This is a genomic window from Rhizobium sp. CFBP 13726 (genome assembly GCF_014841925.1).
Taxonomy (GTDB): domain Bacteria; phylum Pseudomonadota; class Alphaproteobacteria; order Rhizobiales; family Rhizobiaceae; genus Neorhizobium; species Neorhizobium soli.
In genome coordinates, this window is record NZ_JACYUU010000008.1 from 1 (window position 1) to 54,372 (window position 54,372).

At 61.2% G+C, this 54,372-nt stretch carries 47 protein-coding genes and 1 pseudogene; 32 read left to right on the forward strand and 16 right to left on the reverse strand.

The features are described 5' to 3' along the window. Positions 1–238: 238 nt before the first annotated feature. Positions 239–1,428 (forward strand): IS3 family transposase gene (locus tag IFT66_RS22580; RefSeq protein ID WP_192079043.1). Its coding sequence is split into 2 segments (ribosomal slippage): positions 239–488 and positions 488–1,428, totalling 1,191 coding nucleotides; the frame shifts between segments, so codons are not numbered across the junction. A 15-nt stretch (positions 1,429–1,443) separates the two neighbouring features. On the opposite strand, the gene IFT66_RS22585 is transcribed toward IFT66_RS22580, so the two are convergent. Beyond that, a complete protein-coding gene (locus tag IFT66_RS22585) occupies positions 1,444–1,659 on the reverse strand; it encodes a hypothetical protein (protein ID WP_192079044.1) in 216 nt (71 codons plus the stop codon). 522 nt (positions 1,660–2,181) lie between these two features. Here IFT66_RS22585 and IFT66_RS22590 point away from each other — a divergent pair. Further along, complete coding sequence (locus IFT66_RS22590; protein WP_192079045.1) at positions 2,182–2,616, forward strand: RbsD/FucU family protein; 435 nt, start codon at positions 2,182–2,184, stop codon at positions 2,614–2,616. Between the two features lie 338 nt (positions 2,617–2,954). Here IFT66_RS22590 and IFT66_RS23990 read toward each other — a convergent pair whose 3' ends face one another. The 5 genes from IFT66_RS23990 to IFT66_RS22615 form a co-directional block, all read right to left on the reverse strand. Then, a complete protein-coding gene (locus IFT66_RS23990) occupies positions 2,955–3,317 on the reverse strand; it encodes a triose-phosphate isomerase (protein WP_446737954.1) in 363 nt (120 codons plus the stop codon). A 165-nt stretch (positions 3,318–3,482) separates the two neighbouring features. Continuing rightward, entirely contained in the window at positions 3,483–4,433 is a 951-nt protein-coding gene (locus tag IFT66_RS22600; RefSeq protein ID WP_192079046.1) for a sugar-binding transcriptional regulator, read from the reverse strand. A 108-nt stretch (positions 4,434–4,541) separates the two neighbouring features. Beyond that, positions 4,542–5,474 carry a sugar phosphate isomerase/epimerase family protein gene (locus IFT66_RS22605; protein WP_062578348.1) on the reverse strand — a complete coding sequence of 311 codons (933 nt, stop codon included), beginning with the start codon at positions 5,472–5,474 and terminating at the stop codon, positions 4,542–4,544. A gap of 15 nt (positions 5,475–5,489) precedes the next feature. Then, entirely contained in the window at positions 5,490–7,007 is a 1,518-nt protein-coding gene (locus IFT66_RS22610) for a glycerol-3-phosphate dehydrogenase (protein WP_062578346.1), read from the reverse strand. After that, positions 7,004–8,575 carry an FGGY-family carbohydrate kinase gene (locus tag IFT66_RS22615; RefSeq protein WP_348270990.1) on the reverse strand — a complete coding sequence of 524 codons (1,572 nt, stop codon included), beginning with the start codon at positions 8,573–8,575 and terminating at the stop codon, positions 7,004–7,006. The genes IFT66_RS22610 and IFT66_RS22615 overlap by 4 nt, the downstream gene beginning before the upstream one ends. Positions 8,576–9,348: 773 nt before the next feature. Between IFT66_RS22615 and IFT66_RS22620 the strand changes: the two genes are divergently transcribed. The 19 genes and pseudogenes from IFT66_RS22620 (at position 9,349) to cysG (ending at position 32,386) form a co-directional block, all read left to right on the forward strand. Beyond that, positions 9,349–10,020 carry a DUF2291 family protein gene (locus IFT66_RS22620; RefSeq protein WP_062578343.1) on the forward strand — a complete coding sequence of 224 codons (672 nt, stop codon included), beginning with the start codon at positions 9,349–9,351 and terminating at the stop codon, positions 10,018–10,020. Next, positions 10,017–11,555 (forward strand): sugar ABC transporter ATP-binding protein, encoded by a 1,539-nt coding sequence (locus IFT66_RS22625; protein ID WP_192079047.1) that lies wholly within the window; start codon positions 10,017–10,019, stop codon positions 11,553–11,555. Before IFT66_RS22620 ends, IFT66_RS22625 begins: the two co-directional genes overlap by 4 nt. 26 nt (positions 11,556–11,581) lie before the next feature. Continuing rightward, positions 11,582–12,634: an ABC transporter permease gene (locus tag IFT66_RS22630; RefSeq protein WP_062578340.1), complete on the forward strand. Its 1,053-nt coding sequence runs from the start codon at positions 11,582–11,584 to the stop codon at positions 12,632–12,634. Positions 12,635–12,753: 119 nt separating this feature from the next. Then, positions 12,754–13,674: a substrate-binding domain-containing protein gene (locus IFT66_RS22635; RefSeq protein ID WP_446737955.1), complete on the forward strand. Its 921-nt coding sequence runs from the start codon at positions 12,754–12,756 to the stop codon at positions 13,672–13,674. 247 nt (positions 13,675–13,921) lie between these two features. After that, positions 13,922–14,788, forward strand: coding sequence for a DeoR/GlpR family DNA-binding transcription regulator (locus tag IFT66_RS22640; RefSeq protein WP_062578335.1), 867 nt, complete (start codon positions 13,922–13,924; stop codon positions 14,786–14,788). Positions 14,789–14,936: 148 nt separating this feature from the next. Further along, entirely contained in the window at positions 14,937–16,463 is a 1,527-nt protein-coding gene (locus IFT66_RS22645) for an FGGY-family carbohydrate kinase (protein WP_192079049.1), read from the forward strand. After that, positions 16,460–17,230 (forward strand): DeoR/GlpR family DNA-binding transcription regulator, encoded by a 771-nt coding sequence (locus IFT66_RS22650; protein ID WP_192079050.1) that lies wholly within the window; start codon positions 16,460–16,462, stop codon positions 17,228–17,230. The genes IFT66_RS22645 and IFT66_RS22650 overlap by 4 nt, the downstream gene beginning before the upstream one ends. Beyond that, the gene (locus tag IFT66_RS22655) at positions 17,223–18,878 is read left to right on the forward strand and encodes a glycerol-3-phosphate dehydrogenase/oxidase (RefSeq protein WP_192079051.1); all 1,656 of its coding nucleotides are present in this window, start codon (positions 17,223–17,225) and stop codon (positions 18,876–18,878) included. The genes IFT66_RS22650 and IFT66_RS22655 overlap by 8 nt, the downstream gene beginning before the upstream one ends. Next, positions 18,875–19,150 (forward strand): hypothetical protein, encoded by a 276-nt coding sequence (locus IFT66_RS22660; RefSeq protein WP_192079052.1) that lies wholly within the window; start codon positions 18,875–18,877, stop codon positions 19,148–19,150. Before IFT66_RS22655 ends, IFT66_RS22660 begins: the two co-directional genes overlap by 4 nt. Positions 19,151–19,710: 560 nt before the next feature. Further along, entirely contained in the window at positions 19,711–20,310 is a 600-nt protein-coding gene (locus IFT66_RS22665; protein ID WP_092663353.1) for an ANTAR domain-containing response regulator, read from the forward strand. A gap of 25 nt (positions 20,311–20,335) precedes the next feature. Beyond that, positions 20,336–21,613 carry a CmpA/NrtA family ABC transporter substrate-binding protein gene (locus tag IFT66_RS22670; RefSeq protein WP_342344816.1) on the forward strand — a complete coding sequence of 426 codons (1,278 nt, stop codon included), beginning with the start codon at positions 20,336–20,338 and terminating at the stop codon, positions 21,611–21,613. A gap of 347 nt (positions 21,614–21,960) precedes the next feature. After that, a complete protein-coding gene (locus IFT66_RS22675; protein ID WP_192079054.1) occupies positions 21,961–23,259 on the forward strand; it encodes a CmpA/NrtA family ABC transporter substrate-binding protein in 1,299 nt (432 codons plus the stop codon). 74 nt (positions 23,260–23,333) lie between these two features. Beyond that, positions 23,334–24,239: a nitrate ABC transporter permease gene (gene ntrB, locus IFT66_RS22680; RefSeq protein ID WP_192079055.1), complete on the forward strand. Its 906-nt coding sequence runs from the start codon at positions 23,334–23,336 to the stop codon at positions 24,237–24,239. Positions 24,240–24,249: 10 nt separating this feature from the next. Beyond that, positions 24,250–25,047 carry an ABC transporter ATP-binding protein gene (locus IFT66_RS22685; protein ID WP_192079056.1) on the forward strand — a complete coding sequence of 266 codons (798 nt, stop codon included), beginning with the start codon at positions 24,250–24,252 and terminating at the stop codon, positions 25,045–25,047. Positions 25,048–25,052: 5 nt separating this feature from the next. Next, the gene (gene nirB, locus IFT66_RS22690) at positions 25,053–27,500 is read left to right on the forward strand and encodes a nitrite reductase large subunit NirB (RefSeq protein WP_192079057.1); all 2,448 of its coding nucleotides are present in this window, start codon (positions 25,053–25,055) and stop codon (positions 27,498–27,500) included. A gap of 4 nt (positions 27,501–27,504) precedes the next feature. Continuing rightward, positions 27,505–27,840 carry a nitrite reductase small subunit NirD gene (gene nirD, locus IFT66_RS22695; RefSeq protein WP_062463257.1) on the forward strand — a complete coding sequence of 112 codons (336 nt, stop codon included), beginning with the start codon at positions 27,505–27,507 and terminating at the stop codon, positions 27,838–27,840. Further along, positions 27,837–28,319, forward strand: a complete 483-nt coding sequence (cynS, locus tag IFT66_RS22700; RefSeq protein ID WP_244473977.1) for a cyanase — start codon at positions 27,837–27,839, stop codon at positions 28,317–28,319. The genes nirD and cynS overlap by 4 nt, the downstream gene beginning before the upstream one ends. A 57-nt stretch (positions 28,320–28,376) precedes the next feature. After that, positions 28,377–30,939 (forward strand): annotated as a pseudogene (locus IFT66_RS22705) (nitrate reductase); the annotation flags it as partial. Continuing rightward, positions 30,911–32,386, forward strand: a complete 1,476-nt coding sequence (cysG, locus tag IFT66_RS22710) for a siroheme synthase CysG (RefSeq protein WP_192079059.1) — start codon at positions 30,911–30,913, stop codon at positions 32,384–32,386. The pseudogene IFT66_RS22705 and the gene cysG, both read left to right, overlap by 29 nt. 240 nt (positions 32,387–32,626) lie before the next feature. On the opposite strand, the gene IFT66_RS22715 is transcribed toward cysG, so the two are convergent. Continuing rightward, positions 32,627–33,382: a phosphatase PAP2 family protein gene (locus IFT66_RS22715; protein WP_192079060.1), complete on the reverse strand. Its 756-nt coding sequence runs from the start codon at positions 33,380–33,382 to the stop codon at positions 32,627–32,629. A 95-nt stretch (positions 33,383–33,477) separates the two neighbouring features. Here IFT66_RS22715 and IFT66_RS22720 point away from each other — a divergent pair, with 95 nt between their 5' ends. The 7 genes from IFT66_RS22720 (at position 33,478) to IFT66_RS22750 (ending at position 40,107) form a co-directional block, all read left to right on the forward strand. Continuing rightward, positions 33,478–34,176, forward strand: a complete 699-nt coding sequence (locus tag IFT66_RS22720; RefSeq protein ID WP_062578313.1) for a response regulator transcription factor — start codon at positions 33,478–33,480, stop codon at positions 34,174–34,176. A gap of 49 nt (positions 34,177–34,225) precedes the next feature. Further along, on the forward strand, positions 34,226–35,311 hold the full coding sequence (locus IFT66_RS22725) for an ATP-binding protein (protein ID WP_192079061.1): 1,086 nt from the start codon (positions 34,226–34,228) through the stop codon (positions 35,309–35,311). A gap of 358 nt (positions 35,312–35,669) precedes the next feature. Further along, positions 35,670–37,235, forward strand: coding sequence for a GMC family oxidoreductase (locus IFT66_RS22730; protein ID WP_199864925.1), 1,566 nt, complete (start codon positions 35,670–35,672; stop codon positions 37,233–37,235). A gap of 68 nt (positions 37,236–37,303) precedes the next feature. Next, positions 37,304–38,047 carry an SDR family oxidoreductase gene (locus tag IFT66_RS22735; RefSeq protein ID WP_192079063.1) on the forward strand — a complete coding sequence of 248 codons (744 nt, stop codon included), beginning with the start codon at positions 37,304–37,306 and terminating at the stop codon, positions 38,045–38,047. After that, a complete protein-coding gene (locus IFT66_RS22740) occupies positions 38,044–38,490 on the forward strand; it encodes an SRPBCC family protein (protein WP_192079064.1) in 447 nt (148 codons plus the stop codon). Before IFT66_RS22735 ends, IFT66_RS22740 begins: the two co-directional genes overlap by 4 nt. 84 nt (positions 38,491–38,574) lie before the next feature. Continuing rightward, the gene (locus IFT66_RS22745) at positions 38,575–39,495 is read left to right on the forward strand and encodes a LysR substrate-binding domain-containing protein (protein WP_113111347.1); all 921 of its coding nucleotides are present in this window, start codon (positions 38,575–38,577) and stop codon (positions 39,493–39,495) included. Positions 39,496–39,531: 36 nt separating this feature from the next. After that, positions 39,532–40,107 (forward strand): NADPH-dependent FMN reductase, encoded by a 576-nt coding sequence (locus IFT66_RS22750; RefSeq protein WP_192079065.1) that lies wholly within the window; start codon positions 39,532–39,534, stop codon positions 40,105–40,107. Between the two features lie 144 nt (positions 40,108–40,251). Here the strand turns inward: IFT66_RS22750 and IFT66_RS22755 are convergent, their stop codons facing one another. The 3 genes from IFT66_RS22755 to IFT66_RS22765 form a co-directional block, all read right to left on the reverse strand. Further along, positions 40,252–41,259 carry an Atu2307/SP_0267 family LLM class monooxygenase gene (locus IFT66_RS22755; RefSeq protein ID WP_192079066.1) on the reverse strand — a complete coding sequence of 336 codons (1,008 nt, stop codon included), beginning with the start codon at positions 41,257–41,259 and terminating at the stop codon, positions 40,252–40,254. A gap of 135 nt (positions 41,260–41,394) precedes the next feature. Then, on the reverse strand, positions 41,395–42,978 hold the full coding sequence (locus IFT66_RS22760; protein WP_192079067.1) for a Na+/H+ antiporter: 1,584 nt from the start codon (positions 42,976–42,978) through the stop codon (positions 41,395–41,397). A gap of 365 nt (positions 42,979–43,343) precedes the next feature. After that, on the reverse strand, positions 43,344–44,117 hold the full coding sequence (locus tag IFT66_RS22765; RefSeq protein WP_199864927.1) for an SDR family oxidoreductase: 774 nt from the start codon (positions 44,115–44,117) through the stop codon (positions 43,344–43,346). A gap of 108 nt (positions 44,118–44,225) precedes the next feature. On the opposite strand from IFT66_RS22765, the gene IFT66_RS22770 reads away from it, so the two are divergent. Both IFT66_RS22770 and IFT66_RS22775 read left to right on the forward strand, forming a co-directional pair. Beyond that, positions 44,226–45,101, forward strand: a complete 876-nt coding sequence (locus IFT66_RS22770; protein ID WP_192079068.1) for a helix-turn-helix domain-containing protein — start codon at positions 44,226–44,228, stop codon at positions 45,099–45,101. A 117-nt stretch (positions 45,102–45,218) separates the two neighbouring features. Further along, positions 45,219–45,527 (forward strand): SDR family oxidoreductase, encoded by a 309-nt coding sequence (locus IFT66_RS22775; RefSeq protein ID WP_245341412.1) that lies wholly within the window; start codon positions 45,219–45,221, stop codon positions 45,525–45,527. On the opposite strand, the gene IFT66_RS22780 is transcribed toward IFT66_RS22775, so the two are convergent. The 6 genes from IFT66_RS22780 to IFT66_RS22805 are packed head-to-tail and all read right to left on the reverse strand — an operon-like array spanning position 45,475 to position 52,885. Beyond that, positions 45,475–46,326, reverse strand: a complete 852-nt coding sequence (locus IFT66_RS22780) for an ABC transporter permease (RefSeq protein ID WP_325265080.1) — start codon at positions 46,324–46,326, stop codon at positions 45,475–45,477. The two genes, IFT66_RS22775 and IFT66_RS22780, sit on opposite strands and share 53 nt — an antisense overlap. 44 nt (positions 46,327–46,370) lie before the next feature. After that, positions 46,371–47,312, reverse strand: coding sequence for an ABC transporter permease (locus tag IFT66_RS22785; protein ID WP_062459249.1), 942 nt, complete (start codon positions 47,310–47,312; stop codon positions 46,371–46,373). Between the two features lie 4 nt (positions 47,313–47,316). Then, positions 47,317–48,447, reverse strand: coding sequence for an ABC transporter ATP-binding protein (locus IFT66_RS22790; RefSeq protein ID WP_192079069.1), 1,131 nt, complete (start codon positions 48,445–48,447; stop codon positions 47,317–47,319). Then, positions 48,444–49,484, reverse strand: a complete 1,041-nt coding sequence (locus tag IFT66_RS22795; protein ID WP_192079070.1) for an ABC transporter ATP-binding protein — start codon at positions 49,482–49,484, stop codon at positions 48,444–48,446. Before IFT66_RS22795 ends, IFT66_RS22790 begins: the two co-directional genes overlap by 4 nt. A 15-nt stretch (positions 49,485–49,499) precedes the next feature. Further along, a complete protein-coding gene (locus IFT66_RS22800) occupies positions 49,500–51,020 on the reverse strand; it encodes an ABC transporter substrate-binding protein (RefSeq protein ID WP_192079071.1) in 1,521 nt (506 codons plus the stop codon). A gap of 32 nt (positions 51,021–51,052) precedes the next feature. Continuing rightward, on the reverse strand, positions 51,053–52,885 hold the full coding sequence (locus IFT66_RS22805) for a gamma-glutamyltransferase family protein (protein ID WP_192079072.1): 1,833 nt from the start codon (positions 52,883–52,885) through the stop codon (positions 51,053–51,055). A gap of 204 nt (positions 52,886–53,089) precedes the next feature. On the opposite strand from IFT66_RS22805, the gene IFT66_RS22810 reads away from it, so the two are divergent. Together IFT66_RS22810 and IFT66_RS22815 are read left to right on the forward strand one after the other, a co-directional pair. Continuing rightward, positions 53,090–53,815: a GntR family transcriptional regulator gene (locus IFT66_RS22810; protein WP_113166354.1), complete on the forward strand. Its 726-nt coding sequence runs from the start codon at positions 53,090–53,092 to the stop codon at positions 53,813–53,815. Then, a complete protein-coding gene (locus IFT66_RS22815; RefSeq protein ID WP_249406572.1) occupies positions 53,802–54,188 on the forward strand; it encodes an SgcJ/EcaC family oxidoreductase in 387 nt (128 codons plus the stop codon). Before IFT66_RS22810 ends, IFT66_RS22815 begins: the two co-directional genes overlap by 14 nt. The last annotated feature ends 184 nt before the right edge of the window (positions 54,189–54,372 follow it).

Here is a 54,372-nt window from a genome sequence, read left to right on the forward strand (position 1 = left end):
CCGGTAGCTCGTCAGGCTCATAACCTGAAGGCCGCAGGTTCAAATCCTGCCCCCGCAACCACTGTAACTTGTAACAGCAGCTATTGCTGCTCACGCTCGGCCAGCAAGGCTTCGCAGCGGTGCAGGAATTTTGTCTTGTCGGCAAGTGACTTGAACTCTCCAGCAGAACGTATGTGACCTTGCCCCGTTGAGATAATCCATTTTGAAGTAAGCTCTGGCCCATTGAGAGGACCAGAGAATGAAGCGCAACCGTTTCACAGATGAGCAGATTATCGGGATATTGAAGGAGCACGAGGCCGGCACGCCGGTCTCGGAGCTTTGCCGCAAGCACGGCGTCAGCGATGCCAGCATCTATAAATGGAAGGCCAAATTCGGCGGCATGGACGTATCCGAAGCCAAGCGGCTGAAGACGCTTGAAGACGAGAACGCGAAGCTGAAGCGGCTCCTGGCGGGCGCGATTCTCGACAATGCAGCTTTGAAAGACCTTTTGGGAAAGAAGTGGTGACGCCCGCAGCCAGGCGGAAAGCTGTCGCGCATTTGATGGGTCACCACGAGATGAGCGAACGGCGGGCGTGTAAAGCCATGGGCTTTTGCCGAATGACAATCCGTTACAAAACCAGGCGCAGCGGCGATGATAGTCTTCGCGAGCGGATGAAGGCACTGGCGCATGAACGCCGCCGCTTCGGTTACCGACGCATCCATGTGCTGCTCAAACGCGAGGGACACCGTGTGAACCACAAGAAACTCTTCCGGCTGTATCGGGAGGAGAAGCTGACCGTGCGCAAGCGCGGCGGCCGCAAGCGCGCGATCGGCACGCGAGCACCGATGCTGGTCCCGATGACGGCCAATGATCGCTGGTCGCTGGACTTCGTGTCGGATCAACTCACCGATGGGCGCAGGTTCCGGGTGCTGACGATCGTCGATGATTGCACCAGAGAATGCCTGGGCCTCGTCGCCGATACATCCCTCTCGGGCCTTCGGGTTGCTCGAGAGTTGGATCAGATCATCGAGAAGCGTGGCAAGCCGAAGATGATCGTCAGCGACAATGGCAGTGAGTTCACCAGCAACGCGATCCTGCAATGGACGGATCAGGTCAAGGTGGGATGGCACTACATCGCGCCGGGTAAGCCAATCCAGAACGCCTTCATCGAAAGCTTCAATGGCCGACTGCGGGATGAGCTCCTGAACGAGACGCTCTTCTCGTCACTGAGCCATGCCCGATCAGTGCTCTCAACCTGGTGCAATGACTACAACGATCATCGACCACATTCCGGCCTCGGCTGGCTGACACCGGCCGAGTTCGCTCAGACCATCAACCCGCGACGTGATGCGGTGCTGCGCAGCCGGAATGGCTCCGCACCGCAACACGCCGCTACCGCACAAAATACAGCAACCACAAACCGCCGGAGCGAACTCAAAACTGGATAAAATTTGGGGGCAAGGTCATATGCGGGCGAACTCCGAAGATTGTTGATGCCGCAGGTCACAGGAGACCTCACGCCAGGCTTCCTGGGCGGCCATAATCGCGGCGAGGCGACCGTGAATGGTCAGTTCCGCCGTCTTGCCACCCGACGATGGCGCGATGACCACCTTTTGCACGAGCTGGCGGGTTATCGATATCCAGGTCTCTTCGGCACCGCTCTCTCGGGTTGACAGCATGGTCTTGACCGCGGCTATTGAACTATGCACCTACGGGGATGATGGCTTATCGCCGGGTGTTCGCAAATTACCACCGTCTGGATCAGGACGCGAATGGCAACCTCGACATTCGGGATTGGACTGCTACTTCAGTCCGGCAATTTGTTACAGATAATCGTCCGCCAGCACGTCGATGCAGGCGAGCCGAGACCACCTTCTCACGCGTGCTTCGAGTTCATCGTGCTGAGCGTCTAGGATGGCAAGGCGCGGCCGGCGCTCTGTGTGTTTGGCGTGAAAGGCGGCCAACCGATTGGACTGAACCCTCGTAGTTTTGGTAATGTCGGAGATACGGAAAGTGCTCCGGCCAACGCTCCCAGCATCCTGTTTCGGTCCCTGGCTGACGTTCGCAAAAGATGCCATATCTGTAGACGAGAGGTAGATTTCATTGCCACTGACTCGATTTTTTGCCAGTCTCTTCCCTGGACAATCTCGACCACGACGTGATCGAAGCAACTCTACAGGGATGACTGGAATAGTATGACAATGTTGAAAAATATCCCGAAGCATCTGAGTCCAGACGTTCTTTGGGCACTCGCAGCAATGGGGCATGGTGATTGTCTCGTAGTGGTGGATGCCAATTATCCAGCATATTCCCGTCATCAACGCGTCTTGCCGATTGTAGGGGTCCCTCTCGTTTCAATCATCACCGATATATTGAAGCTGATGCCGGTCGACGATTTCCTCGAAAAGCCCGTTGTGAAAATGGTCCCTGACGGCGACCTCGGCTACGGCACGTCGGTTCATGACGATGTCGAAAAAATAGTAAACGAAATAGAGCAACGGGAGGTTGGCTTCCAGCCCGTTGAGAGGACGAGATTCTACGATGTGGCGGCTGGTGCATTTGCTGTTGTCGCGACTACGGACGATCGACCATTTGGATGTTTCATTTTCACAAAAGGCGTCATCCGATCTGTCTAATTTGCATCCAGCGGTTCAATTCACCAGCCTTTTCATGTGGTCAGGCCGCCCATCGAGCGCAGGATCGAACCTGCGAGCATGACTCAGCAATGCAACGTGAAGTGGCTACTGATCGCGATCTCGCCTAGTAATATAGAGGAAAGAGCGCTTGCCACATCATCGGTCACGCCAGCGGTTCGCGTGTTGATGCCCTCTCCCCCAGCCAGGCCGCGGCTACGCCGACGTCCAACACGGCGCCTATAAAATTGCCAAAGCCTAAGAGTTGCGACCGCCCAAACGAGCAGCGCGGAAGATTCGGCTGAAGCCAGCCGTTGAAGGGGAGGCGAAGATTGCAACGCCTACCGCAGCGTCGGCAAGACCCCTCCGACATATTCCGCAAAAGCAGTATGTTGGTCGGAACCACGGTCAACAATAACTGATTCCTGCCCACTGGAAATGCCGTGACGCGCAACGCCGCCGCGCACCGGATGGATACAATGCCGGTATACTTTTGGGAAACCCGCAGGCGCGCGCCGTCCGGAATAATCCAGTTCCACGATGTGGAGGTTGCACTCCTTCAACATTGGGGTTGAGAACTCGCCGGTCCAGGCCGCTCGTTGGCCCAGTGCAATGTTCTCCGCTCCAATCTTCCCGGAGGTCTCCGCGTGCGAGGCCGTCGCCTCGCGCATGGAGTTGAAAGGCGAAATGACGAAACGCTGAATGGGGGATCACGCATCGCGTCAGCGGCTATCGGCCCTCGACAAAGGTTTCGCCTTTGCCATTGCCTTGTTCATCTTCCAACTGATGCCAATCCGCGCACGTGGCTTTGGCTGTTTTTATTCCAGTTGTTCGGCTGCAATCGTCAGATGTGCCTGTAAATCCTCTTGTCAGCTCACCAGCGCGCGGGCGGTCGGTTCGTCGGTGATCAGGCCTTTGAGGCGGCGGCTGCGCAGTACGGCTCGGATCGAGGCAAGCTTTTGCAACCCGCCCGCGATTGCTACGATGCGGGTCTGTTCAGGCGTTTCGAGATCGACCGAGAGCGTGCGGGCACTGAGCGTCGTTTCGAGGACGCGGCCATCTCCATCGAAGAAGTGGCCGAGCATTTCCCCGACAGCGCCGACGGCGGCGATTTCCGTGATTTCCCGCCGTTCGATCATACCGGAGGCAACAAGCTGTGCGCTGGCGTCTGCCGTTCCGATGCCGACGAATTTGAGGCCGGCACCGTTCGACATGTCAAAGATTTCCCGCACGCCGCGCTGGGCCAGCAGGATTTCGCGATCTTCTGCAGAGTTGGCAAAAAAGGGTACTGGCATCACATAGGATTGCGACCCGGTCTTCTCCGCCAGATTATACATCACGTCATGCGGATTTGCGGCGTAATTGCGGGTGAGCCCACCAAGCAGTGATACGAAGCACACGCCGGTCGCTTCAAAGCGCGGCATTTGGCGCACCGCAGCAGCCAGTGTGCGGCCATGGCCAAGGCCGATGACTTTGTAATCGCCACCCTCGATCGTGCGGCGCAGGAAGCTGGAGCCGGCAAGGCCGAGCGCGCGAAGCGGCAGGCCGTCCTCTCCCAGATCCGGCGCCACCTCGCAGGTAGCGAGCCCATAGCGATCGCAAAGCTGAGCTTCCAGTTCGGCGCATTCGACGATGGCGCCATCGATCGAGACCTTGACGGCACCGTCGGCCACCGCGCGTGCAATGAGTCGATGCGCCTTAACAGAGGGCACGCCGAGCCGTTTTGCCACCGCAGCCTGCGTCAGTCCGCCAGCGTAATGCAGCCAGGCCGCGCGGATCGCCAGGCTTTCTTCGGGATCGCTGTCACTGCGGCGGGCCATTGCTCTTCCTTCTGCTGCTGTCTGTCGTCAGGCTAGTCAAGACAAGGATCTCCTGCAATTCGCCCTCTGCGCCGTTTCCTGCAAGAGCCGCTGTCTGATGAGATCGGATCAGATATGCAGGTCCTTGATGCCGCTCTCGATATGGGGTGCCCAGAAGGCAATGCTTTCGGCGATCTGGGAAATCACCTGACGGTCGTTCGGATCGCGCTCCTTGAAGGACAGTTCTAGGCAGATCTCGTTGTTCTCCGCGCCGCCTTGCGCAAAGGCTTCGAGCAGCGGCTCGGGATGGATGCGGCCCTTGGCGTTGAATTCGGCGATGAACGGCCGGTGACCGCCCTTGTCCATCAGGCTCTGCTTGATGTGGATGATCGGCGACACTTTTGGCACGGCGCGGGCCCAGGCATAAGGGTCGAAATCGTCCGGATTGGCGGAGGTGACATCGCCGTGGTCGATATCGGCCATCATCCACATCGGGATCGCCATATTCGCTGATGTCAGCCGATCCTGAAGGTGAAGACAGCCTGCGATCGTTTCGCCGAATTCGCGCCCGACGCTCATCGGTTCCCAGAACAGGAAGGAGAGGCCGGCACCCTTGGCATGTTCCGCCACCTCGGCCCAGCAGTCGATGGCGATCTTGATCAGCTCTTCGCGACGGGCCGGATCATCGAAATCCTTATAGGTGAAGATCGCAAACTGCGTGCCGACGGAGGTGCCGCCGAGATCGGCGGTGATATCGGCAAAGGTCTTGAACCAGTCGATATAATAGCGCCGCACATCGGCATCCGGATGGCCGAAATGGTTGAGGCGGCCATAGGGTCCGGTCATGCCGCTGGTCACGCGAACGCCGGTGCGGTTAAGGGCAGTGCCCATCTCCCGCGTCAGGCGGCGGATGACGGGCGCCGGCCAGCTCGGGTTGATGAACTCATGGGTCAGCTGCAGGTCGCGGACTTTCAGGTCGCGCGCCACCGTTTCGATGAGATCGGCCGGCTCGGCAAAACGGTTCACCAGCGGGTTGGTGTTGAGGGAAAGCGTCAGCGGCATGGGCGGTCTCCGGTCTCAGGCGGCACTGGCGAGATTTGCTTCGTCAAACCAGGCGGTAAAGGCAGCCTGTTCTGCCTCAGTCAAGTGCAGGTAATGTTTCGTGCGGCGGTAGAGCACGTCCTTGGCTGTGCGTGCCCATTCGCTTTTCACGAGGTAGCGCACCTCCGCCTCGTAAAGCTGGCCACCGAAATGCCGGCCTAGATCTGCAAGACTATCTGCCGTGCCGGCAATCTGGCGCGTGCGCGTGCCGTAAAGGCGGCCGTAATGCTGCAGAAGCGCACGCGGCATCCATGGATAAAGATCACGTAAGGTATTGGCAAAACTCTCGTAGTCAGCATTGGGCATGTCGCCGCCAGGAAGCGGCGCCGCTTCCGTCCAGTTGCCCCCCATTGTGGGAAAGACCTGGGTCAGCTTCTGCATCCCGCGCTCGGCAAGCTCGCGGAACGTGGTGATCTTGCCGCCGAACACATTGAGGAGCGGCGCGCCGCCCGTTTCGTCGAGATCAAAGACATAGTCGCGCGTGACGGCCGACGGATTGCCCTTCCCATCGTCAAACAGGGGCCGCACGCCGGAAAACGTGTGCAGCACATCCTGGCGCCGGAGCTTTTCCTTGAAATACCGGTTCACGGCAGACAGGAGATACTCGATCTCCCGCTCGTCGGCACTCACCTCTTCGGCACGGCCTTCATAGGCAATATCGGTGGTGCCGATCAGAGCCTTGTCTCCCTCGTAAGGGTTGATGAAGATCACCCGCTTGTCGTGGTTCTGCACCAGATAGGCCTGCGGCCCTGCCCACCATTTGGGCACGATGATATGGCTGCCCTTGACGAGGCGCACATTGCGCGCCGAGTTGGAGCCGGCCACCCGGCCGATAATGTCCGATACCCACGGGCCGGCGCAATTGGCAATGCAGCGGGCGCGGAATTGGCGAGTTTCGCCGGTCAGAACATTCTTCGTGGTAATGGACCAGGCGCTGTCTTCGCGCCGTGCGGTGACGGCGGCTGTGCGGGTCAGAACCTCGCAGCCCTTTTCTGCTGCATCCACTGCGTTCAGTACGACCAGGCGCGCATCGTCCACCCAGCAGTCGGAGTATTCAAACCCCTTGGTGTAGTCGTCGAGGATCGGTGCGCCTTCGGGATCGCGGGTGAGATCCAGCGTACGGGTACCCGGCAGTTTCTTGCGGCCGCCGAGGTGATCGTAGAGAAAGAGGCCGAGCCGTACCAGCCAGGCGGGGCGATCCTGCGGGCTATGCGGCAGAACGAACCGCATCGGCCAGATGATGTGCGGGGCGGCCTTCAGCAGCACCTCGCGTTCGATCAGCGCCTCGCGCACCAGACGGAATTCGTAGTATTCGAGATAACGCAAACCGCCATGCACCAGCTTGCCGGAGCGCGAGGACGTGCCTTCGGCCAGATCGTCCTTCTCGCACAAGACCACTTTGAGGCCGCGGCCGGCAGCGTCGCGCGCCATCCCGGCACCATTGATGCCGCCGCCAATGACGAACAGATCGATCATCTGTGTTTGCGTGCTCATGTCTTTTTCCTCTGAAGTGTCGCATCGCGGGCCGCCGCCAGCCTCGTCCAGGCGGGAACAAGCGCGTGACGCGCGGATTGGAAAGCGGGAAACAGCCGATCATAGGTGGCGGCAAGTTCTGCGTTCGGGGTCTCCGGTGCAGCAAGCAGCGGCGTCACCCATTCGCCAACGCAGGCGTTCATGTCGGGATAGGCGCCGATGGCAACGGCTGCCATCATTGCGGCACCCGCAGCGCCTGCCTCTTCACGGTCGGAGACGCGGACCGGCGCGTTGATCGCAGCTGAGAGAACCGCGCGCAGACCGCGCGAGCGCGCCGCGCCGCCGCTGAGGCGTAGTTCCGAGGGAAGGCCGCCCATCGCCGCATAACAATCGCGCATCGCCATGCCGAGACCTTCAACCACGGCGCGCACCAGATCCGGGTAACGATGACTGGCCGAAAGGCCGATGAAACCGGCACGGGCCTGCGCGTTAACGAAAGGCCCACGCTCGCCAGCTTCGGAAATATAGGGATGGTAGGCGATCTGGCCGGGAGTGGATTTTTCAAGCCAGCCCTCGATACGGCCCATCAGGTCGCGTGGTGTGATCTCCTGTCCCATCTCGCGCAGCAGGTCTGTGCCAAGGCTTAAGACCCAGTCGAGATTGAGGGTGGCGGCCATATTGGTTTGGGCCTGCACGACCGTATTCGGTACGGGGAGCGCCATGACATATCCGGTGCCTTCGGCGTTGAGATGTACGCCGGCGATATTGGTTGCCCGCATGTGGACGCCGGTCGAGCCGACGATGGAGCAGGCGGTATCGCCGGTACCACCATAAACGCCGGCACCCAGCGCCGTCATCACCATGTCCACGTAACCGAGGCAGACGGGCGTGCCCTCCAGCAAACCCGTCTGTTTTGCCGCCGTCGCTGTCAGCGGATTGAGGGTCTGCGTGCCCTCGATGATTTCAGGCAGCAGATGGCGGCGGTGGCCAAGACCCAGCGCGTCAAAAACCTGGTCCTCATAACCGCGCGTGCGGAAATTCCCGAAGGTAAAATTTGCTTCCGACGGATCGGTGGCGCGCACGTCTGTGAGGTTGAGATAAAGCCAGTCCTTGCAATGGAGGGCAACGTCGGCAGAATCGAGAAGTTCTGGAAAAAACCGGTCCATATGCGCCATTTGCGCACCCTGCTGGCAGGTGTTTAGCCCTGTACCCGTCAGTTCGAAACGCGCCCGGTTCTCAGTCTTTGCGGCAAGCACATCAACGGTCGGGGCCGCGCGGGCGTCGAGCCACAGCCAGGCATCGCCAACGGGCCGGTTATCGCGGTCGACAAGCCATGTACCGTCGCCCTGAGCAGTCACGGCAACCGCTGCCGTCCGACGGGAAAGATCGGTGATCTGCTCGCCAAGACCCCGTAGCGCCCGCGTGCAATCGGCCCAGGTTCTGTCGAGCGGCTGCGTCGCGGATCCATCGGAACCGGACAGGTAGCTGTTGGGCACGCTGGAGGACGAGATCTGCCGGCCTGCCAGATCGAAGGCCACCGCCTTGATAACCGAGGTGCCGGCATCAATGCCGATGATCACATCACGCATGGCGCATACCGCGGATCGTCGCATGGACAGGGACGCACAAAGGCGCTTTGGAGATAGTCTTCATGCAGTTTCATCCTCCTCCGCGCGATACCGTTGCGTCCTGTCGAAGGCATTCCTCACCCCGCGCCCCGGATCGCTCGCACGTTGATAATACATATCACAATGATAACAAGGAACATGATTTTTTTTGCAGACGCGGAAGTTTTTTTCAGTTATGTTAGAAAGCTATAGGGTTTTTTCGTTGCTTGCGTGCGGCCGGCGCTGTCTCGCTACATCCGACAGTCTTTTGCGCTGGTACGCTCGCCTCGGCCACCGGCAGACTTTAGCGTGGTCGCATCGTGGTTTGCGGATTTTTGTTTAAGTTCAAGACATTGCTGCAAGTGCGTTGTGTCGGTCCGCAAGAGTGCTCTGCCCTCAAAGAGCGTCGGGCGGCTTGCACAATCGGCGGCCGGCGCGCCTGGAAGGCCTTCGGATCTGGCGAATGTGCCGTCGATCCCGTGCAAGATCTCACCTCTGCGTGAGCGATCTCTCAAAAAGGACCTGTCTTCAACATAACATACTTGACGGCCTATATAACGTGAATATAGCGTAGAGGGATGAAGCGATCGTGGGGCCTGGAGGAGGCGCTGCGGCTATCAAGAATGGGAGGAGGCCATGCTGCTTTACGCCGCGCGCTGCACGCGTTTGCCGCCGATCAGGAAGGCCCGGCTTCGGGCTGCCTTCCTGCTTCTTTCCATACTCTTTCAACATCGGGCGAAAGGCGAGGCCGGCTCATGAGCACCCTCCAATCTTCAGTCGCCGCATTGCGTGCGCGTAAAGCCAAGCAATCGTCGAAGCGCACGGGTGTCGTCCTTGTGGGTGCCGGCCTGCTTGTTCTGTCTGCCATCGCGCTCGACACGACGGTTGTCCATGTCGGGTCGGAAGCCGATGTTCGCCAGCAGGCGTTTTCGCCCGATACGTTCGGCACAAAGGAATTTCCGCGTGTTCAGTCGGTGGTGGTGGAAAAGGCTGCCGACGCCGTGGCGATCGCGCCGGAAGTGCTTGCCGACAAGGCAGCTGCCGGCAAGAAATACGGCACCGCGTCTACGACCGGTACGGTGATGATGGTCGAATTTTCCGGTGTCGTGGGCGAAGGCAAGTCCGGCATCTATGAGGTGGCTGTCGCCGGAATGCCGGCCGATATCAAGCTGCGCATGCAGACCGGGCCCGCCATCAACGGCACAGATCTGCGCGATGCGCCGGGCGATATCGCCTTCGGGTCGTTCAAGAACCAGATCGAATACCAGGACGCCGGTTCGGCCATCAACCGCGCCATGAAGGCTTCGGTGCTCGATCCGATCGATACGTCGGCGCTGACGGGCAAGACGGTCGAAGTCGTCGGCGCCTTTCGCCTCGTCAACCCGAAAAACTGGTTGATCACGCCGGTGAAGGTGGATGTGAAATGAGCGAGCCAGAGACGAAAGACCCCCGCCGCGGCGATGTCGTGCTGTCGGCGCGCAACATCGCCAAGTCGTATGGCAACATCCATGCTCTCAAGGGCGTGAATTTCGATATCCGTTATGGCCAGGTCACCACGCTGTTCGGCGAAAATGGTGCCGGCAAGTCGACGCTGATGAAGATCCTGTCTGGCGTCGTTCAGCCGACATCGGGTGAAATCGTGCTGGATGGCGAGGGGGTGAACTTTACCTCGTCGACCGAGGCGCGTGACCACGGCATCTCGATCATCCACCAAGAACTCAGCCTGGCACCCAATCTTTCGGTGCGCGACAACGTGTTCATGGGCCGCGAGATCCAGGGCGCCACGGGCGTAGATTTTGCCGAGGAAGAGCGTCAGGTGCGGCTTCTGCTCGAAGAGTTGGAAGAAGACATCGACCCGCTGACGCCCGTAGAAGACCTGCGTCTCGGCCAGCAGCAGATCGTGGAAATCGCCCGCGCGCTTTCAATCGACAGCCGCATCCTGATCATGGACGAGCCAACCTCGGCGCTTTCGGCGGCCGAAGTCGAGGTGCTGTTCAAGGTTATTCGGGATCTCACAGCCAAGGGCGTATCGATCGTTTATATCTCGCACCATCTCGAAGAAGCGCTGGAAATCACCGATCACGCCGTCGTGCTGCGCGATGGTACCATGACCGCTTATGCGCCGCGCGCCGAGATCGATCTGGAATGGATCGTGCGCAACATGGTGGGCGAACATTATGATCTGGGATCCCCGCCGTCAGGTTATGATTTTGGGGAAACGGCGCTTTCAGTGGTCGATCTGACGGTTGCCGATCCCAATGCCGGCTTCAACCTAGTGGACCGCTTGTCGCTCGATGTGAAGGCCGGCGAAATCGTCTGCATCTACGGGCTGATGGGGGCAGGGCGCACCGAGTTGCTGGAAACGCTGGCCGGCCGCCTCAAGCCGAAATCCGGCAGTATCTTTCTGGAGGGCGAGGAAATCTCGTCGCTGTCGATTGCCGATCGCATTGCCTGTGGTCTAGCGCTCGTGCCGGAAGACCGCCAGCGCGATGGCCTGGTGCAGACCATGAGCGTCGGTGAAAACATGTCGCTCGCATCGATCATGAATTTCACCCGCGGCCTCTTTACCAGCCGGCGGATCGAGCAGTCGCTGATTGCCGATACCATCCGTAAGGTAACCGTGAAGACGTCTGGCGGTGGCGCCCCCATCGGCTCTCTTTCGGGGGGCAACCAGCAGAAGGTGGTCATCGGCAAGATGCTGGCGACCGATCCGACCGTGCTCCTGCTCGACGAGCCATCGCGCGGCATCGATATCGGCGCCAAGGCAGAAGTGTTTAAGCTTCTGGCAGAGCGCGCGCGCACCGGTCTGGCGGTGGTATTTTCCACGTCGGAAGTCAGCGAGTGCCTGTCGGTCGCACATCGCATCATCGTCATGCACAAGGGTCGCATCTCGGCCGAGTTCGATTCGAGCGTCACCAAGGAAAAGATCATGGCTGCCTCCGGCGAGTCTGTGGCTGCCTGATGCCGTCAATTGGGGAATTCTAGACCATGAACCAAGCCATCGCACCGAAAGCCGAAACTGCCAAAGTCGACAAAGCTGGCGGCATGAGCATTGGCCAACTCCTTTTGGAGGGGCGCGCCTTCTTCGCCCTGATCCTCATCATTGCCGTGTTTTCCTACCTGTCGCCGAACTATTTCACCGTTGCCAATTTTCTCATCATGGCTTCGCATGTCGCCATTTACGGTATCCTTGCCATCGGCATGCTGCTAGTGATCCTAAACGGCGGCATTGACCTGTCGGTCGGCTCGATCCTTGCACTCTGCGGGGTCGTTGCCGGCGCCATGATGCAGGGCGTCGAGCTTTCGGCCTTCGGCGTCATCCTTTACCCGCCGGTCTGGGCGGTAGTGGTGCTGACCTGCCTGTTCGGCGCTTTTGTTGGCGCCATCAACGGCATCCTGGTCGCCTGGTTCCGCGTGCCGGCCTTCGTTGCAACGCTCGGCGTCATGTATGTTGCCCGCGGTATCGCGCTGTTGCAGACCAATGGCCTCACCTACAACAACCTGTCGGGCCGTCCCGAACTTGGCAATACCGGCTTCGACTGGCTTGGCTTCAACCGTCTGGCTGGCGTCCCCATCTCCGTCATCGTTCTGACCGTGATCGCCCTCTTGGCCGGCCTGATGCTTGCCCGCTCGGCTTTTGGCCGCTGGCTGTATGCATCTGGTGGCAACGAGCGGGCGGCAGATCTCTCCGGCGTGCCGGTCAAACGCGTCAAGATCACCGTCTATACGCTCTCCGGTATCCTTTCGGCCATTGCCGGGCTGGTGCTGTCATCACAGCTGACATCTGCTGGCCCGACGGCCGGCAGCACCTATGAACTGACGGCAATTGCCGCTGTGGTTGTCGGCGGTGCGGCACTGACCGGTGGTCGCGGCACGGTACGCGGCACGATGCTTGGCGCTTTCGTCATCGGTTTCCTTTCCGATGGCCTGGTCATCATCGGCGTCTCGTCCTACTGGCAGACCGTTTTCACCGGCTCGGTTATCGTGCTGGCCGTCCTCATGAACACAATTCAGTACGGCTCCGGCGCACGCAAGGGCTGACGTCCAAGAACTTGTCCGCAAAGGCCTGTTGGGAGGGTACCGCGGAAAGGATGCCTGAAGAGGCGAAGACTGCAACATTCCAATGGGAGTAGAAAATGTTGAAATCCTTTCAGAAATTCATGCTTGCCGCCGTCGCGACAGGCCTCATGACGACAGCTGCCATGGCAGACGGCCTGATCTCGATCATCGTCACGGATCCGGCCAACCCCTACTGGCGCACCGAAGGTGAAGTTGCCAAGAAGACGGCGGAAGGCCTTGGCTACAAGGCGAATGTCGCCGCCCACAAGGGCGACACCAACACCGAATCGACCCTCATCGATACGGCGATCACCAACAAGTCGGCCGCCATCATCCTCGATCCAGCCAATGCCGATGGTTCGGTCGGCGCGGTGAAGAAGGCTGTTGCCGCGGGTATCCCGGTCATTCTCGTCAATGCCGAGATCAACCAGGAAGGTCTTGCCAAGGCGCAGCTCGTTTCCAACAACGCGCAAGGGGCAGCGCTTGGTGCCGAAACCTGGATCTCGATGGTCGGCGAAAAGGGCACCTATGTGGAGCTGTTCGGCAACCCCGCAGACAACAATGCCGCGACCCGCTCTAACGGCTACGAAACCGTCATTACCCAGTATCCGGACATGAAGAAGGTCGGCAGGGAAGTGGCCAACTGGGATCGCACCCAGGGCTACCAGAAGATGCAGTCCCTGCTTCAGGCCAACCCGAACATCAACGGCGTTATCGCCGGCAATGACGAAATGGCGCTGGGTGCGATTGCAGCGCTGAAGGAAGCCGGCAAGCTCGACAAGGTCAAGGTCGGCGGCTTCGACGGTTCGCCGGATGCGGTTGCCGCCATCAAGTCCGGCGAGATGCAGTATACGGTGCTCCAGCCGGTTGCCGTCTTCTCGGCCGAAGCCGTGAAGCAGGCCGATTCCTTCATCAAGACGGGCAAGACCGGCGCTGCCACCGAAAAGCAGCTCTTCGATTGCCTGCTGATCACCAAAGACAACGTCGACGAGTATACCGGCCCGTTCACGCTCTCGCAGTAACCGGATACGATCTATCCGGGGCCGCACTCGCTGCGGCCCCGACCTCTTGCGATTTCAGCTCTTCTTTGCGGGGAAGATCATTCCAACCGGTGGCGCCCCGCTGAAGACGTGCTAGATGTCGATTGCACCAGAGGCGCGTATGGCGTGCGGATGTTCCCTGTGAGCGAGCAGCGGTGCGACAGACCGGAGCCATGGAGATGTGCGTTCACCAGTTCGCGCGGTTCTCCGGGAGATGTGGGCAATAAGCATGCGCGACCAACAGGAACGTCCTCTCGAGCGCCTGATGGGAGAGGAGATTTCCAGCGATAGCCGCCAAGCCCGCCAGATCGCTCGAAGGCAGCTGGTGGCCGAGGCCGTGATGGCTGAGGGCACGATGCGCATCGAGGATCTGACCGAGCGGTTTGGCATCAGTCTGATGACCGCTCACCGCGATCTCGATGAGTTGGTGAGCCGCGGCCTGCTCCGCAAGACACGCGGCATTGTCTCAGCGGCACCGACAAGCCTCATCGAATCCAGTGACGTCTATCGATCCACGCGGCAGGCATCCGAAAAGCGCGCCATTGCTGCTGCTGCTGCCGAGTTTATCCAGCCGGGGCAGGCGATCTTCTTTGATGATTCCACGACCGTTTTGCAAATGGTGCCGCATCTTTCAGCGCGCGTGCCGCTCACGGCGATTACCAATTCCATCACGATGATCAATGCCCTGCGTGAGGTGAGCGACCTGACGCTGCTCTGTCTTGGCGGGCAGTTCCAGAACTGGTGCAATGCCTTCATGGGACCCGTGACCACCAACGAGATCCGCCGCCTGCGCCCCGATCAGGTGTTTCTCTCCGTATCCGCCATCAGTGAAGACATGCTGTTTCACCAGTCTCCGGATATGGTGGACATCAAGCGGGCCATGTTCGAATGCGCCTCGCGCCGCATCCTGCTGGTCGACCATACCAAATTCGAGCGGCGCGCGCTGCATGCCATGGGATCGCTGGATGAATTCGACGTGGTCATCGTCGACAGCGCCACGCCTCCGCGCACCATCGAGCGGCTGCGCGCGCGAGGCATCAATCTCGTCGTTGCCGCACCAAACGGCAATGCGGATGATACAAAGAGTGATTTGTAACAGTACATCCTGTGAAGTTAACAGTAGAGTGCTCGTTCTAACGAAGCGGGCCGTCTGCCCGTGCGGGCCGGGCGCCTGACATCTCACGCATTGCGCCGGCCAGACAAGCGGATCTTCGACCACGCGATGCATTTTTTCGGAGCTTCCGATGCCCTGTCTGCTTGGGATCGACAATGGCCTCACCGTCACCAAGGCGGTTGTCTTCGATGAGACGGGTGCCGTCCTGTCGGTGGCGCGGCGACGTATTCCCCAGATCATGACAAAAGCCCGCCATGTCGAGCGCGATATGGCAGGCCTCTGGGCGGCAACCGCCGAGGCCATTTCGGACGCGATTGCCGAAAGCGGCCGGCCGGCATCCGAGATCGCAGCGGTGGCCGCAACCGCTCATGGCGACGGGCTCTACCTTCTGGACCGCGACGGCAATCCGCTCGGCCACGGCATCCTGTCTCTCGACAGCCGCGGCGGCGACATCGTTGCCCACTGGGATGGCGATGGCACGGCAGAGGCGGCGCTGGCCTTGAGCGGCCAGCGCCCGCATGCATCCGCGCCGGCATCACTTCTGGCCCATATCCGAGAGCATGAACCTGAGCGGTTTGGTGCCATCGGAACGGCGTTTGCCTGCAAGGACTGGCTGCGTTACTGCCTGACCGGCACAATCGGCACGGACCTGACGGAAGCCAGCACTTCCTTCACCGAAGTAGCGTCGCAGGCCTACGCGCCTGACATCCTCGAGCTCTACGGCCTCGGCGCGCTTTCCGGCGCTCTGCCGGAGGTGGCGCTGCCGGATGCGGTGATCGGTGGCGTGACACCGCAGGCAGCGGCTTTGACCGGGCTTGTCGCCGGAACGCCTGTTGTCGCCGGCCTACATGATGTCACGGCCTCGTCGCTCGGCATCGGCGGTTATGGCGTGGGTCAGGTGGCAGTGGTGGCCGGCACCTATTCCATCAACGAGACTGTCTCGACGCGCCCCGTGGTCGATGCCCGCTGGTTCTGCCGAAACGGGTTGAGGTTCGGCGAGTGGAACAATATGGCGATTTCGCCGGCGTCTGCGGCAAACTATGACTGGTTCCTCGACCGCCTGTGTAAATCCGACCAGAAGGCGGCAGAGGTTGAGGGTGCTTCCATCCATGAGCGTCTCGGCCGCGAAATCGGTGAAGCAATCGAGCGTCCCTCGACGGTGCTGTTTCACCCCTACCTGTTCGGCTCTCCGCATGGATCGACGGCCAGCGCCGGATTCCTCGGCCTGCGCGGTTGGCACGGCCGGGCCGACATGCTGCGGGCGGTGATCGAGGGTATTGCCTTCAACCATCGGGTTCATGTGGGCGACCTGCGCCAGGGTTTTGAGATGAAGACGGCAAAGCTGACGGGCGGCATCTCCCGCAATCCGCTTTTTGCGCAGTTGTTTGCCGATGTGCTTGGGATGACGGTGACCGTCACGGACACCGAAGAGGCCGCAGCCTGGGGAGCCGCACTCTGTGCTGGCTCCGGTATCGGGCTTTTTTCCTCCCCGACGGATGATCCGCGCGATCTGGCCTCCATCGGCCACGACTACCATCCCGACCTTGTACGGCAAAAGGCGCTCGACGAGCGGTATGGCCTGCATAGCGATCTGGCGAAGGCGCTTGCGCCGCTCTGGCCCCGTATCGAAGCCTTCGGATCGGAGGGCGCGGAATGACCGCTGATACCCGCCGCGAGGCCATCGCCGCTTTTGTGATTGAACGCGGCGAAGCCCGTATCGACGATCTCGTGACCGAATTCGGCGTCTCGCGCATGACAATCCATCGGCACGTGGAGGACTTGGCAAGGCAGGGCGTGTTGCGCAAGCTGCATGGTGCCGTCAGCGCCCAGCCGTCAGGCGTCTATGAGAGCCTGTTCAGCTTCCGCAAGACCCGCTCGCTTGCCGCCAAGGCGGCGCTGGCCAGGGCTGCGGTTGGCGAGATCGAGCCGGGGAGCGTGATCCTCATCGATGATTCCACCACCGTCAACGCGCTCGCGCCGCATATCACGGAGGTGAGGCCGCTCACCGTCGTCACCAACAGCCTTGATCTTTCGGAACGGCTGAGCGGGGTTGATGAGGTGAAGCTGCTTTGTCTCGGTGGCGAATATCACCCGACCTATCACGCCTTTATCGGCCATCTCTGCGAAAGCGCCTTGTCGCGCCTGCGCGTCAATCTCTTGATATGCTCGGCGTCGGCGATCAGCGGCACCTCTGCTATGATCCAGGATCCGCTCGTCGTGCGCGTCAAGCAGGCGATGATGGCTTCCGCCGTGCGCAAGGTTCTGCTGGTGGATTCGGAGAAATTCGACCGGGTGGCGCTGCACCTTTTTGCCGATCTCAAAGAGTTCGACGTGGTTTACGTCGATGATCGCCTTTCCGTAAAAACAGCCGATGCCCTACGGGCGGCCGGTGTTAGCCTCAAGCTGGTGACGGAAAATGACTGATATTGAAGACGTGGACGTTCTGATCCTTGGCGCTGGCATCAATGGAGCCGGGGTGTTTCGCGATCTCTGCGAGCAGGGGCTGACCTGCGTCATCTCCGACAAAGCCGATTTCGGTTCCGGCACCTCGGCGGCCCCTTCGCGCCTCATCCATGGCGGAATCAAATATCTTGAGACGGGCGAGTTTCGCCTTGTCGCGCAGTCGACTCTGGAGCGCAATCTTCTCCTCAAGAACGCGCCGCATTGCGTCAGCCGCCTGCCGACGGTGATCCCCATCTTCTCCTGGTTCAAAGGAATTCCGGCAGCACTTCGCACGCTCTTCGGCTCTACAACGGCGCCGCGAAGCCGTGGCGCGGTGCTGATGAAGATCGGTCTCGCGCTTTACGATTTCTATGGCTCGCGTCATCGCATGATGCCGCGCCATTCGCTGTGGAGCAAGGCGCGGGCACTCGCCACCATTCCGGCGCTCACGCCGCGCATTGTGGCGGCCGGCCTCTACTACGACGCCAAGATCAGTCATCCGGAACGGCTGGTGCTGGAACTCGTCGAGGATGGCCTGCGGGCAAGTCCTTCGTCACGTGCCCTAAATTATACGCGGATCGGTGGCACGGATGGGCAGGCCGTGGTCCTCGTCGATGAGGACGGGAATGAGCAGCGTATTCGCCCACGCCTCGTCATCAATGCCGCCGGCCCCTGGATCGACCGGGTCAATGAAGATCTGGGTGTAACCTCCCGCCTGATCGGCGGCACCAAGGGGTCCCACATTCTTCTCGATCATCCGGATCTCATCGAAACGCTCGGCGGGCGGATGATCTATTTCGAGGCGGATGATGGGCGCATCTGCCTCGTGTTCGATTATCTCGGCAAGGCGCTGGTCGGCTCGACAGATATTCGCGACGACGACCCGGATCAGGTCACCTGCAGCGATGCCGAGATCGATTACCTGCTGCAGAGCCTCAGCGGCCTGTTGCCGGGTCTTTCCTTCGACCGCAGCCAGATCGTCTATACCTATGCCGGCATCCGCCCGCTCCCGGCCTCCGATAGCACGGCCCCCGGCCTGATCAGCCGCGATCATTCGGCACCGGTCATCGAGCCGGAGGGGGAGAGACCGTGGCCGATTGTCTCGCTCGTCGGCGGCAAGTGGACGACATTTCGCGGCTTTGCCGAGGAAGTGACCGACATGGTTCTGGTCCGGCTTCAGCAGACGCGCCGCATCAGCACGCAAAGCTTGGCCATTGGAGGAGGACGCGGTTTTCCGCGCGAGAACGAGCGGGTCAAGTGGCTGGACATGGCCTGCTCAAGGACCGGCGTGGATCAGGCTCGCGCCGACACGCTGCTATCGCGTTATGGCACGACGGCGCTTGCCATTCTGGAAGCCGAAGGGAATACGCCCACCATGCTGGCGGATGCACCGGATTATTCATTTGATGAATTGGCCTGGATTACGGGCCATGAGCAGGTGGCGCATCTGGACGATCTTGTGCTGCGCCGCACGGCGCTTGCCATCACCGGCCGCCTCAGCGGACGCGATCTAGATGCCATGGCAGATCGCATGGCGGCGCAGAAAGACTGGAACCCGGAGCGTCTTGCGGTGGAACTTCGCGCCACCAAGGCAAGACTTGCCGCGCGTCACGGGTTTTCGTTTGCTTGAGCAGCTCGGCGACTCCGCCGGTCGCACTTGCCTCAAACCGGTATATTCAAGACCAGCCGAATACGTTTCGTGCCGAGACGGCACCGATGGGTTGTTTTGTTTCCAACCGCGTCAGGCGGCAATACAACGAAAACCCAGTACTTTCTCTTATATCCAGAATAACACGTCCTGCGCGTATTTATTTAGGTATTCAGAAGCGCTTTTTCCTCGAACCGATTGCCGCGTTTTTTGTATCCATCGCGGTCATGGGATTGATGCAGATTTTGGTATGAACTCAATCTGTTAGACTGCAAGCCTACGAGAGTTTCGAAGTTCGTTTTTAGGGACTTGCATATGGATAAGCTCCAGTCTGTTAGCCTGCGCCGAGGGAAAGCAGACTAAATTTTCGATGGAGGCTCCTGTCCGGAGCAGGGTCACCAAGCCGCGCGCGATCAATCGGGCTTCCCTCCAAAGCATCTTCCTAGTGTCTAAGAGGAGATAGCGCCGAAAAGCTTGGTCCTTGCCCGATGTCCCAACACTCCAACTAGACACATGGCCTAAGAATTGCGTGTGACCGGGAGATAGTGAGCCGGGAGACGTCATTGGCAGTTTACGCGCCCATCCAATGCATCGTGATTGCGCTGAGCTGCATCGGAATGAGAGCGATCAGCGCATTTTTGCGCCATGATAGGACCAAAGCACTTGTGTTGCCGGTCATTGCCGTACGCGATCTCGAAGTAAGGCAAACCCTGATCGTCGCGAGCAACAGGAGTGCGTCTTTGCTCCGGGGTCGGGGGGCTGCGTCAAGCGTGGGCCGCTTGCATCTCGCATGCCATTGCTCTGTTGCCCCGGCATGAGCAGATCAAAAATCACCACGGACCTGACGATCCTGGTCATCGACGAGAACGCCATCCGGGGTTCGATCATCGAAGAGGGTTTGAACGAGGCGGGGCACCTGAATGTCAGGGTCATCCATGAGATGCAGGGCGTGGCGCGGCTGATCGAGACGATGGATCCGGATGTCATCATCATTGATATCGAAAATCCAAATCGTGACATGATGGAGCACATGTTCCAGCTCACCCGCATGATTTCGCGGCCAATTGCCATGTTCGTGGACAGATCCGATACGGCGGCGATCGAGGCTGCTGTTGATGCCGGGGTTTCCGCCTATGTGGTCGACGGGCTGAAGAAGGAGAGGATCAAGCCGATCCTCGATATGGCGGTGAGCCGCTTCAATGCCTTCAGCCGGTTGCAGCGCGAACTCGCCGAGGCACGCAGTGCGCTTGAAGAGCGCAAGGTCATCGAGAGGGCCAAGGGCATTTTGATGAAGATGCGGGGGATGAGCGAAGAACAGGCATACGCGCTCTTACGCCAGACGGCGATGAACGAGAAGAAGAAGCTGGCAGACATCGCGCAAAGCGTCGTCACGGCTGCAGGAATGCTGCTTTGAGCGCGGCATCGATTGGAGAATGCTGGTGAGTGATCGTGTTTCCACGCAATCTGGCGACAGCGCCGTCAAAGCGCCGTCACGTGTCCGCGGCAAGGAGCAGAGGCTTCTGCGCGCGGGATACATCCCTTTGATGGATGCCGCGATCCTGATCGTTGCAGCCGAGCTCGGCTTTGCGGAGAAAGAGGGACTGCGTCTAGAACTGGTACGGGATGTCACCTGGGCCAATCTGCGGGACCGGCTGGCGTTTCGTCAGTTCGACATTGCCCATATGCTGTCGCCGATGCCGGTCGCCTCCATGCTGGGGCTGGGATCCAATCCTTCGCCGACGATCACACCCTTTTCGCTTGGCCGCGGCGGCAATGCCATCACGCTGTCGGCGCGGATCTTCGAGCGGATGAAGTCGTTGACGGGGCTTGCTGATGATGCGGGCGCGCTTGCCAATGCGAAGGCTCTCGCGGCTCTACTCGCCGACATGCGCGCCCGCGGCGAAGCCATGCCGACGCTTGGCATGACCTATCCGTTTTCCTCGCACAATTACGAGTTCCGCTACTGGCTGGCAGCTGGCGGCATCAATCCGGACCGCGACGTCAAGCTGGTCGTAGTGCCGCCGCCGCTGACATCCGATGCGCTTTCGGCAGGCGCGATCGATGGATTTTGCGTCGGTGCGCCCTGGAACATGATCGCCTCTGAACGCGGGACTGGCAGGATCGTCGCGGCCAAGCAGGACATATGGCCTCTGGCGCCGGAGAAAGTGTTGGGCATGCGGCCGGAATGGGCTGAGACCAATGCCGATACGGTGTCGCGCCTCATCGTTGCGCTCGACAGGGCAGCGCGGTGGTGCGACGACGCCCAGAATCACAACGAACTCGCAGAGATCCTCAGCGCCCCCGATTATATCGCGGCGCCGACGAGCATTATCCGCAGTGTCCTCAGCGGCGAATTCAGTCTGGATGCGCAGGGCACGACGCGGGTCGTTCCCGACTACTTTCTCTACCACGGCAAGGCGGCAAACTATCCGCGGCCGGACCAGGCAAGCTGGATCTACAGCCAGATGATCCGCTGGGGGCAGGCTGATTTCAGCGAAGAAGGCATGGCACGGGTCACGAGCGCCTTCCGGCCCGACCTCTACGAGATGGCGCTGGGTGCAAACGCGGCCACCCCGGATGAGCCGGGCGAACGAAGTGCATCGGGATATGATGGCTTCATGGACGGGGAGATTTTCGACCCTCGTGATGTGCAGGCCTATGCGGAGCGTTTTGCGGTTCGCTCGACGTCATCAGGCGACGACGTGACCGAAGCGTAATCGCGCGGTGCGCAAAGCTGAGGCATCTGCATCGAAAGTCAGGCTTCATAACGTGCAGCGCCGTTTTCGCCGCGATTGGTCGCGCATTCGGCAACTGCCGGAAAATGCGAGCTAATAGTTCTCGTTGATGGCTGGATTTCGAGCTGGCACGATGTTTGCTTGTATCTAATTGTCCGCGGCCAATGGCGATCGCAGGACAGATGAGCGCCCGATCAGGCGCAAATACCCATCCGACACCGACGTCGCATGCTCCCTTGCCGTCCGGCGCTTATCGCCCGGACCCGGCAGACGGGCACGCGGCGTTTTTTTGTTTCCGGATCTCCGTCACACCAGAGGGGCACAACGCTATGACGAAGACTACAGGAATGAACATCAACCGCCGGCAGATCCTGAAGATCAGTTCTGCCGTTGCTCTGGCAAGTGCTGTGCGCGCCGCATTTCCGTCCGGCGCCTTCGCCGCCTCGGCAGGTCCGGAAGTCAGCGGCCTCAAGATCGGCTACATCGCGCTGACCGACGCCGCGCCGCTGATCATTGCACAGGAAAAGGGCCTGTTTGCCAAGCATGGCCTGCCGGATGTGGAAGTGCTCAAACAGGCATCCTGGGGCGCGACGCGCGACAATCTCGTGCTCAGCGGTGCCGCCAACGGCATCGACGGTGCGCATATCCTCACCCCGTTGCCCTATCTCATGTCCACCGGCAAGGTGACCCAGAACAACGTACCGGTGCCAATGTCGATCGTTGCCCGCCTCAACCTCGACAGCCAAGGCATTTCGGTTGCCAAGGAATATGCCGGGACCGGGGTCCAGCTCGATGCTTCCAAGCTGCGGGAGGCGTTTGCCGCCAAGAAGGCTGCCGGCAGCGAGATCAAGGTCGCCATGACATTTCCCGGCGGCACCCATGATCTCTGGATCCGCTACTGGCTTGCCGCCGGCGGCATCGATCCGGACAAGGACGTGTCGACGATCGTGGTGCCGCCGCCGCAGATGGTGGCGAACATGAAGGTCGGCAACATGGACGCCTTCTGCGTCGGCGAGCCTTGGAACGAGCAGCTCGTCAACCAGGGTATCGGCTTCACTGCCTGCACCACCGGCGAGATGTGGAAAGGTCATCCGGAAAAGGCGCTCGGGCTTCGCTCCGACTGGATCGAGAAGAACCCGAATGCCGCGCGTGCGCTGATGATGGCCGTCATGGAAGCCCAGATGTGGGCCGACAGCATGGACAACAAGGAAGAGATGGCCGCCATTCTTGGCAAGCGCCAGTGGTTCAACGTGCCGCCGAAGGATGTCGCCGGACGCCTCAAGGGCACCATCAACTACGGCAACGGGCGCCTTGTTGAGAACACCGGGCTGGAGATGAAGTTCTGGAAGGACCATGCCTCCTATCCGTTCAAGAGCCACGACGCCTGGTTCCTCACCGAGAACGTCCGCTGGGGCAAGTTCGCACCCGACACCGACATCAAGGCGCTGGTCGACAAGGTCAACCGCGAAGACATCTGGCGCGCGGCAGCAGCCGATCTGGGCATCGCTGCCGCCGACGTTCCGGCGTCGAGCTCGCGTGGAAAAGAGACCTTCTTCGACGGCAAGGTCTTCGATCCGGAAAACCCGAAGGCCTATCTCGAGAGCCTGACGATCAAGGCAAGTGCCTGAAGCAGCGGCCCCTCACGCGGCAGCGGATGAGGGGCCTGTCTTGTCCAGAACGAACATCACTTGAAGGGATCACCATGACTGCAACAGCCCGCAAGTCAGACCAGGCGACAACGCCAGAAACGCCGGCGGCGTCGGAGAAAAGCGCGACCGTTGTCATGATGGTCCAGCCCCCAGCCCGCAAGCTCAACATCCGGCATGCCGCCACTGCCGTCTGTCGCAACGTACTGCCGCCGCTGGTGGTGCTGATCGCGCTCCTCGCCATCTGGCAGATCGCCTGCTCCGGTGCTGGCGCTACTTTGCCACCGCCATCGCAGGTCTGGATCGACAGCTATGACCTGATCGCCCATCCGTTCTTCGATTTCGGGCCGCAGGACATAGGTCTTGCCTGGCGCGTGCTGATCTCGCTTCAGCGTGTCGCGATCGGCTTCGGGCTTGCAGCGGTGGTCGGCGTCTTCCTCGGCGCCCTTGTCGGGCAGTCGGTCTGGGCCATGCGGGGTCTCGACCCGATCTTCCAGATCCTGCGGACGGTGCCACCGCTTGCCTGGCTGCCGCTCTCGCTCGCCGCCTTCCAGAATTCCAATCCATCGGCGATCTTCGTGATCTTCATCACCTCGATCTGGCCTGTCATCATCAACACCGCCGTCGGCGTGCGCAACATTCCGGATGACTATCGCAACATCGCCCGGGTGCTGCGCCTCAATCAGCTCGAGTTCTTCATCCGCATCATGGTGCCGGCGGCAGCCCCTTACATCTTCACCGGCCTTCGCATCGGCATCGGCTTGTCGTGGCTTGCCATCGTTGCCGCGGAAATGCTGACCGGCGGCGTCGGCATCGGCTTCTTCATCTGGGATGCGTGGAATTCCTCGCGCCTCACCGATATCATCGTGGCGCTCGCCTATATCGGCGTGACCGGCTTCGTCCTCGACAAGCTGGTGGGCCTGCTCGGCTCGATCGTCACCCGCGGCACCGCCAGGAATTGAGGAGACGGCCATGAGCGCCTACCTGAAAATCGATCACGTCGACAAGAACTTCGAACGCGCCGGCACAAAAACAGAGGTGCTGAAGGACATCTCGCTCACCATCGACAAGGGCGAGTTCGTCTCCATCATCGGCCATTCCGGTTGTGGCAAGTCGACCCTGCTGAACCTGATCGCCGGCTTGACGCGGGTTTCCGCCGGTGCCGTCCTGCTCGAAAACGTAGAGGTCAATGCGCCGGGCCCGGAACGCGCCGTCGTTTTCCAGAACCATTCGCTGCTGCCCTGGCTGACCGTCTATGAAAACGTCAATCTTGCGGTCTCCAAGGTTTTCGCCGGCAGGAAGACGCGGGCCGAAAAGCATGACTGGGTGATGCGCAACCTGGACCTCGTCCAGATGGGGCATGCCAAGGAGAAGCGCCCTTCCGAAATTTCCGGCGGTATGAAGCAGCGCGTCGGCATTGCCCGGGCGCTCGCCATGGAACCGAAGATCCTCCTGCTCGACGAACCTTTCGGCGCGCTCGATGCGCTTACCCGCGCCCATCTGCAGGATGCGGTGATGGAGATCCATTCCCGCCTTGGCAACACGATGATCATGATCACCCATGACGTCGACGAGGCCGTGCTGCTCTCCGACCGCATCGTCATGATGACCAACGGCCCGGCCGCCCGCATCGGTGAAGTGCTTGACGTGCCCATCCCGCGGGTGCGCGACCGCATCGCGCTCGCGGCCGACCGAACCTACCTCAAGTCCCGCGGAGCTGTGCTGAAGTTCCTCTACGAACGTCACCGCTTCGTCGAAGCTGCGGAGTAACCGACATGACGGAAAAGATCGTTATCATCGGCAACGGCATGGCGCCCGGTCGCATGCTGGAAGAGCTCTTCGAAAAGGCCCCCGGTCGTTTCGACGTGACCATTTTCAACGCCGAACCCCGCGTCAACTATGACCGCATCATGCTCTCGCCGGTTCTGTCCGGCGAAAAGTGCTACGACGACATCGTCATCCACAATGACCACTGGTACGCCACCCATGGCGTGACCCTGCACAAGGGTGCAAGGGTCACTGAGATCGACCGCCAGGCGAAGACGGTCACCTCGGCCAACGGCATTACCGCAGCCTATGACAAGCTTGTCATCGCCACCGGTTCTCTCCCGTTCATCATCCCGGTTCCGGGTCACCAATTGCCCGGCGTTCTCGCCTACCGCGATCTCGCCGATGTCGAGAAGATGGTCGAGATTGCGGGCGCCAAGGGCCGCGCCATCGTCATCGGCGCCGGGCTGCTGGGCTTGGAGGCTGCTTACGGGCTGAAGCGGCAGGGCATGGAGGTGACCGTCATTCACCTCAACCCGACCATCATGGACCGTCAGCTCGATCCGCCGGCCGCCTATCTGCTCGAAAAGGCGCTGACCGAACGCGGCATCGACATCATCACCAAGGCCAATACCAAGCGGATCCTTGGCACCGACAAGGTCGAGGGTATCGAGCTGGATGACGGCCGCGTCATCACCGGCGATATGGTGATCATGGCCGTCGGCATCCGCCCGGCCTCGAGCCTTGCCAAGGATGCCGGCATCGCTGTCAACCGCGGCATCGTCGTCGACGACGGCATGATGACCTCTGACCCCAATGTCTTTTCGCTTGGCGAATGCGCCGAACACCGCGGGATCTGCTACGGGCTCGTTGCGCCCCTTTATGAAGCAGCCCGGGTTCTCGCTGATCGCCTCATCGGCGGGACCAGCGAATATCATGGCTCCGTCGTCAACACGAAGCTCAAGGTCACCGGCATCAACCTGTTTTCGGCAGGCGATTTTGCCGAAGCGCCCGACCGCGAGGAAATCGTGCTGCGCGATGCGTCCGCCGGTATCTACAAGCGGCTGGTGCTGAAGGACAATGGCATCATCGGCGCGGTACTCTACGGCGAGACGGCGGATGGCTCTTGGTTCTTCGACCTGATGAAACGCGGGACGGATATCTCGCAAATGCGCGACACCCTGATATTCGGCCAGTCCTACCAGGGAGGGTCTCCGCTGGACCCTATGGCGGCCGTTGCAGCCTTGCCGGATGATGCGGAAATCTGCGGCTGCAACGGCGTCTGCAAGGGCAAGATCACCACGACCATCACCGGCAAGGGTCTGATCTCGCTGGATGACGTCCGCGCCCATACAAAGGCATCCGCATCCTGCGGTTCCTGCACCGGCCTCGTCGAGCAGCTGATGGCGCTGACGCTGGGCGATGCTTACAACCCGGCCGCCGTCACGCCGATGTGCACCTGCACCGAGCTTGGCCACGACGACGTCCGCCGCCTGATCAAGGCGAAGACCCTGAAGACCATTCCGGCCGTGATGCAGGAACTGGAGTGGAGGACCTCCTGCGGCTGCGCCAAATGCCGCCCTGCGCTCAACTACTACCTCGTCTGCGACTGGCCGGACGAATATGCCGACGACTACCAGTCGCGCTATATCAACGAGCGTGTGCATGCCAACATCCAGAAGGATGGCACCTATTCGGTCGTGCCGCGCATGTGGGGCGGCGTCACCAATGCGGCGGAACTTCGCGCCATCGCCGATGTCGTCGACAAGTTCGAAATACCGATGGTGAAGGTGACCGGCGGCCAGCGCATCGATTTGCTCGGCATCGAGAAGGAAGATCTGCCGGCCGTCTGGGCCGACCTCGGCAAGGCCGGATTCATCTCGGGTCAGGCCTATGCCAAAGGCTTGCGCACGGTAAAAACCTGCGTCGGTTCCGACTGGTGCCGCTTCGGCACGCAGGATTCGACCGGGTTCGGCATCCGCGTCGAGAAGTTCATGTGGGGCTCGTGGACACCAGCCAAACTGAAACTTGCCGTCTCCGGCTGTCCGCGCAACTGCGCCGAAGCCACCTGCAAGGATATCGGAGTGATCTGCGTCGACAGCGGTTTCGAGATCCATTTCGCCGGTGCCGCCGGTCTCGACATCAAGGGCACGGATGTTTTGGGTCTGGTGAAAACCGAGGATGAGGCGCTGGAGCATATCGTGGCGCTCACCCAGATGTATCGCGAGCAGGGCCGTTACCTTGAGCGCATCTACAAATGGGCCAAACGCATTGGCCATGACGAGATCCGCCGCCAGATCATGGGCGATCCCGAAAAACGCCGTGCCTATTACGACCGTTTCGTGTTCTCCCAGACATTCGCCCAGGTCGACCCCTGGTCGGAGCGTGTCTCGGGCAAGGACAAGCACGAGTTCAAGCCCATGGCGACCATCAGCTACAACCAGGCAGCGGAGTGAGGCGATGAACAGCAACTGGATGACGATCGGTCGAATCGACGACATTCCGCTGCGCGGGGCGCGTTGCGTAAAGACGCCGCAGGGCAAGGTTGCCGTGTTTCGCACGGCCGAAAACGAGGTCTTTGCAATCGAGGACCGTTGCCCGCACAAGGGCGGTCCGCTCTCCCAGGGCATCGTCCATGGCAAGGCCGTGACCTGCCCCTTGCACAACTGGGTGATCTCGCTTGAGAGCGGCCGCGCACTCGGCGCCGACGAAGGCTCCGTCGCGACACTGCCGCTGCGCAACACGGACGGCGAATTGTCCATCCTCCTAGAGAGGCGGCTGGAAGCGGCCGAGTGAACACCCCCATCCTGCATATTCCCAAGGAGGCAATGATGCTGTCAAAATCAGACGTGACCGAGATGATCTACGAGAAGAAGCGGCAGGCCGGCCTGAGCTGGGCCTCGATTGCCGAAGGGATCGGCATGAGCGAGGTATTTGTTACCTCGGCCTGCCTTGGAATGAATGCGCTGCCACGCGTGAAGGCCGATCTTCTGGTGCGCGATCTCGGTCTGCCCCAGGAATGTGCTGTCGTCCTGGCGGAGTTCCCGACCAAGGTCTGGGGTCGCGATATCCCTACCGATCCCTGCATCTACCGGCTCTACGAGATCGTTGGAGTTTACGGCGAGACCCTGAAAGAACTCATCCAGGAGAAATGCGGGAACGGCATCATGAGCGCCATCGATTTTGACATGGTGGTGGAGAAGGTTGCCAATCCGAAGGGCGACCGCATTGAGATCCGCATGAGCGGAAAATATCTCGGTTACAATAGTTGGTGAGATGCGGGAAGCCACCATGTCCGGTGTAACCAAGACGAGCTGCCCCTATTGCGGTGNCGATCCTGACCATCCCGCCAATTACGGAAGGCTTTGTTCGAAAGGCTCGGCGCTGGCCGAAACGCTGGATATGGACGGTCGCGCACTTTACCCTCGAGTTCATGGCGAAAGAGCCGGCTGGGACGAAGCGCTCGATCTCGTTGCCGCAAACTTCCAGCGGGCCATCGCCGATCACGGCCCAGATTCCGTTGCCTTCTATGTTTCCGGGCAGATGTTGACCGAAGATTATTATGTCGCCAACAAGCTGATGAAGGGGTTTATCGGCTCCGCCAACATAGACACCAACTCACGCCTGTGCATGGCCTCGTCCGTTGCCGGTCATCGCCGCGCCTTCGGCGCCGATACCGTCCCGGCCTGCTATGAGGACTTGGAGCTGGCGGATCTCGTGGTCCTGGTCGGCTCCAACATGGCCTGGTGCCATCCTGTCCTTTACCAGCGTCTGGCGGCGGCCAAGGCTGCCCGGCCTTCCATGAAGGTGGTGGTGATCGACCCGCGCAAAACCGCGACCAGCGACATCGCCGATCTGCATCTGGCCGTGGCCGCCGATGGCGACATAGCCCTGTTCAACGGCCTGCTCACCTATCTGTCCGAGACCGGAGCGGTGGACGAAAACTACGTGTCAAGGCACACATCCGGGTTCCCCGAAGCGTTGATGGCAGCGGCATCTGGCTCTGTCTCTGACCTTTCGGAGGCGACGGGCGTGTCCGGCATGCTCATCCGTCAGTTCTACCGTCTCTTCGGACAAACCGAGAAGGTCGTCACCTGCTACAGCCAGGGCGTCAACCAGTCTGCCGTCGGCACGGACAAGGTCAATGCCATCATCAACTGCCATCTCGCAACCGGCCGGATCGGCCGGCCTGGAATGGGACCGCTGTCGCTGACCGGCCAGCCCAACGCCATGGGCGGGCGCGAAGTCGGCGGTCTCGCCAACATGCTGGCGGCCCACATGGCGATCGAGAACCCGGTTCACAGGGATCGGGTGCAGCGCTTCTGGAAGTCACCCACCATCGCCGACAGACCCGGCCTGAAGGCTGTCGACATGTTCGAGGCGGTGGCGGACGGGCGGATCAAGGCGATCTGGATCATGTCGACCAATCCGGTTGTCTCCATGCCGGATGCCGATGCGGTCAAGGCGGCCCTGCAAGCCTGTCCCTTCGTGGTGGTCTCGGACATCCAGAAGGATACCGACACCGCGCGTCTCGCCCATGTTTTGCTTCCGGCCACCGGATGGGGCGAAAAATCCGGCACGGTGACGAATTCGGAGCGTCGGATCTCCCGGCAGAGACCGTTCCTATCTGAGCCGGGCGAGGCCCGCGCCGACTGGTGGCAGATGGCTGAGGTGGCTAAGCGTATGGGGTTCGGCCCGGCTTTCGATTACGGCGCTCCGGGCGAGATCTTCGCCGAGCACGCGGCCCTATCCGCCTTCGAGAACGAGGGCGAGCGCGATTTCGACATCGGCGCCCATGCCGCAATCAGCCACAGCGCTTATGAGGAGCTCCAGCCATTCCAGTGGCCGTCGCGTTGTGACGGTTCAACGCTTGCCCGTTTCTTTGCCGATGGTGGTTTCTTCACTGCCGATCGAAGGGCTCGTCTCGTACCGGTCGTGACGCCTGCGCTGGAAAAGACGGGTGCCTGTTTTCCCTTCACCCTCAATACGGGCCGGATCCGCGATCACTGGCATACGATGACGCGCACGGGAAAGAGCACCCGGCTCTCCGCCCATATCGCGGAGCCCTTCTGCGAGATCCATCCGGCGGACGCGGCGAACGTCGGTATCGGCGATGCCGACCTCGTGCATGTCGAAGGCGAAAACGGCAGGTCGATCATCGTGCGCGCCCTGTTGACTGAACGGCAGATGCGGGGGTCGGTCTTCGTTCCCATGCACTGGACCGGCGAGACGGCGCCGGGTGCCCGCGTCGATACGCTGGTTCCACGCCGCGTCGATCCGGTGTCCGGCCAGCCTGCCTTGAAGATGGCGCGCGTTTCCGTTTCCCGCCACGAGGCGCAAGCGCATGGCTTCCTGGTGACGGCGAAGCGTCCGCTCGACCTCCCGTTTGCCTATTGGGCGATCGCGAGAACCGAAGGCGGTTACCGACTGGAATTTGCAGGCGATCCGCCCGCCGATGGCTGGGAGGACTGGTTGCGGCGCAGCTTGCGGCTCGACGAGCGCCAGGACTTCTCCGGTTACCTCGACCGGCAGGCCGGGGATCACCGCCTGCTCGCCTTTGGCGGAGAGCATCTGCTCGCAGCCTTGTTCGTGTCATCTGAACCGGTCAGCGTATCGCGGCAATGGGCGGTCGAGCAGCTGAAGGAGCGGCATGTAGACAGCCGCACCCGTTCCATGCTCATAGCCGGCCGTCCGGCAGCGGGGCGACCGGACAAGGGCGCGATCGTCTGCTCTTGTTTTTCGGTCGGTATCAATGAGATTAGTGCCGCCGCCCATCGCGGTTGCCGTTCTGTGGAAGCCGTCGGCCTAGTCTTGAATGCCGGAACCAATTGCGGCTCCTGCCGCCCCGAAATCAGGAGGATCCTGGATGCGACGCAAACCCTTGCAGCAGAGTGACGGAAACGAACGCATCGCAGCACTCGCCAAGCTGCCGGTCTTCTGGAACCTTTCGGGCAAGCGGGCGGTCATGGCGGGCGGATCGGATGGCGCCGCCTGGAAGGCAGAGCTTCTGCAGGCCTGCGGCGCTGAGGTGGAGCTCTACTGCGAAACCGCTGAGCTTGGCGACACGATGAAGGCGTTGGTCGCGCGGACCGGGCTGACGCATCATGACCATCCCTGGCATTGCGGTATCTTCGCCGGGGCGTCGCTGGCGCTCGCCGACTGCGAGACCGAAGCCGAGGCGCAGGCCTTCTCCTGCGCGGCGCGCGCGGCCGGCATCCCCGTCAATGTGATCGACAAGCCTGCCTATTGCCAGTTCCAGTTCGGCTCGATCGTCAACCGGTCTCCGGTGATCGTGTCGATCTCGACGGACGGGGCGGCACCGATTCTGGCCCAGGCGATCCGCCAGCGGATCGAAACACTGTTGCCGCCGGCGCTGAAGCAATGGGCAGGCCTTGCGCAGTCGGTGCGGGAGGCGGTCAACCGCCGGCTTTCGCCGGGTCCGGCAAGACGCCTTTTCTGGGAGCGTTTCGTTGCCCGAAGCCTCTCGACCAACGAGCCACCAGCGCAAGATACCGCGGACCGGTTGCTCGCCACCGCCGAGCAGATCGCCTCGGTTCCGAGTTTGGGATCGGTGACCCTGGTCGGTGCGGGGCCGGGAGATGCCGAACTGCTCACGCTCAAGGCCATGCGGGCGCTGCAGGCCGCCGATGTCATCCTGTTCGATGATCTTGTCTCGCCGGAGGTGCTGGAACTGGCGAGGCGTGAGGCAAAGCGGTTCCTCGTCGGCAAGAGAGGCGGACGGGAGAGCTGTCGCCAGGATGACATCAACGACATGATGGTGCGGTTCGCAAAGGACGGCAAACGCGTTGTCCGGCTTAAATCCGGTGACCCGATGATCTTCGGGCGGGCTGGCGAAGAAATCGCCCGGCTGCAAAGCGAGGGCATTGCGGTAGACGTGGTGCCGGGCATCACCGCAGCGTCGGCCATGGCTGCGTCGCTGAAGACATCGCTCACCAACCGCGACCACGCCCAGCAGGTCCGCTTCGTCACGGCCCATTCGCGGGATCATGAACTGCCCCAGACCGTCGACTGGGCCTCGCTCGCCAAACCCGACCAGACCTCGGTATTCTACATGGGCGGACGCATGGCAGGCCAGATCGAGCAGCGCTTGATGGACAACGGGATGACAGCTGACACGCCCGTTGTCGTTGTCTCCTCCGTCAGCCGCACGCACGAACATCGCTGGGCTGGTCCGCTCGCAAGCCTTGGCGATGCCATGCGCACGATCGGCGTCGAGGAGCCTGTGCTGATCGGGGTCGGAGATGTGTTCGGCGCGGTCGCCGGAGAACACGGTCAAAGTTTCGACCAGGAAGGGCAGGAGCATCGGGTTGGAAGCGTTTGAGCGATGCTGAGCGACGTCGCTGGGAGGGAGCGGCAAACAAAGGATAGGCCCTGAATGCGCCGAGACTTGCAAAAGTTGCTACATTCTACTTCCGTGCGCCACGTGGCAGTAACTTCGATGGCCTGCCGTGACGCCGGCCGGTGTCGTTCGTCTTTGCAACCAACGCAGTGTGTGAAAACTGACGCACGATCGGATTTGGCTTGACCTAGCTCCGCGCTCTGATGCGATCTCGACGAAGACTTACGTTCGGCACGGATCTCTCTTAAATAGTGCGTCGATCTGAGGCGCGTTTTGAGAAAACGATTGCCAGAGGAGCACGGCCAGAACGAACATCACATTCCAGGCAATCACCACGTCCGAGAGGAAGTGGCCTCCGAACATCACTCGGTTGAATGAGAAGGCTGCCGCGACAATGCCGACCGCTGCGAGATAAGTTGTCCGGTGTCTGGGCGTGACGAACACGACAAGTGTGAGCAGCGCAAAGGCGCTTGCGGCCTCTCCCGAGATAAAGGAACAATTCCTGACGCATTGGTCGGTGAGCTGCCACGGAGGGGTAAAGATCGCACTGCCGCCGAATTCGTCGAGTGCTCTTGGACGCGCCCTCCCGACCAGTATCTTGATGACTTGAACGCCCAGCCCCGGACCTGCTGCAAAGAACGTCAGCACGAATAACAACTTATGCGGTGCGGCTGAGTATTTCGGGTTCCTGAGGAAAGGACTTGCAAGCAAAAGCACGATTGCAAACCCGATCACGACCCAAGGCAGAAGCCTGTTGAGGTCACGAAACGCAATGAGGAAACTGTATTCCTCGAAAGCGAAGCCCGCGATGGGATCCCAGAAATAACGACTGACGATCAGGTCGATTTCCGGCACAGTCGCAAAGATCAGCGATACAAAACCCAGAAGCATAAGCGCCTCTGGAAGCAAACGGTGTGCTTCGTCTTCAACGGTCTTCGGATTTGCTTTCTGAGCGTGGTTGAGATCAGTTACGTCCATGGGTGGTTCCTCTGTGAGGACCACGTTCTCTCGCCGGATTATCAAGATTTGACCGAGAACCGGAGAAGAGCATGTCAAAGTCAGAGAGTTTGACGATGATCTCATCGCTCGTGCTGGTCGTCGAGGACGACCAAGAGATTGCTTCCCTTATTGAAAAATATCTCGCAAGAGCCGGCTACAGGACGGTAAAGGCTTCGACAGGCCTAACGGCTCTCACCCATGTCCAGAGATTGCAGCCCGACCTGATCCTGCTCGATATCGGCCTGCCTGACATCGATGGCTTCGATCTTCTGGCGAGGGTCCGGGCAAATTCCAGCGTGCCTGTCATCTTCCTGTCGGCGATGGATGACAGTACCGACAAGTTGCTCGGCCTGAAGCTCGGCGCCGATGACTATGTCACCAAACCGTTCAACCCGCAGGAAGTCGTGGCGCGGGTGGGCGCTGTCCTCAAGCGCACCAGAGGCGTTGGCGCTCATGAGGTTGTCCGGCACGACGGGGTCGAGGTTCAGCTGGAGTCCCACATCGCGATTGCATCGACGGACAAAGGCCGGGTCGAACTGCCGCTGACCGCAACGGAGTTTCGCCTTCTCGTCTGTTTCGTCCGGTCGCCGTTCAAGACCTTCGAAAGAGCATCCTTGCTGGATGCGTGCATGCCCGAAAGCGATGCGCTCGATCGAACCGTCGATACGCATATCGCCAACCTGAGGCGAAAGCTGGCGAGTTGCGGCCTGGACGGCTTTATCGTTGCCGTGCGCGGGATAGGCTATCGTTTCGCGAGGTCGACAGGTGTCTAGACCGGCTCTATCAACACTGACGGCGGCTCTGGTTTCCGTCATTCAACTGATGACCATCGCGCTCCTCTATATCCTGACCGACTGGTATATCGATCATGCCGAATTATCGGCACTGGACGCGCTGCCCCCCGATGCGAAACGTGCCTGGGTCAGCATCAACAATGGCGAGATCCCCGCACCGAGCGATCTCGCGGCACTCGCGCCGCTCTATCCGACACTGGAAGAGGCGACCGAGGCGTCCCCTGTCGAGGGTGTTTTAGGTTTCGGATTTCTGCTGATCGTGTTTACCAGCGGCATTGGCGTCGTCCTGGCCTACCGGCTCGTCGCGCCGCTCACCCGCCTGACGGCCGCAGCCGAAAAGATCCGGCAGGGCGATTTTCAGGTCACGGTCGAACCGGGCGCAACCAAGGAAGTCGAAACGCTTGCGATCACCATCAATCGCATGGCGAGCGAGTTGCTTGCATTGGAGACCCGCCTGAAATTCAACACGCGCGCGGTGGCCCACGAACTGCGCACACCACTGACGGTGCTGCAGGGCAATCTGCAAGGCATGACTGACGGCGTCATTCCCGCCAGCGAAGACCAGTTGCGTGCGCTCTTGGCGCAGACACGGGGCATGTCGCGGCTGGTGGACCAGCTGAACACGCTCTCACTGGCGGGCACGATCGACTTTGTGTCCGCGACCACGGCGACCGACCTGGCCTTGCATGCTTCGGAGACGGTGACCCTGTTCCAGATCTCCGCAGGCGGTGATGTCAATTTCCGAACCTACCTTGCGCCCGCACCGGCAATGATCGATCCGGACCGTTTCCGCCAGGCTATCCTCGCTCTTCTGGAAAACGCACGGCGATACGCGGGCGATTTCGGGCCGATCGATGTTCATACCGGGGTGGATGACACGGGGCGGTCGTTCATTTCTGTCCAGGACAAGGGTCCAGGACTACCAGACTATGCGCAGCACTCCTCTTTCGACATGTTCTGGAGAAGCGAGAGGCTCAGCGGTCGTGGCACGAGCGGTTCAGGGCTTGGTCTGACGGTCGTCAAAGCGATTGCGGAAGGCCACAATGCCCGCTTGGAGGTCGGAAACAATCCTGACGGCGGCGCATACGCCAAGGTTACATTTGAGGTCGCGTAGACCTAAGCGATCCTGAGGACCCTCCAACCGAAATGGATGCGAACAGAGCCTGCCTGTCGCACCGGGTAAAAATCTACCGCTTCTGACCGGCAGCGGAAATGCCTCCACCTTGCGCCTCATGTCCGGTCGTCAAGCACTGCATCGCTCAGTTCATTCAGCGGGCCTAGCTTCGTGGTGTCGTCACGTCGTCGGTGTGCGTCGTCCATCCTGTTGAACGCAGCTTCCGGGATGGGCCCGCTGTTCGCACAATCCCGTATTCGCTACTTCCCTGAAATAGGAGTGGAGCGTCGTCTGAAGCGCTCATAGCGCTCCATCAGGGACAAATTTCACGCAAGTGGCAATGACGAGGAGACGTTTCATGGCTGGAAGCGGCAAAGCAACGGGCGCTGTCCTGATCGGCCTGGCGCACGCCCATGCCGAAGCGCCACCGGTCGACGTGATCATCGTGGGAGGCGGGTCCGCCGGAGCGGTGCTTGCGACGCGCCTCAGCGCCGATCCTCATCGCACCATACTGTTGCTGGAAGCGGGGCCTGATTTCGCGCCGAGCGCCTATCCGCAGAGCCTGACCGATGCCGGCACTGTGGGGACTCCGGATTTCGATTGGCACTATCACAGCGACGACACGACAAAGCTCGGCCATGACATTCCATTGCCGCGGGGCAGGGTGGTCGGTGGCAGTTCCGCCGTCAATGGCACGGTCGCCATGCGGGCACGGCCGTCCGACTTCGCACGCTGGGCGGCGCGCGGGATCGAAGGCTGGTCCTGGAACGATGTGTCGGCCGCTTACAAGGCTTTGGAAAACACCCCGACCGGCGACGATACCCTGCATGGTCGATCCGGCCCCTTTCCGGTCCGGCAGCGAACCCTCGAGGAACTGACCGCGTCCTCGCGCGGCTTCGTTCACGCCGCGTGGGCCTTGGGTCTGGCTGACGTTTCGGATTTTAACAGCGCGGCTGCGGACGGGGCAGGGGCCAATCCGCTCAACGTCGTCGACGAGAGGAGGATGAATACCGGCATCGTCTATCTCACCGAGGAGGTTCGCGCCCGCCCGAACCTCACCATCCGCGGCGAGACAGAAGTGGATCACGTTGTCTTCAGCGGCAATCGGGCCTCCGGCGTCCGGCTGGTGACGGGAGAGGTTTTGACCGGCGGCGAGATCATCCTGTCGGGCGGGGCGTTCGGAAGCCCGGCCATGCTGCTGCGCTCCGGCATCGGCCCTGCCGGCGATCTCAGCGCGCTCAAGATCCCTGTTCTGGTGGACTTGCCGGTCGGCGCGCGTCTCCAGGACCACCCGTTCTTCTACAACGTCTACGCACTGAAGGCCTCCGACAGGGCCATGAGCCCCGCAGCCGGTGCGCTTGTCTGGACGGGCTCATCGGCAGCGACCGGCGGCGATCTCGACCTCCAGGTCTCCGCGACCCACTTCATCGACCCGAAGGCGAGCCCGACGGGCGGCGCGATCGTTCTCGCGGCTGCAGTAACGCTGCCAAAGTCTGTCGGCAGCTTCCGCCTGGCCTCGCGCGATCCGCGCGTCGCGCCGCGCATCCACTATAACTTCTTCGACGACCCGAGCGATCTCGACAGGATGGTGGAAGCGGTCAGGCTGTCCCGCGAGATCGGCAGAACCGCTCCTTTCGCGGGCATGGTCGATCACGAGATGGCGCCCGGCGATGCCGTGCAAAGCGACGCGGACCTGCGCGCCAACATCATCGCCAACATCGCGGCTTACCAGCATCCGACCTCGACGGTTCCGATGGGGACAGACACCGACGAGACTGCCGTTGTCGATGCCTTCGGGCGCGTGCGCGGCACCGAGAACCTCCGCGTCGTCGACGCCTCCATCCTGCCAGACATCCCGTCGGTTCCGACCAACGTCACCACCATCATGGTCGCCGAGCGGATCGCCGCGCGCATCCTCGCCTGACCGGCCGGATCGAAAGAGCCAGGCCGGCGCTCTCGCCGATCATAGCCCACATACGAAGGAGCATTCTCATGACATCTCTCAAAGGCAAGGTAGCGCTGATCACCGGTGCATCGCGCGGCATCGGCCGGGCGATCGGCGAGCGGCTCGGCCGCGAGGGCGCAACGGTCGCGATCAATTATCGCAGCCGTCCGGAGGAAGCGGCGGAAGCGGTGCGGGCCGTCGAGGAGGCCGGCGGCGTGGCGCGTCCCTTTCAAGCCGATGTCGCCGATATGGCGGACATCCGCCGGCTGTTTGCCGAGGTCGATACGGCCTTCGGCGGCCTCGACATCGTGGTCGCCAATGCCGGGCTGCCGTTCATCGGCGTGCAGGTCGTCGACGTCCGGGAAGAGGATTTTGACCGGATTTTTGGTCTCAATGCCAAGGGCTCGTTCTTCGTGCTCCAGGAGGCGGCCAAGCGGGTGCGGGACGGCGGAAGGATTATCGACATCTCGACCTCGACCACCGCGTTCACGGCACAGGGCATGGGCCTGCACGCGGCCTCGAAGGCCGGATCGAAGCTGATCGTCGAGGTTCTGGCTATAGAGCTGGGTCACCGCGGGATTACCGTCAACTCGGTCATGCCCGGCGCAACCAACACCGAGTTCATCAAGGATGCGCCGCAGGAAGAGCGTGACCGGATTGCGGCCGGGTCGCCACTCGGACGCCTTGGCGAACCCGACGAGATCGCCGATGTCGTCGCCTTCCTTGCTTCCGACCAGGCACGCTGGCTGACGGGGCAGCATGTTCTGGCCAACGGTGGAGCACGGGTATGAGCAAGAGCTACGTCGCCGTCTATACCGCGACCCTTGCCGCAAGCCCGGAACGGATCTGGTCCGTCGTTCGCGATTTCGCAGCGGTCGCCTCGTGGAACCCGATTGCCCATGAAAGCCGTCTGCTCGCCGACGGAGAACGGGAGCTGGTCACGACCGACGGGACGACCGTCCGCGAGCTGCTGATATCCAGTGATGACGGGGCGCGTCATCTCACCTACCAGATGGTGACGTTTCCGATCCCGGTCAGCGCCCAGACGAACCAGATCCTGGTTCGTCCCGGCGAGAGCGCAGATGAAGCCAGCATCCGCTTCGAGGCGTCGTTCGTCCCGGTGGATGGGATCGATTCGGAGGTGGTGATGGGGATCAACCTCTCGGCGTTTGCGGCGGCATCTAGAGGGCTGGCCGATTATCTCGGGGTTGCGCTTGTCAGGGCGTCTCTCTAATGCTGGTCGTGGTCTCCTTGGAATTGGCCCATCAAAAACGGCCTTTGGCGGTCTTTGCGCCGATCTCGTAAAGGGACTGAACCCGTGCTCGACCTCAATGATTTCCGTACCTTCGTCCAGGTCGTCGACAGCGGCGGCCTGACAGCTGCAAGCCGCAGCACGGGCGTTGCGAAGTCGACACTCAGCCATCGGCTGCAGCAGCTTGAAGCTGCCCTCGGCGTCCGGCTGATCAATCGAACGTCACGGGTGCAGACGCTGACCGAAGCGGGCACTCTCTTCTATCGCCACGCGCTTGTCATGCTTCAAAACGCCGACATCGCGGAGAACGCGGTGCGCCAGAGGCTGGAGGAGCCGACGGGGGTCATCAAGTTCACGACGGCGATCGCGACCTCGGTCTATGTCCTGCGGCAGATCATACCGCAGTTCGCGATCGACCACCCGAAAATCCAGCTCGTCCAGCACACGGGCGACGAGCAGACGGACATCATCGGCGGCGCTTTCGATCTCGCGATCCGGGCTCACGAGGGGCAGATGACCGATTCGGCCCTGGTGCAGCGGACGCTCTCTCCGGCGCCCTGGTTCATTTTCGCAGCGCCGAGCTATATCGAGCGTCGTGGCGAACCGAAGACACCGGACGACCTATCGGAGCATGACCTTCTAGCGATGCACCGTCCCGGGCAGGCAACGGTGTGGAAGCTCAGCCATCCCGTGATCGGCGACCGGGTGCTTTCCGTCCAGCCACGCATGGCGGGCAACGACCTGATCATGCTGAAACAGGCTGCGGCAGACGGCATCGGGATCGCGGCGCTTCCCGGTTACATCTGCCGGGAAGACGTGGCTGAGGGCAGATTGCAAAGGGTCATGCCGGAATGGCTGGCCGGCAAGGCGGAGATCACCGCCGTCCTGCCGTTCCGGGATTACGTGCTGCCATCGGTGCGCGCTTTTCTCGACTATCTCATTATCGAGCTGCCGAAAGTGGTCAATCCGGATTCCGACCTCGTCTGACCCGGCTTTTCGTCAGCATTCTCATTTGGAGCCTTCATGTTTGAACCTAAGCCGCTGCACTTCGTGACCCTTCTCGGAAGCCTGCGTCATAAATCCTACAATGCTGCAATCGCTCGCTCCCTGCCGTCTCTCGCCCGCGAGGGCGTGACCATCACGGCACTCGGCTCGGTCGGCACGTTCCCGCTCTACGACGAGGATGTGCAGGCGGCAGGCTTCCCTGCGGAGGTGACGGCGATGGGTGAGGCGATCCGTCTCGCCGACGGCGTAATCATCGTCACGCCCGAGTACAACTACTCGGTTCCCGGTGGCATCAAGAACGCGCTGGACTGGCTTTCACGGCTGCCGAACCAGCCGTTTGCCGGCAAGCCGGTGGCCATCCAGACGGCGTCAGCCGGCATGCTGGGCGGCGCTAGGGCCCAGTATCATCTCCGACAGATCCTCGTTTATCTGGATGCCGCCGTTCTCAACAAGCCGGAGGTCATGATCGGGTATGTGGCAGCCAAGGTGCACAGCGAAACGCTGGAACTGACCGACGCCGACACGCGTCACTTCCTGGCAAAACAGGTTTCGGCCTTCGCGCACTTTGCGCAAAGATACCGAGTCTCAGGCTGAACGCCGCCTGCAAAGCGTGCGGATAACCGACGGACCAGGCGCCTTTTGGCTCAGTAGGTCGGAACCCGCGTTTTCATCGCGGTTCCTCCGGCGGATACGGAAAGGGCGCCTCGGCAACCGTCGCTGTGAGAAACGACCTTTAGGTCAGGCCGAGACGCGTGGCTTGACTTCGCGGCCGAGCATTTCGATCGACCGCAGCATCGCCGGCTGGTCGCTTGCCGCGGAGCTCATCTGGAACGTCAGCCGGTCGATGCCGCCGAGGTCTTCGGACGTCTGCCGGATCTTTGCCGCCACCGTATCGGGATCACCGACGAGGAACGCGCCGCCGGGCCGAACCAGGTTGTCGAACTGCGCGCGCGTCGACGGTGCCCAGCCACGCTCGAGGCCGATCTTGGTGAACATCGCCTGCCAGCCGGGGAAGAAGCGATCCGCCGCCTCGCGGTCCGTCTCGGCCACGAAGCCGAGCGCATGGATGCCGACGCGCAGTGCTTCGGGCGCGTGCCCGGCGCGCGCTCCGGCCTCCCGGTAGAGATTGACCAGCGATCGAAACCGCCGGAATTCCCCGCCGATGATCGCCACCATCAGCGGAAGACCAAGGATCCCGGCACGGGCGAAGGATTGCGGCGTGCCGCCAACCCCGAGCCATATGGGCATCTTCGGCTGGGCAGGACGCGGGTAGACACCCTGGCCGTCGAGTGGCGCCCGAAACCGGCCGGACCATGTCACATTGGTCTCGTCGCGCAGGGCGAGCAGCAGTTCCAGCTTTTCCTCCGACAGGGCATCGTAGTCGTTGAGGTCGAGACCGAACAGCGGATAGGCCTCGATCGAGGATCCCCGACCGACGACGATTTCAGCCCGTCCCCGCGAGATGAGGTCCAGCGTCGCGAACTCCTGGAAGACGCGGACGGGATCTGCGGCGCCAAGCACCGTTACCGCGCTAGTCAGCCGGATCGACTTCGTCCGCGCGGCGGCGGCGGCAAGGATGACGGCCGGTGCGCTGTCGAGATAGTCGCCGCGGTGGTGCTCACCAATGCCGAACACGTCGAGGCCGGACGTATCGGCCATCTCGATCTCGTCGAGCAGGAAACCCATGCGGTCCATGGCGCTGACACCCTTGACGGTTGCCGCAAAACTGTCAATTCCGATTTCCAAAACCATAGTTCCTTCATTTGCAGTCGATCGCCGGTGATGCGCTCGTTTTAAGTCATGGGCTCCGGCATCAGAAGGGACACGAGCAGGACGCTAAGTCCAGCACGTTGGACAGAAGCAAACGCCGCAAGCGCCATGTCAGAGGGATTTCGCGGCAGTCGCCGATAGCTCTTCCAGATCGAGGTCCCGCTCCAGGTCATGCAGCGTTTCGTCACTGATCTGGTGGGCGCGATGAAGGCGCACGAGTTCGGCCCGGCCGGCCCTTACCGCCTCGAGGACGAGGTCGTAGTGGGCCGTGATCTCGTCTACGAAAGTGTCTCCGTCGTCCGCGTTCTGGAATGCCTGGTCGGCGCGCCGCTGGAAGCCCTCGAGCAATCGCGGGTGGGCAAGCGTTCCGTCGTCGGTATAGGCCTGCGACCGGACGGCGACGAGCTGGGCTGCTGCGACCGCCGCTTCCGCCTGTGCAAGGCTCAATGCCGGGCGCACGCCCCGATCAGACAGGTTCGCCGCGCGGATAACCAGCCCAAGCGTCGTCCCCTGGAGAAGAACAGTGACGAGAATGGCGGCGAAAGCTGCGACCAGCATGAGGTCGCGACCTGGCATTGTTTCGGGGACGGACAGGGCAACAGCGAGGGTGACCACGCCACGCATGCCCGCCCAACTCATCACCGTCGCGGCCCTCGGGCCAAGCGGGTCGTCGATGGGAAATCCGATCCGGTTGAGCAGCGCAAGAACGGCGTCACAGCCGAAGATCCAGACGAAACGCGCCAGCGTCATCGCGACGATCACGCCCACGACCGGAACCGCCATGGTGGCAAGGACAGTCTCGAATCCCCCGACGCGTTCCAGCACGCCACGCAGCGAAAGACCGATGAGGATGAAGATCATGGCCTCCATCAGGAACACCATGACGTGCCAGAAGGCGCCGGCGCGGATGCGAACGCTCGCGGTAAAGACGACGTGCTGGTACCAGCCGAAAACCAGGCCCGCGGTGACTGTGGAGATGACGCCCGAGACGTGGACCGCTTCGCCAGCCAGATAGGCGGCCCAGCCGAGGATCAGGGAGGCGAGGATCATCAGGGTCTCGTCGCCCAGCCGCCGGAGGAGGAAGGTCCAGGCCCCACCCACGACGGCGCCGACCACGACGCCGCCAATCGCCAGGAAGCCGAACTCGCGGCTCGCATCCAAGGCATCAAAACTTCCCGTCAAGGCTGCCGCGACAGCGAAGCGGAAAAGCACCAAGCCGCTGGCGTCGTTCAGGAGGCTTTCACCCTCGAGAAGCGTTGTCAGCCTGCGGGGAAGCTTCACGCGCTGCAGAACCGCCCGTGCCGAGACGGCATCCGGTGGCGAAACAATGGCGCCAAGGGCGAAACAGGCGGCCCAGGGCAGCGCCGGGACCAGCCAGTGGACGACAAGTCCCACCACCAGGGTGGTGAAGACGACCGCGCCGATGGCCAGCGACAGAATGCCGGCGCTGTGGCGGCGGAAGGCGGCAAGCGCGGTATAATAGGCCCCGTCCATCAGGAGCGGCGGCAGGAAAAGCACGAGAACCAGCTCGGGATCCAGCTCGATCACCGGCAGTCCGGGAAGGAAGGCCAGGGCCCCGCCGCCGACGAGAAGGGCGACAGATGGCGGAAGCTTGGCGCGTTCGGCAAACCAGTGCAGGGCGAGGATCGCGAGAAGCAGGGTAAAAACCAGTTCGAACGTTTCGGCCGGATGCATCTCTCTCTCCCCAAGGTGCCAATCTCTCTGATGGCGGATACCTCCAGAGTATAGGGCCAGTCGCCCAAAATTTGTGGTGTGTAACAGATCAATGGATGTGCATTGCTGCTCCTGCACCCTTAGGTATTCGAACAGCTGCTTAAGGCAGTTACTCTGAGCATTTGCGACATAGCAAGAAAGGCCGCCTGATCCCAACGCTGCTGATGAACCGATCATATGGTTCGTCGCGGGCATGCAGACCAAAAGATAGGATGGGTCGCGATAGCGGGCCACACCTGATCAAGTTCGCGCTGCCTCAGGCGGGTTGGATGCCGGCTGACGTCCTGATCGATGGGCCGTCAGCCTTGTGTTGTGCAGTCGAGGGATCAGCGGGCGATGAAGCCGCCGTTGATGAAGAGGGTCTGCGCGGTGACCCAACTGCCGCCCGGGCTGACCAGGAACTCGATCAGCGGCGTGATCTCGTCGATTTCGCCCAGCCGGTTCTGCGGGCTCATGCCGGAGAGGAAGGCCTTCGATTCCGCGCTTTCCACCGGGTAGAAGAAGGAGGTGTTGAGCGGGCCGGGTGCTACGGTGTTGACGGTGACGCCCCGGTGGCCGATCTCCTTGGCAAGCGCGCGCGTGAAGTGTTCGAGCGGCGCCTTGGAGCCCGCATAGATCGCGTATAGCCCGGTCGTTGCCGCCTGCAGCGTCGTGCCGATGTTGATGATACGGCCGTTGTCGGCGATCCTTTTTGCGGCTTCCTGATTGCAGAAGAACGCCGCCTTGCTGTTGATTGCGAAGCTCTGGTCGAAGTCGGCCTCGGTGATCTCGACAAATGGCTTCTTGACCACCTTGCCGACCGTGTTCACCACGATGTCGAGCTGGCCGAACGACTTGTCGACCGCGTCGAACAATCTCGCGACATCGGCGACCTGGGTCAGGTCGGCGCTGAACAGGAGGGGTTCGGCACCGTGATGCTTGATCTCGGCGGCAGTTTCTTCCGCTTCGCCGCGGGAGGCCTCGCCGTGATAGTGGACGGCCACGCCGCGGCAGCCGTTGCGCGCCAGCATGACGGCATAGGCCCGACCCTGGTTGCGCGTTGCACCCATCACCACTGCAACCTGGCCGTCGTTATTTTTGATCATGTCGCTGGTCGTCATTGTCTTTCTCCTTGTTGATGATCAAGGAATAGGCGACATGGAGGGGGTGCGGCTTTCAGGATACGCGCATCGTTGTTAGTAAATCCGCACGCTGGACGGGAAACAGCCATGTCAGATGCCATTCCGCCCGAAGCACCGCATGTCGCCACTGCCGACACGCCGGTGCCGAACTGGGGTCGGCTCGTCCGGTCCGATTTCGGGACGGCGGCGTGGAACCGGCGGAACGCAGGCGAGATCAGCCAGTCGATCCCCCATCATCTCGTGCTCTTGTCGTTCAAGCCCTTCAGCAACCGCGAGTCACGCCTTGGCGGGACGCGGATCCGCACCGCCTCGGCTGCGAGCGGATGCTGTGAAATCGTTCCGGCAGGCGCAGACTACTGGGCGCGCTGGCATGAGCCCAAGGAAGTGGCGGCATTCTCGCTGTCGCAGCCATGGCTTGACGGTCTCGCCCAGTCCGACCTCGACCTGCCGGCCGCAACCGTCGTCGCGGATGCCTTGCCGGTCGTCGACCGGCGTGTCGGGTTGATCGGTGGCATGCTGCGCGACGAACTGCGTTCAGGCACGCATGGCACGATGGCCGGCCTCGAGCTCGACTCGCTTCTCAACCTGCTTGCCATCCACCTCATCCGGCAATACGGCGTAGCCCGGCCCCAGAAGGATCTGGGTGGGCTGTCTGATCGGCAGTTCCGACAGGTGCGCGATCACATGCAGGCGCATCTCACACTGGGTGTCAGGCTCGAGGACCTGGCCTCGCTGGTCGGGCTTTCGTCGAGCCAGCTGCTTCGCTCGTTCAGGCGTCGAACGGGCACGAGCCCGCACCAGTACTTCACCCGACTTCGCCTCGACGAGGCCCGTGCACTGATTGTCAACGGACCGCTGCCACTGGCAGAGATCGCGCTTACCTGCGGCTTCTCCAGCCAAAGCCACCTGACGGCCATCATGCGCCGGGAAGACGGCCTCACCCCCGGCGCGCTGCGGGTGTGATGAGGTCCGGATTATTGAGGTTTCCGACGGTCTCATGCTTTTCAATCCAGCCGGTGAACGGCCGAAGTTCGCGGCGCAGGTTCTAACGATCTCGGGCAAGCCAGCGGGAAGGTCGCGTTGATCGGCTCCAGCGCGGGCGACATCGGGACCAAAGGATATGGCGTTTACGGAGCCACAACGACTGATGTGCGCTCCTTCACCCGCACCTGGGCCAACGGGTTTGCTCCGAAAGGCATCCGTGTCAACGTCGTAAGCTGTGGCCCAAACGATACGGCCTTGATGGCCGCAGCCCCGCAAGAGGTCCGGGATGAGCTTCTCCGGTATGATCCCGCTAGGGCGCATGGGCCGGCCAGACGACGCTGCCCATGCCGTCCTACCGGGAGCGTGGATCAAGCGCGTCGCGCAGACCGTCGCCGAGCAGGTTGAACGACAGTACGGTCATGAAGATTGCCATGCCCGGCCATAGCGCCATCCAGGGAGCGTTGCTCATAAACCGTTGGGCGGAATTCAGCATGGAGCCCCAGGATGGTGCCGGCGGCTGCAAGCCGAGGCCGAGGAAGGACATGCTGGCTTCGGCGATAATCGCGGATGCAATCGTCAGGGTCGCCTGAACCATCAACTGGGGAAGAATATTCGGCAGGATATGACGAACCGCGATCCGCCAACGTGGATTGCCCACGGCACTTGCCGCTTCGATATACTCTTCGGCCCGGATCGAAAGAACCTGACCCCGGGTCAGTCGGATAAAGAGCGGCATGGCGGTGATGCCGATTGCGAGCATCGCATTCGTCAGGCTTGGACCGAGAAAAGCGGCCAGCGCGATTGCAAGGATCAGGAACGGACAGGCGAGCATGGCATCCGTAAACCGGCTGATAAAGCCATCGACCACGCCGCCGAGAAAACCTGCCGCAAGCCCGAGGGGCACGCCGATTGCCATCGCGATCCCGACCGATGTAAGGCCTGCCAGCAACGAAGCGCGGGTGCCCCAGATGATGCGGGAAAGTATGTCGCGGCCAGCTTCGTCCGTGCCGAACAGATGCGCCATTGACGGTGCCTTGCGAACCGCCGTCCAGCTCTGGGATGCCGGATCGTAGGGTGCAAGCAGGGGGGCAAGAATGGCGACGGCCACCACGAACAGCACCACGAAAAGGCCGACGAGCGCACTCTTGCGCTTCGACAGGCGTCGCCACAGGCGACCATGGAAAAAGTTCGTGACGGGGCTGATCTTGGGGGAGACAGCAGGTTTGGTCGTTGCGATCGTTGGCACGGTCAGCCTCTCAGTCTCGGGTTAACAAGGATATACCCGATGTCGGCCAGCAGGTTGAGGGTGATGTAGAACAGCGAGGTGACAAGCACCACGCCTTGGACCACAGGATAATCGCGCGTGAAGACCGCATCGACGATCAGCTTCCCGAAGCCGGGGATCGTAAAGATCTGTTCCGTCAGCACGGCGCCGGATAGCAGGGCGCCGAACTCCAGCGCACCGAGCGTGATGATAGGCGTCAGCGCGTTACGCATTGCGTGCTTAAATACGACGACCCACTCGCTTAGACCTTTGGCCCGGGCGGTGCGGACATAGTCGCTTTCCAGCGCTTGCAGCATGGCGCCGCGGGTATGGCGCATGATGACGCCGGCAATCCCGGTGCCCAGAACGAAGGCGGGCATGATCGTCGTCATCAGGTTCATCTTCAGGTCTTCCCACGGGCTGACGAAGCCGGAGGCAGGAAGCCAGCCAAGGTACACCGAGAAGAACATGATCAGCATGATGCCAAGCCAGAAATTCGGCAGCGAGATGCCGGCCAGCGAGACGACATTGGTGGCGTAATCGACCGGAGTGTTCTGGCGCAGCGCCGAAATTACACCTCCGGTAATGCCAAACACCAAAGCAAGGACAATTCCCATCACGGCGAGCTGCAGTGTCACGGGCAGCTTCAAAAGGATAAGTTCGAGAACCGGGCGATTGTGGCGCATGGATTGCCCAAGGTCGCCGGTCAGGACGCCCTTCACCCAGTAGAGATATTGCACGAGCAAGGGCTGATCGAGATGATACTGGGCGCGGATTGCGGCTAGCGTCGCTTCGTCCGGACTTTCACCCGCAAGCACAAGCGCCGGGTCACCAGGAAGCAGATGCTGGAGCGAGAAGATGATCAGCGACAGCAAGACGATGGTCGGAATGAGCTGCAGCAGACGACGTGCAAGAAGCGAGGTCAAGGAATTAGCCTCCGGTCACGGTTGAGGAGGGCGTGGTCGTCATCCGGGCTGCCGCCATCGCTTCGAAGGCCGCAAACAGCTTTTCCAGCTTCGGATCGCGAGGTTCGCGGGTGATCTCGGCCGTATCGAGTTCGGGTAGCTCTCGCCAGAACGCACAGGCATTCGCATGGCCGCTTGCCTCAACATCGAGCGCCATGCTGACCGCCGTGCATTCGGGTCGCGCGTGGGGACATCGCGTATGCAGCCTGCAACCTTGCGGAGGCGACATCGGGCTTGGCAGATCGCCATGCAGGCGCGCTTCCTTCGAACGCTGCTGGCTGGGCGGGGCGGCGACCGGAATGGCAGACAGCAACGCCCGGGTATAGGGATGGCGCGGGGTCGCGAAGATTTCGTCCGACGTCCCGATCTCGACGATCTTGCCGAGATACATGACCGCAACGCGGTCGGCGATGTGTTTCACGACGCTCAGATCGTGCGAAATGAAGATGAACGCCAGACCCAATCGGTTCTGCAGGCTCTTCAGAAGGTTCAGGACCTGCGCCTGGATCGACACGTCGAGGGCAGACACGGCCTCGTCGCAGATGATTGCCTTCGGTTCGGAGGCAAGCGCACGCGCAATCACCACGCGCTGACGCTGGCCGCCGGAGAATTCATGCGGATATCGGCTGGCCTGCTCTGGACGAAGGCCGACCATTTCGAGCAGTTCCGCAACGCGTCGAGCGCGCTCGTTTGGCGGCACGATATCGTGCAGCATCAGCGGTTCGCCGATTGTCTGGGCAATCGTCATGCGCGGATTGAGCGAAGCGTAAGGGTCCTGGAAGATCAACTGCACATGCCGGCGCTGACGGCGCATCGCCGCATGGCTGATGTTGGTGATATCCTGACCATCGATCAGGACCTGACCGTCGGTCGGCTGGATGAGGCGCATCAACAACCGGCCGAGCGTCGACTTCCCGCAACCGGATTCGCCGACGATTGCCAGCGTCTCGCCGGGCATCAGGGACAACGACACGTCGTCGACAGCGCCGACGGACGCCAAGGGCCGGCCGAAGACGCTGCGTTTGACGACGAAATTCTTGCCAAGGTGACGCGCCTCGATGATCGGCGTCTTGGCTTTCAAGAGGGCTTCAGTCATGGGACGAGGTCCTGCAATGGCGCACGCCAGCAGCGGCTGAGGTGACCTGGGGATATTTCCATCAGGGTGGGCATCTCGGCGCATTTGTCGATGCTGAACGGACATCGCGCCCGAAACCGGCAGCCGGACGGTGGGTTGGCCATGTCCGGGACCGTGCCGGTGATGGCGACAAGCTGTTCTCGCTTCTCGTCCAGGCGCGGCAACGAACCGAGAAGACCAACGGTGTAAGGATGCTGCGGAAAGGTGAAGAGGTCTTCGACCGAGCATTGCTCGACAACCTGACCCGCATACATGACGATCACGTCGTCGCAGGATTCCGCGACAACGCCAAGATCATGGGTGATGAGAACGATGGCCGTTCCGGTCTTCTGCCGCAGTTCCTCCATCAGTTCGAGGACCTGAGCCTGGATCGTCACGTCCAGGGCCGTCGTCGGCTCGTCGGCGATCAACAGTTCCGGCTCGCAGGCAAGCGCCATGGCAATCATCACGCGCTGGCGCATGCCACCGGAGAGATTGTGCGGATACTGGCGGTAACGCGTTTCCGGTGATGGGATACGCACAAGCTTCAGCATGGCGATGCCGCGTTCTGTCGCCTCTTTCTTCGAAATCTGTCGGTGACGCAGGATGACTTCGTTGATTTGCTCGCCGACCGTATAGGACGGATTGAGAGAGGTCATAGGCTCCTGGAAGATCATTCCCATCCGGTTGCCGCGCAGGCTGCGCATACCGCTCGTCGTTTCCTCGAGCAACTCGCGACCGGCGAAATTGATGCTGCCAGACACGCGTGCTGTGTGTTCGGGGAGGAGGCGCATGACGGCCAGGGAGGTCACGCTCTTGCCGCTGCCGGACTCGCCGACGATCGCGAGCGTGCGCCCTTTTCGAACGTCAAAACTAACGCCGTCGACGGCAGTGACGGTACGCGTGTCGTCTTCAAAGACGACACGCAGATCATCGACCCGCAGCACCAAGGCCGCGTGGTCGTCAGCCCGATCCGATCGGGCTGACTTGTCTTGGATGAGATCAGGTGAGGTGCTCATTACAGCCTTAAGCCATCAATTCTTCCGGCTCACACCACTCAGGCGGATGATGCCATCCGGAGCGGGCGCAAGGCCGGTGATGTTGGAATTGTGCGCGAAGATCCACTGCGAATGATACATGTAGACGATCGGAAGGTCCTTCTGGAGGATCGCGATTGCCTTGCTGTATTCTGCCTTGCGGGTCTCGACGTCTCCCGATGCGCGGGCTTTTGCCAGGATCGCGTCGAGTTCCTCGTTGCAGTAATGCGCGTCATTGGTCGGAGCACCGCAAGACAGCATCGGCGTGATGTTGAGGTCTGGATCGACCCGTCCGCTCCATCCGACGAGATGCGACTGGAACTTGCCCTGGCGAGCAACGTCGAGCAGGGTCATCAGCTCTGTCGGCTTGATCGAGACGTTAATTCCGACTTCGGCAACCATCGCCTGGATGAGCTGGGCAACCTGCTGACGTTCGGCATCGGTGGGCACCAGAAGTTCAAGATCGACGGATTCGACGCCGGCTTCCTGCATCTTCTTCTTGGCAGCGTCCAGATCCCGCTCCGGAAGCGGGAAATTCTTATCGTAGTATTGGTTTGACGGCGGGAACGGCTGGTTGCCGATGCTCGCCTGACCGTCGAATACGACATCGCTGATGGCCTGGCGGTCGATTGCAAGGCTGAACGCCTCGCGGATTGCTGCCTTCTTGCCGGCATCGAGGTTAGCCCCCTCGCCACCAATGCTGAATGTCACGCCGTAATATCCAAGTCCGACGACCGGCTCCACGGCCAACGATGCATCCGCCTTCACGGCTTCGACTTCGGTCGCAGCGAGCCGTTCGATCAGATCGAGCTGGCCGGAACGAAGGTTGAGCAGCCGCACGTTCGAGTCGGGCATGCCGCGATAAACGAGCCGATCAAAGTGGTATTTGTCGGCGTTGTAGTATTGCGGGAATTTCGCGAGGACGATGCGGTCCTGGATAACGCGTTCAGCGAATGTGTAGGGGCCTGAGCAGACCGGAGCATCGGTGAATTTCTCACCGAGCTTTTCGGCTGCTGTCGGGCTAACGATCATGCCGGCGCGGTCACTGAGAGCTGCCAGCAGTGGTACCGATGGCTGTTTGAGGTTGATCTGGACGGTTGTCGGATCGACTACGTCGACGGTGCTGATGGAGCTGATTTCAGGTTTGCGGCGCGAGAACTTAGCATTGAGAGCCCGCTCGAGATTGTACTTGATTGCGGCAGCGTCGACCTTGGTTCCGTCGTGAAAGACGGCATCGTCGCGCAGTTTCAGCGTCAGCGTCTTGCTGTCGTCACCCCATTTCCAGCTGGCAGCCAGCATCGGGATGATCTCACCCTTCTCATCGATATCGACGATCTTGTCACACAGCGACTGAAGAACGTGGCGACCAACGAAGCTCCAGTTGGTTGCGGGGTCGAGCGTATCCGGATCGTCCTGAAGGCCGATATTGAGCGTCGATTGTGCGGCCGCTGGGGCAGCTGTCGCTTGAATGCCTGCGAGCGCCAGTGTGGCGGCCAGTGCGAGATAGTGTGGTTTCATCGCTATTCCCTCTCTTATTCGAAAAGTCTCATTCATCGGGCAACGGCGTAGCCCTGTACGCCCCGCGGATTGGCGCCGGCCTTTACGAGTTGCACGTCACCGTCCATTTCGCGGGCAACTGCCGACAGACGCCCTTCCGACCACGCGTCGCCCACTGTGATCTTGTGTCCGCGTGCTGCCAGATCCTCGCAGACCGTTTTGGAGAAGCGCGATTCAAGCGTCACCGCACCGAGGTTGATTTCTCGCGGCCAGAAGGAGCTCGGCAGGTGATCGGTATGGAATGACGGAGCATCGATCGCCTCCTGCAGGTTCATTCCCTTGTGCAAGTGGCGCAACAGCATGATCAATTGCCACTGGTCCTGCTGATCGCCGCCCGGTGTTCCCAACGCCATGTAGGGCTTGCCATCGCGGAAGACGGCGGTGGGCGTCAAGGTCGTGCGGGGTCTTGTCGATGGCATCAGCGACGAGTTGAGACCCTCTTCCAGCCAGAACATCTGGCCGCGGGTCGTGAGGCTGAAGCCGAGACCTGGAATGACGGGGCTCGACTGGAACCACCCGCCGGACGGCGTGGCGGAAACCATGTTGCCCCATCGGTCGATCGTGCTGACTTGCACGGTATCGCCGCGCTGAGCACCCTCGCGGGTCAGCGCCGGTTCACCCTGCCGGTCGTTGGGCAACGGCAGCTCGCGCGCGACCGTCGGCTCGCCGCCGCCGAGCCCCGGCTGCATAATTGTACCCACAGCGCGCAGGGGCGGCAGGTTGCGGTTGCGACCGTCAGGCGAGCCTGGACGCACCTCAAGAGATGCAGAGCGACCAATCAGAGCGCGACGGATGTCGGCGTAATCTGCAGACAGGAGTGTCGCCATCGGCACGTCGACGCTATCGCCATACCAGGCCTCGCGATCGGCCATGGCAAGCTTCGCGGTTTCAACAACGAGATGCACGAACTCTGAGCCCATCGGGTCAAGGTCCGCGATGTCGGTTCCCTTGAGGATCTGCAACATCTGCAAGAGGACCGGCCCTTGAGACCAAGGTCCGCATTTGAACACTTCACAATCGCCGTAAGTTACGGACACCGGCTTCTCGATCGATGGCGTATATTCTGCCATGTCCTGCGCTGTGATCAGGCCCTTGTGTCGTCGGCCTGAGACATCCCATACTTCCTGCGTTTCGCAGAACTGCTCGATCTGCTCGGCAATCGGTCCGCGATACCAGAAATCTAGTGCGGCATTGATCCGCGCCTCGCGGCTGCCGGCCGATTTCGTCTGATCGAGGATCAGTTGGTACATGTCGGCAATGTGCGGGTTGCGAAAGAGCTTGCCCGACTGGGGCAGGGCACCGCCTGGCAGATAGACGGCGGCCGATGTTGGCCAGTGCGTCTGAAACAGCTCCTGCATCGATGCGATCGTGTTTGCGATGCGCGGCACCAGCGGGTGACCAGTCCTTGCATAGTAGATCGCCGGGGCAAGAACCTCCTCGAGTTCAGCCTGTCCGTAGTCTCGCAAAAGCGTGAGCCATGCGCCAAAAGCGCCCGGGATACAGGCTGCGAGAAGCCCTGTCCCGGGAATGATGTCCAGACCAAGTTCCTTGAAATACTGAATGGTCGCCTTCGCAGGAGATGGGCCCTGACCGGAAATGACAACAGGAGCATCGGCGCCCGCTGGGGTGACGATAATGGGAACTTCTCCGCCGGGGCCGTTCAGGTGCGGCTCCACCACCTGCAGTACGAAACCAGCTGCCACGGCCGCGTCGAACGCCGTGTGCCCTTTTTCGAGAATAGACATACCAACGGTCGAAGCCAGCCAGTGCGTCGACGAAACTGCCCCAAAGGTGCCGCGCAGTTCCGGTCGGGTGGTAAATGTCATTTGCTTCACTCACTCCTCGTGTGAAGGCGGCAGCGAAGACACGACCATTGTCTATCTCCACGCAAATTGCCTCCAACGTCCCTTTGGGATACAATCCCGTCCTCTGTGGACACATTGTATATTATTCGGGCGCATGGCAAGTCAGTTGTGTAATTTACTTTCGTCGCGATAGGATGGTGTGTGACCTTGTGGGGAAGGAAACCTATGCTGGATGCACGGACGCCGCTGAAAAAAGCTCGTAGCGATGTTATCGCCGACCAGCTGGAAGAAGCTGTGATTACAGGAGAAATTGCTGCTGGATCGCGGCTCGACGAGAACTCTCTCGCGGTCCAGTTCCAGGTGTCTCGCACGCCCGTCCGTGAGGCTCTTCGCATCCTGTGCGGCCGGGGACTGGCCGAGCGGGAAGCATTCAAGGGCGTCATTGTCACCCAGATTTCCACGGAGCGCATCGACGAAATGTTCGAGGCCATGGCGGAACTGGAAGCGACATGCGGGAGGCTGTCGTCCCAGCGCATGACGATGCGCGAACGGGCTGAGCTTGAAGCCATGCATCGTGAGATGAACGGCCTCGCACAGGATGGAGACCACGTTGGCTACAACGCCGTCAACACGGAGTTTCACAGCCTGCTGTTTCAGGGTTGCCACAACAGGGATCTGATCAGTGCAGCGCAAACGCTGCGGTTGAAGCTTGCACCCTTCCGGAAATATCAGCTGAAGGACGTGGGGCGTCTGAAACGATCGTGTGACGAGCATCAGCAAATCGTTGACGCGGTTCTCGAGCAGGATGCGAAAGCCGCCGAAAACGCGCTGAGGCGGCATTTGGTGTCCGCTGCGCAGGAGGTTTTGGTCAGGCGTCAGCAGCAGAAGGTAAAGACCATCCAGGACAATGATCCGCTGGATAATAAGGAGGCTCATGATGACGCAGGATGATGAAAAACAGGCCATCCGCGACGTCATTGGCGTCATGCAGCAAGCGTGGAATACCGGCAACTTTCATGGCTACATGGCTGGCTTTGCCAACCCGGATGTCGTCTTTGTTTCCCGCGGCCGCGTCCAGAAGGATTGGCAGGCGACGCTCGACCATTACATCAGCGATTATGGCGGGTCCGAGGGTTCGCAAGGTCAGCTGACCTTTTCCAATATCCGCATCGAAATCCTGTGCGATGACGCAGCGCAGCTCATCAGCAACTACGAGCTGATCCGCCCAGCGGAAAATCAGACGGGAGTGAACACGCGGCTGATGCGCAAGCGCGAAGGAAGGTGGCTGATCGCCCTCAACCACGTTTCGCAGGTCGAGATGTAATATATGGCGTATGCTTGTTCGCTCAGTCGACTTGTTGTCGCTACCGATCTGACATCAAGGGATAACAGGCAAGCTTTGCTATTGCCGACTGGGTTGCTGATCGTCAGGCGCGCGCCCATGGTAGCCGTCGGATCTAAACCTACGCAGCGGGATGGCTGATGCGCGTTTTTCTTGTTCGCCACGG

Excerpts from the sequence above, each read along its gene's own strand:
- IFT66_RS22655 (WP_192079051.1), top strand. The coding sequence starts at position 17,223 with ATGACTGATATTGAAGACGTGGACGTTCTGATCCTTGGCGCTGGCATC.
- IFT66_RS22815 (WP_249406572.1), top strand. The coding sequence starts at position 53,802 with ATGACGCAGGATGATGAAAAACAGGCCATCCGCGACGTCATTGGCGTC.
- nirB (WP_192079057.1), top strand. The coding sequence starts at position 25,053 with ATGACGGAAAAGATCGTTATCATCGGCAACGGCATGGCGCCCGGTCGC.
- IFT66_RS22790 (WP_192079069.1), bottom strand. The coding sequence starts at position 48,447 with ATGACTGAAGCCCTCTTGAAAGCCAAGACGCCGATCATCGAGGCGCGT.
- IFT66_RS22590 (WP_192079045.1), top strand. The coding sequence starts at position 2,182 with ATGTTGAAAAATATCCCGAAGCATCTGAGTCCAGACGTTCTTTGGGCA.
- IFT66_RS22665 (WP_092663353.1), top strand. The coding sequence starts at position 19,711 with ATGAGCAGATCAAAAATCACCACGGACCTGACGATCCTGGTCATCGAC.
- IFT66_RS22645 (WP_192079049.1), top strand. The coding sequence starts at position 14,937 with ATGCCCTGTCTGCTTGGGATCGACAATGGCCTCACCGTCACCAAGGCG.
- IFT66_RS22770 (WP_192079068.1), top strand. The coding sequence starts at position 44,226 with ATGTCAGATGCCATTCCGCCCGAAGCACCGCATGTCGCCACTGCCGAC.
- IFT66_RS22600 (WP_192079046.1), bottom strand. The coding sequence starts at position 4,433 with ATGGCCCGCCGCAGTGACAGCGATCCCGAAGAAAGCCTGGCGATCCGC.
- IFT66_RS22810 (WP_113166354.1), top strand. The coding sequence starts at position 53,090 with ATGCTGGATGCACGGACGCCGCTGAAAAAAGCTCGTAGCGATGTTATC.
- IFT66_RS22765 (WP_199864927.1), bottom strand. The coding sequence starts at position 44,117 with ATGACGACCAGCGACATGATCAAAAATAACGACGGCCAGGTTGCAGTG.
- IFT66_RS22800 (WP_192079071.1), bottom strand. The coding sequence starts at position 51,020 with ATGAAACCACACTATCTCGCACTGGCCGCCACACTGGCGCTCGCAGGC.
- IFT66_RS22740 (WP_192079064.1), top strand. The coding sequence starts at position 38,044 with ATGAGCAAGAGCTACGTCGCCGTCTATACCGCGACCCTTGCCGCAAGC.
- IFT66_RS22685 (WP_192079056.1), top strand. The coding sequence starts at position 24,250 with ATGAGCGCCTACCTGAAAATCGATCACGTCGACAAGAACTTCGAACGC.
- IFT66_RS22715 (WP_192079060.1), bottom strand. The coding sequence starts at position 33,382 with ATGGACGTAACTGATCTCAACCACGCTCAGAAAGCAAATCCGAAGACC.
- IFT66_RS22805 (WP_192079072.1), bottom strand. The coding sequence starts at position 52,885 with ATGACATTTACCACCCGACCGGAACTGCGCGGCACCTTTGGGGCAGTT.
- IFT66_RS22640 (WP_062578335.1), top strand. The coding sequence starts at position 13,922 with ATGCGCGACCAACAGGAACGTCCTCTCGAGCGCCTGATGGGAGAGGAG.
- IFT66_RS22625 (WP_192079047.1), top strand. The coding sequence starts at position 10,017 with ATGAGCGAGCCAGAGACGAAAGACCCCCGCCGCGGCGATGTCGTGCTG.
- IFT66_RS22630 (WP_062578340.1), top strand. The coding sequence starts at position 11,582 with ATGAACCAAGCCATCGCACCGAAAGCCGAAACTGCCAAAGTCGACAAA.
- IFT66_RS22750 (WP_192079065.1), top strand. The coding sequence starts at position 39,532 with ATGTTTGAACCTAAGCCGCTGCACTTCGTGACCCTTCTCGGAAGCCTG.
- cysG (WP_192079059.1), top strand. The coding sequence starts at position 30,911 with ATGCGACGCAAACCCTTGCAGCAGAGTGACGGAAACGAACGCATCGCA.
- ntrB (WP_192079055.1), top strand. The coding sequence starts at position 23,334 with ATGACTGCAACAGCCCGCAAGTCAGACCAGGCGACAACGCCAGAAACG.
- IFT66_RS22720 (WP_062578313.1), top strand. The coding sequence starts at position 33,478 with ATGATCTCATCGCTCGTGCTGGTCGTCGAGGACGACCAAGAGATTGCT.
- nirD (WP_062463257.1), top strand. The coding sequence starts at position 27,505 with ATGAACAGCAACTGGATGACGATCGGTCGAATCGACGACATTCCGCTG.
- IFT66_RS22735 (WP_192079063.1), top strand. The coding sequence starts at position 37,304 with ATGACATCTCTCAAAGGCAAGGTAGCGCTGATCACCGGTGCATCGCGC.
- IFT66_RS22675 (WP_192079054.1), top strand. The coding sequence starts at position 21,961 with ATGACGAAGACTACAGGAATGAACATCAACCGCCGGCAGATCCTGAAG.
- IFT66_RS22620 (WP_062578343.1), top strand. The coding sequence starts at position 9,349 with ATGAGCACCCTCCAATCTTCAGTCGCCGCATTGCGTGCGCGTAAAGCC.
- IFT66_RS22730 (WP_199864925.1), top strand. The coding sequence starts at position 35,670 with ATGGCTGGAAGCGGCAAAGCAACGGGCGCTGTCCTGATCGGCCTGGCG.
- IFT66_RS22795 (WP_192079070.1), bottom strand. The coding sequence starts at position 49,484 with ATGAGCACCTCACCTGATCTCATCCAAGACAAGTCAGCCCGATCGGAT.
- IFT66_RS22585 (WP_192079044.1), bottom strand. The coding sequence starts at position 1,659 with ATGCTGTCAACCCGAGAGAGCGGTGCCGAAGAGACCTGGATATCGATA.
- IFT66_RS22635 (WP_446737955.1), top strand. The coding sequence starts at position 12,754 with ATGCTTGCCGCCGTCGCGACAGGCCTCATGACGACAGCTGCCATGGCA.
- IFT66_RS22610 (WP_062578346.1), bottom strand. The coding sequence starts at position 7,007 with ATGAGCACGCAAACACAGATGATCGATCTGTTCGTCATTGGCGGCGGC.
- IFT66_RS22650 (WP_192079050.1), top strand. The coding sequence starts at position 16,460 with ATGACCGCTGATACCCGCCGCGAGGCCATCGCCGCTTTTGTGATTGAA.
- IFT66_RS22760 (WP_192079067.1), bottom strand. The coding sequence starts at position 42,978 with ATGCATCCGGCCGAAACGTTCGAACTGGTTTTTACCCTGCTTCTCGCG.
- IFT66_RS22725 (WP_192079061.1), top strand. The coding sequence starts at position 34,226 with ATGACCATCGCGCTCCTCTATATCCTGACCGACTGGTATATCGATCAT.
- IFT66_RS22605 (WP_062578348.1), bottom strand. The coding sequence starts at position 5,474 with ATGCCGCTGACGCTTTCCCTCAACACCAACCCGCTGGTGAACCGTTTT.
- IFT66_RS22615 (WP_348270990.1), bottom strand. The coding sequence starts at position 8,575 with ATGCGTGATGTGATCATCGGCATTGATGCCGGCACCTCGGTTATCAAG.